The sequence below is a fragment of the Eisenbergiella massiliensis genome (genome assembly GCF_003435485.1).
Genome location: NZ_QVLV01000022.1, coordinates 1 through 57,671, shown reverse-complemented (window position 1 = coordinate 57,671; position 57,671 = coordinate 1). Strand labels below are relative to the sequence as shown.

At 50.1% G+C, this 57,671-nt stretch carries 47 protein-coding genes and 6 tRNA genes (1 of these 53 running past the window's edge); 38 read left to right on the top strand and 15 right to left on the bottom strand.

Annotated features, from left to right (window positions below; genetic code table 11):
• From DXC51_RS23085 to DXC51_RS23070, 4 genes are all read right to left on the bottom strand, one after another.
• Window positions 1-900, bottom strand: the 5' portion of a protein-coding gene (locus DXC51_RS23085) for an ATP-binding protein (protein ID WP_117545503.1). Its footprint begins 327 nt before the window's first position; 900 of the gene's 1,227 nt are visible here — the first part of the coding sequence; it begins with the start codon at window positions 898-900; its stop codon lies off the left edge, out of view.
• 422 nt (window positions 901-1,322) lie between these two features.
• Window positions 1,323-2,006 (bottom strand): hypothetical protein, encoded by a 684-nt coding sequence (locus tag DXC51_RS23080; RefSeq protein ID WP_147331882.1) that lies wholly within the window; start codon window positions 2,004-2,006, stop codon window positions 1,323-1,325.
• Window positions 1,996-2,796, bottom strand: a complete 801-nt coding sequence (locus DXC51_RS23075; protein WP_117531124.1) for an RNA polymerase sigma factor — start codon at window positions 2,794-2,796, stop codon at window positions 1,996-1,998. Before DXC51_RS23075 ends, DXC51_RS23080 begins: the two co-directional genes overlap by 11 nt.
• 35 nt (window positions 2,797-2,831) lie before the next feature.
• Entirely contained in the window at window positions 2,832-3,338 is a 507-nt protein-coding gene (locus DXC51_RS23070; RefSeq protein ID WP_025490428.1) for a DUF4367 domain-containing protein, read from the bottom strand.
• Between the two features lie 284 nt (window positions 3,339-3,622).
• Here DXC51_RS23070 and DXC51_RS23065 point away from each other — a divergent pair, with 284 nt between their 5' ends.
• From DXC51_RS23065 to DXC51_RS23045, 5 genes are all read left to right on the top strand, one after another.
• A complete protein-coding gene (locus DXC51_RS23065) occupies window positions 3,623-3,931 on the top strand; it encodes a hypothetical protein (protein ID WP_025490429.1) in 309 nt (102 codons plus the stop codon).
• A gap of 157 nt (window positions 3,932-4,088) precedes the next feature.
• A complete protein-coding gene (locus DXC51_RS23060; protein ID WP_243003257.1) occupies window positions 4,089-5,021 on the top strand; it encodes an RpnC/YadD family protein in 933 nt (310 codons plus the stop codon).
• 123 nt (window positions 5,022-5,144) lie between these two features.
• Complete coding sequence (locus tag DXC51_RS23055; RefSeq protein ID WP_049942404.1) at window positions 5,145-5,441, top strand: hypothetical protein; 297 nt, start codon at window positions 5,145-5,147, stop codon at window positions 5,439-5,441.
• A 319-nt stretch (window positions 5,442-5,760) separates the two neighbouring features.
• Window positions 5,761-6,324: a hypothetical protein gene (locus DXC51_RS23050; protein ID WP_025490432.1), complete on the top strand. Its 564-nt coding sequence runs from the start codon at window positions 5,761-5,763 to the stop codon at window positions 6,322-6,324.
• Window positions 6,325-6,495: 171 nt separating this feature from the next.
• Window positions 6,496-7,803 (top strand): helix-turn-helix domain-containing protein, encoded by a 1,308-nt coding sequence (locus DXC51_RS23045; protein WP_025490433.1) that lies wholly within the window; start codon window positions 6,496-6,498, stop codon window positions 7,801-7,803.
• A gap of 110 nt (window positions 7,804-7,913) precedes the next feature.
• Here DXC51_RS23045 and DXC51_RS23040 read toward each other — a convergent pair whose 3' ends face one another.
• Window positions 7,914-8,720 (bottom strand): helix-turn-helix domain-containing protein, encoded by an 807-nt coding sequence (locus tag DXC51_RS23040; RefSeq protein WP_025490434.1) that lies wholly within the window; start codon window positions 8,718-8,720, stop codon window positions 7,914-7,916.
• A 121-nt stretch (window positions 8,721-8,841) separates the two neighbouring features.
• Here DXC51_RS23040 and DXC51_RS23035 point away from each other — a divergent pair, with 121 nt between their 5' ends.
• The 4 genes from DXC51_RS23035 (at window position 8,842) to DXC51_RS23020 (ending at window position 13,478) form a co-directional block, all read left to right on the top strand.
• Window positions 8,842-10,683: a beta-L-arabinofuranosidase domain-containing protein gene (locus DXC51_RS23035; RefSeq protein WP_147331883.1), complete on the top strand. Its 1,842-nt coding sequence runs from the start codon at window positions 8,842-8,844 to the stop codon at window positions 10,681-10,683.
• Window positions 10,684-10,926: 243 nt separating this feature from the next.
• Window positions 10,927-11,793, top strand: coding sequence for a hypothetical protein (locus tag DXC51_RS23030; protein WP_025490436.1), 867 nt, complete (start codon window positions 10,927-10,929; stop codon window positions 11,791-11,793).
• Between the two features lie 60 nt (window positions 11,794-11,853).
• Window positions 11,854-12,414 (top strand): NUDIX hydrolase, encoded by a 561-nt coding sequence (locus DXC51_RS23025; protein WP_021638861.1) that lies wholly within the window; start codon window positions 11,854-11,856, stop codon window positions 12,412-12,414.
• Between the two features lie 86 nt (window positions 12,415-12,500).
• Window positions 12,501-13,478 carry a Gfo/Idh/MocA family protein gene (locus DXC51_RS23020; protein ID WP_117531126.1) on the top strand — a complete coding sequence of 326 codons (978 nt, stop codon included), beginning with the start codon at window positions 12,501-12,503 and terminating at the stop codon, window positions 13,476-13,478.
• A 593-nt stretch (window positions 13,479-14,071) separates the two neighbouring features.
• Here DXC51_RS23020 and DXC51_RS23015 read toward each other — a convergent pair.
• The 4 genes from DXC51_RS23015 to DXC51_RS23000 form a co-directional block, all read right to left on the bottom strand.
• Window positions 14,072-14,497 carry a VOC family protein gene (locus tag DXC51_RS23015; protein ID WP_025490438.1) on the bottom strand — a complete coding sequence of 142 codons (426 nt, stop codon included), beginning with the start codon at window positions 14,495-14,497 and terminating at the stop codon, window positions 14,072-14,074.
• Window positions 14,498-14,590: 93 nt separating this feature from the next.
• On the bottom strand, window positions 14,591-16,303 hold the full coding sequence (locus DXC51_RS23010; protein ID WP_025490439.1) for a [FeFe] hydrogenase, group A: 1,713 nt from the start codon (window positions 16,301-16,303) through the stop codon (window positions 14,591-14,593).
• 132 nt (window positions 16,304-16,435) lie between these two features.
• The gene (locus DXC51_RS23005) at window positions 16,436-18,373 is read right to left on the bottom strand and encodes an NADH-quinone oxidoreductase subunit NuoF (RefSeq protein WP_021638848.1); all 1,938 of its coding nucleotides are present in this window, start codon (window positions 18,371-18,373) and stop codon (window positions 16,436-16,438) included.
• On the bottom strand, window positions 18,363-18,851 hold the full coding sequence (locus DXC51_RS23000) for an NADH-quinone oxidoreductase subunit NuoE family protein (protein ID WP_021638847.1): 489 nt from the start codon (window positions 18,849-18,851) through the stop codon (window positions 18,363-18,365). The genes DXC51_RS23005 and DXC51_RS23000 overlap by 11 nt, the downstream gene beginning before the upstream one ends.
• Before the next feature lie 604 nt (window positions 18,852-19,455).
• On the opposite strand from DXC51_RS23000, the gene DXC51_RS22995 reads away from it, so the two are divergent.
• From DXC51_RS22995 to DXC51_RS22975, 5 genes are all read left to right on the top strand, one after another.
• Entirely contained in the window at window positions 19,456-20,214 is a 759-nt protein-coding gene (locus DXC51_RS22995; protein WP_025490440.1) for an alpha/beta hydrolase, read from the top strand.
• Window positions 20,215-20,372: 158 nt separating this feature from the next.
• On the top strand, window positions 20,373-20,900 hold the full coding sequence (locus tag DXC51_RS22990; RefSeq protein WP_021638843.1) for an RNA polymerase sigma factor: 528 nt from the start codon (window positions 20,373-20,375) through the stop codon (window positions 20,898-20,900).
• Window positions 20,890-21,645, top strand: a complete 756-nt coding sequence (locus tag DXC51_RS22985) for a hypothetical protein (protein ID WP_025490441.1) — start codon at window positions 20,890-20,892, stop codon at window positions 21,643-21,645. Before DXC51_RS22990 ends, DXC51_RS22985 begins: the two co-directional genes overlap by 11 nt.
• 184 nt (window positions 21,646-21,829) lie before the next feature.
• Window positions 21,830-22,774 (top strand): ABC transporter ATP-binding protein, encoded by a 945-nt coding sequence (locus DXC51_RS22980; protein WP_025490442.1) that lies wholly within the window; start codon window positions 21,830-21,832, stop codon window positions 22,772-22,774.
• Window positions 22,771-24,018: an ABC transporter permease gene (locus DXC51_RS22975; protein WP_025490443.1), complete on the top strand. Its 1,248-nt coding sequence runs from the start codon at window positions 22,771-22,773 to the stop codon at window positions 24,016-24,018. Before DXC51_RS22980 ends, DXC51_RS22975 begins: the two co-directional genes overlap by 4 nt.
• Window positions 24,019-24,117: 99 nt before the next feature.
• Here the strand turns inward: DXC51_RS22975 and DXC51_RS22970 are convergent, their stop codons facing one another.
• A complete protein-coding gene (locus tag DXC51_RS22970) occupies window positions 24,118-24,714 on the bottom strand; it encodes a uracil-DNA glycosylase family protein (protein WP_025490444.1) in 597 nt (198 codons plus the stop codon).
• Window positions 24,715-24,966: 252 nt separating this feature from the next.
• Between DXC51_RS22970 and DXC51_RS22965 the strand changes: the two genes are divergently transcribed.
• Together DXC51_RS22965 and DXC51_RS22960 are read left to right on the top strand one after the other, a co-directional pair.
• Window positions 24,967-28,227, top strand: a complete 3,261-nt coding sequence (locus tag DXC51_RS22965; protein ID WP_025490445.1) for a DEAD/DEAH box helicase — start codon at window positions 24,967-24,969, stop codon at window positions 28,225-28,227.
• A gap of 81 nt (window positions 28,228-28,308) precedes the next feature.
• Window positions 28,309-30,477 (top strand): glycoside hydrolase family 95 protein, encoded by a 2,169-nt coding sequence (locus DXC51_RS22960; RefSeq protein WP_025490446.1) that lies wholly within the window; start codon window positions 28,309-28,311, stop codon window positions 30,475-30,477.
• 155 nt (window positions 30,478-30,632) lie between these two features.
• Here DXC51_RS22960 and DXC51_RS22955 read toward each other — a convergent pair.
• Window positions 30,633-30,706: transfer RNA gene (locus DXC51_RS22955), tRNA-Arg, on the bottom strand.
• Between the two features lie 353 nt (window positions 30,707-31,059).
• Between DXC51_RS22955 and DXC51_RS22950 the strand changes: the two genes are divergently transcribed.
• Window positions 31,060-31,869 carry a hypothetical protein gene (locus DXC51_RS22950; protein ID WP_025490447.1) on the top strand — a complete coding sequence of 270 codons (810 nt, stop codon included), beginning with the start codon at window positions 31,060-31,062 and terminating at the stop codon, window positions 31,867-31,869.
• A 116-nt stretch (window positions 31,870-31,985) separates the two neighbouring features.
• On the opposite strand, the gene DXC51_RS22945 is transcribed toward DXC51_RS22950, so the two are convergent.
• Both DXC51_RS22945 and DXC51_RS22940 read right to left on the bottom strand, forming a co-directional pair.
• The gene (locus tag DXC51_RS22945; RefSeq protein WP_147331884.1) at window positions 31,986-33,320 is read right to left on the bottom strand and encodes a M56 family metallopeptidase; all 1,335 of its coding nucleotides are present in this window, start codon (window positions 33,318-33,320) and stop codon (window positions 31,986-31,988) included.
• A complete protein-coding gene (locus DXC51_RS22940) occupies window positions 33,317-33,688 on the bottom strand; it encodes a BlaI/MecI/CopY family transcriptional regulator (RefSeq protein WP_278336993.1) in 372 nt (123 codons plus the stop codon). Before DXC51_RS22940 ends, DXC51_RS22945 begins: the two co-directional genes overlap by 4 nt.
• Before the next feature lie 598 nt (window positions 33,689-34,286).
• Here DXC51_RS22940 and DXC51_RS22935 point away from each other — a divergent pair.
• Complete coding sequence (locus DXC51_RS22935) at window positions 34,287-35,177, top strand: hypothetical protein (RefSeq protein WP_025490451.1); 891 nt, start codon at window positions 34,287-34,289, stop codon at window positions 35,175-35,177.
• 59 nt (window positions 35,178-35,236) lie between these two features.
• On the opposite strand, the gene DXC51_RS22930 is transcribed toward DXC51_RS22935, so the two are convergent.
• Window positions 35,237-36,610 (bottom strand): MATE family efflux transporter, encoded by a 1,374-nt coding sequence (locus DXC51_RS22930; RefSeq protein WP_117531130.1) that lies wholly within the window; start codon window positions 36,608-36,610, stop codon window positions 35,237-35,239.
• Window positions 36,611-36,835: 225 nt separating this feature from the next.
• Between DXC51_RS22930 and DXC51_RS22925 the strand changes: the two genes are divergently transcribed.
• The 8 genes from DXC51_RS22925 (at window position 36,836) to DXC51_RS22885 (ending at window position 46,585) form a co-directional block, all read left to right on the top strand.
• Window positions 36,836-38,191: an MATE family efflux transporter gene (locus DXC51_RS22925; protein WP_025490452.1), complete on the top strand. Its 1,356-nt coding sequence runs from the start codon at window positions 36,836-36,838 to the stop codon at window positions 38,189-38,191.
• A gap of 281 nt (window positions 38,192-38,472) precedes the next feature.
• Complete coding sequence (locus DXC51_RS22920) at window positions 38,473-39,423, top strand: family 43 glycosylhydrolase (RefSeq protein WP_025490453.1); 951 nt, start codon at window positions 38,473-38,475, stop codon at window positions 39,421-39,423.
• Window positions 39,424-39,658: 235 nt separating this feature from the next.
• The gene (locus tag DXC51_RS22915; protein ID WP_025490454.1) at window positions 39,659-41,149 is read left to right on the top strand and encodes an alpha-N-arabinofuranosidase; all 1,491 of its coding nucleotides are present in this window, start codon (window positions 39,659-39,661) and stop codon (window positions 41,147-41,149) included.
• A gap of 26 nt (window positions 41,150-41,175) precedes the next feature.
• A complete protein-coding gene (locus DXC51_RS22910) occupies window positions 41,176-41,433 on the top strand; it encodes a DUF6171 family protein (protein ID WP_021638821.1) in 258 nt (85 codons plus the stop codon).
• Window positions 41,434-41,537: 104 nt separating this feature from the next.
• Window positions 41,538-42,458, top strand: coding sequence for an ArsR/SmtB family transcription factor (locus DXC51_RS22905; RefSeq protein ID WP_025490455.1), 921 nt, complete (start codon window positions 41,538-41,540; stop codon window positions 42,456-42,458).
• A gap of 436 nt (window positions 42,459-42,894) precedes the next feature.
• Complete coding sequence (locus DXC51_RS22895) at window positions 42,895-43,254, top strand: BlaI/MecI/CopY family transcriptional regulator (RefSeq protein WP_025490457.1); 360 nt, start codon at window positions 42,895-42,897, stop codon at window positions 43,252-43,254.
• Window positions 43,255-43,258: 4 nt separating this feature from the next.
• Window positions 43,259-44,935 (top strand): M56 family metallopeptidase, encoded by a 1,677-nt coding sequence (locus DXC51_RS22890; RefSeq protein WP_025490458.1) that lies wholly within the window; start codon window positions 43,259-43,261, stop codon window positions 44,933-44,935.
• A gap of 99 nt (window positions 44,936-45,034) precedes the next feature.
• Entirely contained in the window at window positions 45,035-46,585 is a 1,551-nt protein-coding gene (locus DXC51_RS22885) for a hypothetical protein (RefSeq protein WP_117531132.1), read from the top strand.
• Window positions 46,586-46,686: 101 nt separating this feature from the next.
• On the opposite strand, the gene DXC51_RS22880 is transcribed toward DXC51_RS22885, so the two are convergent.
• Entirely contained in the window at window positions 46,687-49,116 is a 2,430-nt protein-coding gene (locus DXC51_RS22880; RefSeq protein WP_025490462.1) for a glycoside hydrolase family 94 protein, read from the bottom strand.
• 518 nt (window positions 49,117-49,634) lie between these two features.
• On the opposite strand from DXC51_RS22880, the gene DXC51_RS22875 reads away from it, so the two are divergent.
• From DXC51_RS22875 to DXC51_RS22825, 12 genes are all read left to right on the top strand, one after another.
• On the top strand, window positions 49,635-50,648 hold the full coding sequence (locus tag DXC51_RS22875) for a LacI family DNA-binding transcriptional regulator (RefSeq protein ID WP_025490463.1): 1,014 nt from the start codon (window positions 49,635-49,637) through the stop codon (window positions 50,646-50,648).
• A 31-nt stretch (window positions 50,649-50,679) separates the two neighbouring features.
• The gene (yicI, locus tag DXC51_RS22870) at window positions 50,680-53,055 is read left to right on the top strand and encodes an alpha-xylosidase (protein ID WP_025490464.1); all 2,376 of its coding nucleotides are present in this window, start codon (window positions 50,680-50,682) and stop codon (window positions 53,053-53,055) included.
• 152 nt (window positions 53,056-53,207) lie between these two features.
• Entirely contained in the window at window positions 53,208-53,684 is a 477-nt protein-coding gene (locus DXC51_RS22865) for a DUF1700 domain-containing protein (protein ID WP_025490465.1), read from the top strand.
• Window positions 53,685-53,766: 82 nt separating this feature from the next.
• A complete protein-coding gene (locus DXC51_RS29670) occupies window positions 53,767-53,994 on the top strand; it encodes a hypothetical protein (RefSeq protein WP_049942407.1) in 228 nt (75 codons plus the stop codon).
• Between the two features lie 510 nt (window positions 53,995-54,504).
• Window positions 54,505-55,668, top strand: coding sequence for a THUMP domain-containing class I SAM-dependent RNA methyltransferase (locus DXC51_RS22860; RefSeq protein WP_025490467.1), 1,164 nt, complete (start codon window positions 54,505-54,507; stop codon window positions 55,666-55,668).
• A gap of 5 nt (window positions 55,669-55,673) precedes the next feature.
• Window positions 55,674-56,279, top strand: a complete 606-nt coding sequence (rdgB, locus tag DXC51_RS22855) for an RdgB/HAM1 family non-canonical purine NTP pyrophosphatase (RefSeq protein ID WP_025490468.1) — start codon at window positions 55,674-55,676, stop codon at window positions 56,277-56,279.
• Between the two features lie 37 nt (window positions 56,280-56,316).
• Window positions 56,317-56,796: a metallophosphoesterase family protein gene (locus DXC51_RS22850; RefSeq protein ID WP_021635409.1), complete on the top strand. Its 480-nt coding sequence runs from the start codon at window positions 56,317-56,319 to the stop codon at window positions 56,794-56,796.
• 117 nt (window positions 56,797-56,913) lie between these two features.
• Window positions 56,914-56,988 (top strand) — tRNA-Pro (locus tag DXC51_RS22845).
• A 20-nt stretch (window positions 56,989-57,008) separates the two neighbouring features.
• Window positions 57,009-57,079: transfer RNA gene (locus DXC51_RS22840), tRNA-Gly, on the top strand.
• Between the two features lie 180 nt (window positions 57,080-57,259).
• A tRNA-Arg gene (locus tag DXC51_RS22835) sits at window positions 57,260-57,333 on the top strand.
• Between the two features lie 33 nt (window positions 57,334-57,366).
• A tRNA-His gene (locus tag DXC51_RS22830) sits at window positions 57,367-57,440 on the top strand.
• Window positions 57,441-57,444: 4 nt separating this feature from the next.
• Window positions 57,445-57,516: transfer RNA gene (locus DXC51_RS22825), tRNA-Gln, on the top strand.
• Window positions 57,517-57,671: the final 155 nt, after the last annotated feature.

Here is a 57,671-nt window from a genome sequence, read left to right as displayed (position 1 = left end):
GCTGCGCAGCCCCAAATCAACAACGTACCATTTGGAATTAGATTTCAGAAGTTGTTTTCCAACGATATCGATACGATCGGCTTTATAAAATATAAAGGATTCCTTCAGGGCTTCCATATAATCACTTACGGTGTTAGGGGAGATTTTACGTCCGTTTGAGGTCAGATAATCCGTAACACTTTTAACGGAGACGGGACTGCCGACCACACTTGCCAGATAGCGGGCGATTGTTTTCAGCAGTGCAATATCGGTTATTTTCCGCTTGGACGGATCATTTTCCCTGCGGTTCTGCCGGTCTTCGATATCCTTTATTATAACGGTATTATAAATACCCTCCAGATAGACCGCAGCCTTTTCCGGTGTCTTTTTCATTGTGGACAGATATGGAAAGCCGCCGTAGCGCATATAATCCGCAAAAGCGGCATCAGGTGACAGCTCAGGAGCCGTTAAAGCATAATAATCCCGGAAGGAAAACGGCAGCATGGAAATCTCCACATATCTTCCGGTCAGCAGTGTTGCCAGATCACCGGAAAGCATATAGGCATTAGAACCGGTGATGTAGATATCCGTCATATCCTTTATATAGATACTGTCTACTGCTTTTTCAAAGGAATCCACTTTCTGGATTTCATCCAGAAAAATATAAGTCATTTTCCCCTCGCAGAGCCGTTCTTTTATATAACGGTACAGAGCTTTGTAGTCCAGCAGCTCTTCATATTCCAAATCTTCAAAATTGATGGAAATAATCTGTTCCGGTAAAATACCACTCTGCAGAAGCTTTTCCTGATATTGCTTTAGCAGAGTGGATTTACCGCATCGGCGGATTCCGGTGACTACTTTGATAACCTGTTCGTCTTTCCAGTCATATAGACGCTGTAAATATTCTTTTCGCTCAATCATCGCATCTGCCTCCTGTTTATTCCCGCGAGCAACGAGCCAAGTAGCCATGCTTGCATGGATATTTGGCGACTGCCGTGAGGGTCAAAGACCCCGCTGCTCTGCAGCGCTGCAAGTTTGATACCCAGTTGCTTGCAGCGGGGTCTTTGACTATTATTCCAATTATAGCATATGATATTCTTAATAACAATAAATATTCCGAAATGGGAATTTAAGTATAATTTTTAAAATAAAATTCCGAACAAATCCGCAGTGCTAAAACTATAGGACGGTAACGAACAGCCTGTCTATAGCTGGCCGGCTTTGAAAAAACTGCATTAATGCCGGGAAATAAAACGAAGGGCCGGGAAACAGCGGATTTATGCTGGATTTCCGGTCCTTTTTATTTTTTCCCTTTTTTGAACTTATAATATATCAGAGGAAATTTACTGTGTAGGCGCTTCAGCTTCATACAGGGTGGTGCTGTCCACCAGGGCCGCCGCTTCAGATTCGGTGAGCGGGGCCTGTGTGGACACGGAGCAGGTGTAGCCGCCGCGGGACCACAGGAGGAGGGACCATGCGGTGCCGTCACCCTTCAGTGTCAGCTGTCCCCAGGGCCGTTCCAGGATCTGTGACTGCGTATACTGGTTATAATCGCCGCTTATGTCATCTCCCGGGGCATTCTTCTGTTCTGTGATGCGGTAGGTGAGCTGTGAGCCGTTTTTTTCATATATAAGCTGTGCCATCTCTCCATTCAGGATGGAGCAGGAACGGAGGGTATAGCCCTCTGGAAGCTGTGCCGGCAGAGAAAGCGGAAATGGCAGGGCATCCGCCAGGGAGGACGTATCCGGGTATTCCACGATGGGGGAAGCTATTTGGACCGGCGGCTGTTGGGATTGTCCCGGGGGGAAGCCGGTTTTCAGGCGGGGATACAAGAACAGGGTGAGGACAGCCAGGGCAAAGCAGGCGGCCAGGGCGGCGGGAATGGGAAAACGCCGGGGGAAGGGGGGCTGTGGCTGTATCTGCGGAACCGGGGCGGTGCGCGAAGCTCTGATTTTTTCCAGAATGCGCTGTTCCATGTCCGGTGTCAATTTAATGTATTCTTCAGCCTGTTGATATTTATTCTTCAAAATCATACGCCTCCTTTAACTGTTTTTTCAACATACCCCGCGCGCGGAAGAGAAGGGAGCGCACGGTGGATTCCTTTGCGCCGGTCAGAGCGGCAATCCGGGCGGCAGTCATTTCTTCCTGGTAGTAAAGGTGGATAACCTCCCGGTATTTTATGGGAAGTGTGGATACCGCTTCCCAGACAAAGGAAAGGTCTTCGGGCATGGCGCAGGTGAGGGATTCGGGAAGCTCCTCGCAGCTGCGGCGTCTGTTGGCCTTCAGGCGGTTTTTGCTCAGGTTGATGGCCACCCGGAAGAGCCAGGCCTTTTCATGCTCCGGGCTTTCAAAGGACGGGGCGGAGGAGAAAAGGCGGAGCATGGTTTCCTGGAGGATATCTTCGGCGTCCGGCAGGTTATGGAGATAAGACAGCGCCAGACGGAGGATGGGGGAACCATAGCGGTGCAGGGCTTCCTCGGGGGAGAGGGGAGGGCAGGAGCGGGATGGCCGGGAAATCAGAGAGGCCTGGCTGGCATGGGAGGCCTGGCTGGTTTTTGGGCCCTGGCTGATTTCGGTGACCCGGCTGGTTTTGGAGGCCTTGTTTTTTGGCAGATGGTGGAGAATCCCGGCGGCCCGCTCTGATGATGACGGGGACACGGCGGCCTCCGGAGAGGGAGAAAGGTCCGCATCCTTTTTAATAAAGCGGCAAAGCCTGTACAGGATAAAACGCAGCCATCCGCAGGCAAGCAGGTACAGAGGGGATCGGTTCTGCCCCGGGACGGCTGCGGTCCGGCTTATGGAACTGCCGTAATTCATAATGTGACTCCTCCTTTCATACGGCGCGGAATGCTTCAGGCGATGCTTTCCACCAGTTCCTGCAGTTCGTTTTCGGTGATGCCGTCTGTGGCGGTCAGGCTGTAGGTATAGCCGTCCGCTTCCCAGACCGCATTATAAATCAGTTCTCCGGCGCCGCTGCAGGTGAGTATATTTTCAACCGCTTCCAGTGTTTTTGTGAATTCGTAGGAGTTGTAATCTCCGCTGATATTGCCGGAGCCTTTTCCTATGCGGTAGGTGATAGTCTTTTCCCCATTTTCGTATCTTATCTGTACAAAGGCCGGATCGGAGGAAGAAACGGCGGCAATGGCGGCGGTTTCATAGCCGTCCGGCAGAATGGAGGGCACGGCGGCGGTGAAGCCCAGAATTTCATTAGCGTCCTCTATGGAGGCGCAGGGGATAAATGGGTTGGGAAGCTGCGCTGAGCCGGCTTCCTTTGGCGTGGCGGAAACGCCGCAGGCGGTAAGGATACCAAGGGATACAAGGGACAGAGCAGTGATAATGCATAGGCTTAGTTTTTTCATATCGGATTCTCCTTCATGCGTTTTTATGTTTCTGCTTTATATACAACCGGGAGAGGAAAAACGTTGCACGAAAATATAAAATTTTTAATTAATTATATGCCAGGGGGCGGGGATGTCAAGCGGGAGGGCTCCAGAAGGGCTTAAAGCGGTTGGGTGGTCATCACTTTGGCAGTAGTGGCGCGGCAGGAGTTACAATGTTATAATTGCTCTAAAGTGCGGTGTAATATGTACATGGGCTTTGGCAGGGTTTACTTAAGGGATATCATGCACGAGGGGGAAAAGGCATGGATAAAACAAGTACGGCAAATAACGGTACAGATAATGTCAATAAGGATAAAACAGGCAGCAGGCAGGCGTTGAGGAAACTTCTGGAAAATGCAAAGGTACATTTTATGCAGCTTGGGCTGAAAAGGAAGACAGTTATTTTTGTTATGAGCACGTTTATCGGCGCCGTCCTTTTTACTTCCTTTATATTTGGCGTGATTTACAGCAATACCTGGAAACGTACGGTCATTAACCACGTTAAAAGTATTGAGTCGGAAAAAGAAGACGGTAAAATTTCAGGAGCAGTTGAATCTATTGAAAAACAGTGATAAAATAAACGCAAGCATAAATTTCTAACGAATCTTGGCCTATGTGCCGTCTAATTTCCATTCTCAATTCAGAAACTCTATGCTTACTATCCAACAAAGAAAGCAGGAGCGGCTGATTGGGAAGGTTGCTCCGCACACAAACAGAAAGGAGCAGCTTATGGCAGAAGAACTGCACGTAGTAAGAAATCAGAAGGATACGGTTTTCCGAATGCTATTTCGGGAAAAGAAGGAACTGTTGGAGTTGTATAATGCACTCAATGATTCAGCGTATAACAGCCCGGAGGACCTGACAATCTGTACCCTGGAAAATGCGATTTATATGAATTTTAAGAATGACATCTCATTCCTGCTGGATTCCGAGATGAATCTGTACGAGCACCAGGGTTCGTATAATCCCAATATGCCGCTGCGGGATTTGGTGTACATTGCCAAGCAGCTGGAAAAATATACGCGGGATGAGACCATATATTCTTCCACGCTGGTGAAAATTCCGGTGCCCCGGTTCGTGGTATTTTACAACGGCACGGACGGGCAGCCGGAAAGGCAAATCCTGTGGCTGTCGGATGCTTTTGAAAAAGAGACGGCAGAACCGGAGCTTGAGCTTAAGGTACTTATGCTGAACATTAATTTTGGACATAACCAAGAGCTGATGGATAAATGCCAGACATTGAAGGAATACAGCCAGTATGTGGACCGGGTCAGAAAATATGCAAAGAGAATGCGGATTGAGGAAGCGGTTGAGCGGGCGGTAACGGAATGTACCAGAGAAGGCATTCTGGCAGATTTCCTGTCGTCACAGAGAGCGGAGGTGATAGCGGTGTCAATCTTTGAGTATAATGAAGAAGAGGAAATGAGAAAAATCCGTGACAGCGAGTATAAGAGCGGCAAAGAAGATGGGATTGCCTGTGGTGAAGCTGAGACGATAATATCATTAATCAGAAAAAAATCGGAAAAGGGCTTTGGTATAAATGAAATAGCCGACATACTCGAGCTGGATGTTTGTTATGCAAAGAAAGTGCTTGATTTGCTGGCGGAAAATCCCGGCAAAACTGATATGCAGGTTGCGGAACTTATTATTGGACAGGTATAGGCGTTTAGTTTTATTAAAAATTTGTAACTGTTGATTACCCCTCACAGTTACTACTTGACGGAATGTATCAGGGAAGGGATTCTGGCAGATTTCCTGTTGTCACAGAGAGCGGAGGTGATAGCGGTGTCAATTTTTGAGTATAATGAAGAAATGGAAATGAAAAAAATCCGCGAAAGTGAGTATAAAAGCGGCAAAGAAGATGGAATTGCCCAGGGGATCGCCCGCGGAGCTGCACTTGGTGAAGCTGAGACGATAATATCATTAATCAGAAAAAAATCTCAAAAAGGCTTAGACATAAATGAAATAGCCGATATACTTGAGCTGGATGTTTGTTATGTAAAGAAAGCACTTGATCTGCTGTCGGAAAATCCTGATAAAACTGATATGCAGGTTGCGGAACTTATTATCGGCTTGGTATAGACGTTTAGATGTATTGTAGCATGAGTTATAGTAACAGACCGAATACCTGAACGATTACAAAGCATGATAAAAAGTCTGCAATAAAAAAAGTCTTGTGTATTCAAGGCTTTTTTTATTTGCTATAATATGGATGATATCCCAAAACTTTTAAATAACTGGAAGGAAATCAAAGCCCCCGCTGCAAGCAACGAGGTATCAAACTTGCAGCGCTGCAGAGCAGCGGGGGCTTTGAACCTCGCGGCAGTCGCCAAATATCCATGTAAGCATGGCTGCTTGGCTCGTTGCTAGCGGGAATAAAGATAAGTCAGGAGGAAGCAGCTTGCGCAAACTTAAAGGAATATTATTGTCCGTCCTGCTTTCCGGCGCCGTATTTTTTACCGGCTGCCAGGGAAATGGGGGCGGTGAGGCGGCGGTTATGAGCCAGGACGAAATCAGCGTAATCAGCCATACATTTAATCATAACAGCTTTGTGGACAGTATTTTTATGATCCTGCCGAAGGACTGGACCTATGATACCTATGAAAAGATCAATGCAGGCGAGAAAATGGACAGCTACGAATGGGGCTATGACCTGTACATTGACGGAGACAGCGGCAATGAAATTTCCATTTACGGAACCAAAGGCGTGGAGGAAATGCCGCAGGATGAAGGGATGGATTTCAGTACGGCAAACGGGCTGCAGGGAAAAAGGTATGTGAAGGAGATTGAAGAGGACGATGGCAGTGTGGTGCGGGAGGAGTATCTTGTGCTGCACATACCGGACAATGATTTTGCTGTCTATGTTGTTTCTTATTCAATATCAAATGAATTGTATCAGGAAAAGAAAGAAATTTTGGAAAACTTCCTGATTAATATCGGGGTATCCAGCGTTGCGGTGGAATGATGCGGCGCTGGATTTTTTCCTGTCAACTGAAAAAATGCGGCAAAACAGGAAATGTTTTCTCAATGCCTCAATGCTAAGATAGAGTCAGCAGAAAAACTGGCGGGTAACACAACGGCAGAGATTAACTGCGATGGCCGGGAGGCCGGAAATCAGAAAAAGGAGATACACGCTGTGGATTACCGGGATACAATACAGGAGAGCCTGGATTATATTGAAGATAACCTGGATACGGAGATTACGGCGGAGGAGCTGAGCAGCCGTGCCGGATTTTCCCTGTTCTATTTTTACCGGCTGTTTCAGGCGCAGGTAGGCATGCCTGTCATGCAGTATATTCTGCGCAGACGGCTGGTGCATGCCATCTATGACATCAGCTGCGGAGCAAAAATGGTGGATGCAGCCCTTCGCTATGGCTTCGATACCCATGCCGGCTTCTTCCGGGCTTTCCGGCGGGAATATGACTGTTCCCCCTCCAATTATCTGAAACGGCATAAACCCAAACGGCCATACAGAATCAATTTGAGGCAGGAGGGACATGTGATGCTTACACAGAAAAAAATTAAGGAAATACTTTCCCATTGGGGAATGGAACAGGAAAAAATCAGCAGCTTTTATTATGAATCCAGCGGCTTTAAATCCGACCGATGCTGGTATGTGGGAGAAAATTATCTTCTCAAAACGGGTGAAAACCTGCCGGCTTTGAAGCGGCACCTGGAGGTGTCGGAGGCAGTGCGTCAGGCCGGACTGGAGGCTGCCGTATATGTTCCTGCAAAAAACGGGGAGAAATACATAATGGATGAAGATACGTATTTCTGCCTGACCCGGATGCCTGAAGGCGAATTCCTGCTGGCCCGGGATTTATACGCAGAGCAGGGAAATTCCAGGGCACGGTACGTGGGCGAAATCCTGGGACAGCTGCATCTGATAATGAAGGATATGGAGGAACAGGAGGAGTATCAGGAGGATGCTCTGCTGGCCAGTATCAAGGGCTGGGCGTTGCCGGGCGCGCGCAGGGCGATGGAACTGCCCGACGAATTCTGCAGTGAATTTGAAAAAGGGCTGGAAGCGCTCTATCCAATGCTCCCGGTACAGCTGATTCATCACAATCCTACGCCCAGCGATTTCTTAATCAGGCAAGGAAAGCCGGCAGGGTTTATAGAATTTGAAAATACCGAAAAGGCGATCCGGCTCTTTGATCCCTGCTATGTTTCCACGGGCATACTGTCGGAAAGCTTCGAAGACGGCAATGAGGAAAAGCTGCGGCAGTGGGGATTGCTCTATCAGAATATCCTCCGGGGCTATGACAGCGTCAACCCGCTGTCTGAAAAGGAGAAGGAAGCGCTTCCTTATATTGTATTTTCCATTCAGATGATTTGCGTGGCATATTTTTCGGAGTCGGAAAAATATGCGGAGCTGGCAGAAATCAACCAAAAGATGCTAAGACAGCTGATCGCACACAGGGATATGCTGACACTGGAATAAAATTTCGTAAAAGGACAGCCTTTGGGGGAGACTCCGGGGGCTGCCTTTTTTAGTACCAGATTTGCAATGTATACATCTGTTTTTGAACTTAAAACTTCCTTCGGTTCATACTATGATTGAGAGGAAGGGTCCGCCGTCTGGTAGACGAACTGATGCTGCCTGCGCCATTCACTGGGGCTTTGTGAAAAATGCTTCCGAAAGGCCTTATAAAAAAGGGAGTTGTCCGAGAAGCCGCATTCCAGGGCTATTTTCTGGATCGGCAGCTGGGAGCGTTCCAGCAGCTTTTTAGCATTCTGCAGGCGGATGGCGGTTAGATAGGCATGCGGCGTCATATTCAGCTCCGCCTTCATTTTTTTATCAATATATTCGGAAGAATAATGGAAGACGTCCGATAGGGTCCGGGCAGTGATGCGGGACGCATAATTTTCATTGAGGTAACGCATCAGATCTGCCGTCAGTGCCGAGTATGACTGTTCCTGGGTATACAGCAGACCAAGAAGCCGGAAAAATTCACTCTGCAGCTCCAGATGGCTGCAGGGCGTCTGGTGCAGGAGCAGGCACAGCCTTTGCAGCAGCGGCAGAAACAGGCCTGGCTGGAAGGCGCCTCTAATGGGAAGCATCAGCCTGCTGGTGAGATCTTCGGTATAATCAGCCTGGAAATGGATGTAATAATATTCTGCATTGGGGCTGGGGCGGGAAGCTGCCTGCCAGGTGTTTTTTTTCTGGATGTACCATTCGCCTGCCAACAGCGTGGTCAGGCTGCCGTTTTCTGTGAACTGCAGCCGGTTTTTCAACATGAAAATCAGCACGAAATGGCTGCAGTAACGGGAACAATGGTATTCATCGGTGCCGAAGCGCTTCAGGCTGCAGTCGGTAAGATAGGGCATGGGAGCCGGGGAAAGAATGATGGAATCCACAGCTTGCACCGCCTTTCATGGGTAATTGCCGGGATCCTGCGGGCCTTTTGGAACGGCCTGCTCCCGTAAATACAGCATAAAACAAACACAGGAAAAAAGAAACAAAAAAGGAGTATATGTGATGAAAAAGAAAAAGTTTACGCCCCTCACCGCAAAGGAGCTTCGTCCGGAAGGATGGCTCAGACAGCAGCTTAAAATCCAGGCGGAGGGGCTTTCCGGGCATCTGGATCTGATATGGCCGGATATCCGTGACAGCAAATGGATAAGCGGAGACAAGGAAGGGTGGGAGCGCGTGCCCTACTGGCTGGACGGCTTTATCCCCCTGGCCTATCTTCTGGAAGACGAAGAATTAAAAAAACGTGCGGCCAGATACATAGACGCCATTCTGGAGCGTCAGGAGGAGGACGGCTGGATCTGTCCCTGTTCCAGGGAGGAACGCAGCACCTATGACGTTTGGGCGGCGTTTCTGATCTGCAAGGTGCTGGTGCTGTATTATGAATGCAGCGGGGATGACAGGATCGAACAGGCGGTATACCGGGCGATGCATAATCTGCTGCTGCATGTGACAAACAGTACGCTTTTTAACTGGTCGGCAGCCAGGTGGTATGAGTGCCTGGTTCCCCTTCTCTGGCTGTATGAGAGAAGGCCGGAGGACTGGATGCTGAAGCTGGCCTTTGTTCTGGAGGCGGAGGGGCTGGATTATGAAAAGCTTTACCGGAATTTTGACTTCGCCCACCCGGCTGTGGATAAGTACTGGACCCAGCTTAACCATGTGGTGAATACAGCCATGGCGTTTAAATCCCGGGCGCTGATGTCCCTGCTTACAGGGGAGAGCGCGGACGGCTTTGCACGGGAAATGTATGAAAAAGTGATGCGGTATAACAGCATGGCAACCGGGCATTTTACAGGGGACGAATGCTTGTCCGGGGATTCGCCCGTCCAGGGAAGCGAATGCTGCAGCGTGGCCGAGGCTATGTATTCCTATGAAATCCTCCTGGCGGTGAGCGGGAATCCCTTCTGGGGCGATCTGCTGGAAAAAGAGGCCTTTAACTGTCTGCCTGCCACTACGACGCCGGATATGTGGGCGCATCAGTATGTGCAGATGACAAACCAGATCTGCTGCAGCAGGATTGCGCCGGATCAGGTGCCCTTTAATTCCAATGGCGGGGAAGCCCATATGTTCGGGCTGGAGCCGAATTTCGGATGCTGCACGGCGAACTTTAATCAGGCCTGGCCGAAATTCGCATTGTCGGCGGTTGCGTTGAGCGCAGACGGGCTGGCCGTGATGTCGCCGGTTCCCGTTTCCGTAAGGATAGAAAAGGAGGGAACGGCAGTTTCACTGCAGGTGATTTCCGGGTATCCCTTCCGTGATGAAGCCGTCATTGAAATCACGGCGGAGCGGCCGGTGGAAATGGAGCTTCTTGTCCGTATTCCCGGTTTTGCACAGGGAGCGCTGGTGGATGGTGAAAAGGCGGAGCCGGGAAGCTTTTACCGGATTTACCGTAAATGGGAGGGGAGTACCCGGGTGAAGGTGAGCTTTTCCTTTGTGCCTGTCCTTACAGACCGGCCGAACGATATGAAAGCCCTGGTGAGAGGCCCGCTGGTTTTTTCCCTGCCCATCACGGAAACCTGCAGAAAGCTGGAATATGTGAAGGACGGCGTGGAACGCAAGGCTCCTTACTGCGATTATGAGCTGACGCCGGCCTCCGACTGGAATTACGGCTTCTGCACGGAAACGTTTGAGGTGCGCGGCAATGAAATAGGAGAATATCCTTTTGCTGTAGATAATCCGCCCCTGCAGATAAAAACGGAAATGGTAAAAATCCCCTGGCAGGAAAATGGCGGAGTCTGCGCCCATCTGCCGCAGGAGCGCAGGGCATTGTCGCAGCCGGAGGAAAAGCTTCTGCAGCCCTATGGATGCACCAATCTGCGTATGACGGAGATGCCCCTGGTCAGCCGGTGAGACAGGACAGACAATTCCGGCTGTCAGGCCGGACAGGGGACAGGTCTTTCTGCAACTATACTGCAATCAGATTATAGAAAAGGAATCGTTACTGGCCACGGAGCGAACAGTAACAAGGAATCATAAAAAAATAGAATCTTTTGCCTGGCATTCTTCCATTTTGTTTCTGATATGATAGAATAAAAGTAACTGTTCGGCAGGCCAGTATATTTACTGCGCCGGCTGTAAAAAAGGAGTGGTTGAATGAAAACAGGCAAAAGGGGAATAGCAATAATAACGGCAGCGGCCCTGGCAATAATGTGGCTGCTGCCTTCCTGGCGTACACAGGCTGCGGAGGCTGTCCCGGGAATTCCCGCGGAAGCCGTCCCGGGAATACCATCAGGGGCGGATAATACAACCGGCATGCTTCTCGGCGCGGTGGCGGCCGGGGCAATGCAGGCGGAAGGAACCGAGCTGAAGGTCTATGTGGCAGTTCAGGCGCTGCCTGGACCCGCCGGAATCGATCATGTCAACATCCAGTTTAAAAATACGGCAAACGACAGGACCGTTACCAAGATACTCCGTGATAAGGACTTTGCGAATGGTGTTTATGCGGGATGGATGACCATGAGTATTTATGAGCCGGCCGGTTTTTTTGTACTGGATAAGGTGATACTGCAGGATAATAACGGAGGGTATCTGAAATATTGCAGGGCAGAGGACCGGAAGGAAAACGACAAATACCAGACGCTTCCTGTGACCGCCGGCTTCCAGATTATGAACGGCGTGGCGGCAGCTGACGAAACACCGCCAGTGCTGGGAGCGGTAGTGGTGACGCCTGCCCGGGCGGCCAGGGAATCCGAAATTACGGTGACTGCTGCGGTTGCGGATGATTTTTCCGGCGTGGATACGGTAGCGGTGCGTTTTGAGAACGAAAACGGAAAGGCCGTCACCGTGAATCTGGAAAAGAAGGGCGATTTATATTCGGCGGTGATAAAGAAAAGCCAGACCAAAGAAGCGGGCACCTACCGGCTGAAGAGAGTTTCCGTTTCTGATAATATGGGAAACAGTAAGATTTATAACGGAGGAGACGGTCCCTTTGCCAGCGATTGTTTATTTGTGATTCAGTGAGCGCCTGCGTGGTAAAAAATCCGGAGGTATATAATACAGTAAAAAGGCAGGAAAACAGCAATGGAAATGTTTGATGTCCGCACGCCGCAGGGAGATCCTACGGGTGAGGTGAAGGAAAGAAGCGCGGTCCACAGGGACGGTGACTGGCATGGCACCGCCCATATATGGCTGGTGCGCCGCCGGGAAGGGCGGATTGAGCTGCTGCTGCAGAAACGCAGCCGGACGAAGGAAAGCTTCCCGGGCTGTTATGATACCTCCTGCGCAGGGCATCTTTCTGCCGGAGACACCTTTCTGGAAGCGGCATTAAGGGAGCTTGAAGAGGAGCTGGGGATTGCGGCCTCTGGTGAAGAGCTGTATTTTGCAGGAATCTATCCCTGCCAGGTGGATGATTATTTTGGAGGAAAGCATATCCTTGACCGGGAAATATCTGCGGTATATTTGTACGAGAAGCCGGTAAACGAGGCGGACTTAAGGCTTCAGGCGGAAGAGGTGGAGTCGGTCTGCTGGATTGATTTTGAACGGCTGAAGGAGCTGGCGGCGGCAGGCGCAGAGGGATACTGCATTTTCCCGTGGGAGACAAGTGCCCTGGAATCGGCGTTTCAAAGGCGTTACGGAATATGATGAAAGAATCAGGGATATCACATAAAAAGAAGGAGGGATGCGCGGCGCAGTCCGGTGAATAGCCGGCGCCGCAGCAGGAAAATGATATGAAAAAACTGAGAATGGCAATTATGGGAGCGGGCGGAATCGCTTCCTGTATGGCAAGAACCATTGCGGAAATGGAAAATGTGGAGCGCTATGCGATAGGCTCCAGAAGCCTGGAGAAGGCGGAGGCTTTTGCTTCAGAATATGGCTTTGCAAGGGCTTATGGCTCCTATGAAGAGCTGGTGCGGGATGAAAATGTGGATTTGGTATACATTGCAACACCTCATTCCGAACACTTTGAAAATGCAAAGCTCTGTATCGCCCATGGCAGGCCGGTACTTTGTGAGAAGGCGTTTACCGCCAATGCAGCACAGGCGTGCGAGCTTCTTGAAATGGCGGAAAAGGCCGGCGTATTCATTACTGAAGCCATATGGGTGAGATATCTGCCCATGCTGGAAACCATCCGGAAGGAACTGGCGGATGGAATCATCGGTGAACCCACTATGCTGACAGCCAACCTTGGCTATGTTATCAGCCAGGTACCCAGGCTGCGCAGGCCGGAGCTGGCAGGCGGCGCGCTTCTGGATGTGGGTGTTTATCCGCTTAATTTTGCCCTGATGATTTTCGGGGGCGAGGTGGCAAAGGTTTCTTCCGTCTGCACCTATACGGATACAGGAGTGGACGAGCAGAACAGTGCAACGCTGATTTATGAAGATGGAAAAGTTGCCGTTCTCAACAGCTCCATGCTTTCCCTGAGTGACAGGAAAGGAATCATTTACGGGACAAAAGGTTTCATGATAGTTGAAAACATCAATAATTTTGAAAGCCTTACTGTTTACGATCAGGATCGCAGGGAAATCAAGCACATTGACTGTCCGCCGCAGATCAGCGGGTATGAATACGAAGTGGAGGCCTGCATCAGGGCACTGGAGGAGGGACGTCTGGAATGCCCTCAGATGCCTCATGCCGAAACCATCCGCGTGATGAAAATGATGGATGCGATGAGAGCCGAGTGGGGAATCAGGTATCCGTTTGAGTGACGGTTAAGCTACCAGGATAAACGCATCCGCGTAGGAGCCGTGCTTCCCGCCGTCCAAATCTGCGGCAGCCAGCTGTCTTTCTTCCCGGATGGGGTGGGGGTGTTTTAAGATCCAGTTTCAAAAACGGGGTATTTCTAACCGTCCCGGGGAACCAGAATTCTGCCAACGCGGCCCAAACTCCTTTCGCAGCGACTTGCGTCTGCTGCGTTCGTCAGACAGGCCGCTAGGGACGGCAAAATTCCGGTTCCCCGGGACAGTAAGAAATATCCGCCGTTTTTTCTTATGGATCTTAAAACACCCCCACCCCATCCGGGAAGAAAGGCGGCTGGCTGCCGCAGATTTGGACGGCGGGAAGCACGGCTCCTACGCGGATGCGTTTATCCTGTTTAAGCTGCATGATATTGTAATAGTAACGGAACATAAAAATAGTATCTTTAAAAAAGTTAAGACCTCCGGTGCGTATTTTTATTAAATACATGACCGGAGGCCTTATTATTTATATTCTGCCGATAAATGGAAGTTTGCTGAAATGTAATTATCACGGAGGCAAATTACAAGAAACATATAAAATCTATTGCAGGATAGTTCTGTTTTTAACGAAGCGTCTGCTCTGTCATGATTTCCCACCGGTTCCCGAATCTGTCTATCAGAGAAAGAAAACAGGAGCTGTAGGTGGTGCTTTGCGGCGGCGAAAGGATTTCTGCACCGTCCTTCATTGCCTCAAATGCCTGCATTACCTGCTCCTTCGTGTCCATTGTCACGACCAGGGAAAGCGGCAGATAAGACGGACGCTGCGCCGGTACCGCAGGCTCCATATCCGACAGCATGATTCTTGTGCCGTGCAGAAGCATTTCCGCATGGTATATATAATCGTCCCATCTGCTGTCGGCGGAATAATCCTCCGGATTGGCATCCCGATAGCGGAGCATGCAGGTGATTTCTCCGGAAAAAGCCTTCTGGTACAGCAGCATGGCTTCTTCACAGTCTCCATGAAAATGAAAATTTGGTGTAACCAGCATTTTTTTATCCTCCCGGTATATGATGGGAATCCATGGATGCAGTGTATGAAAGCACCTCCCGCCACTTTTCCCGCCACTTTCTTCCTGCGGCTATTATTCCTGCGGCTGCGCCCCTTTATAGTGCACATGCAGCAGCTCATGCTCTCTGCCTTCCAGCAGCCCGCCGTGATACAGATTGTAAATCACGGGGTTTTCTTCACTTCTCTTGATGGGAGCGGCTTTATCGGAGCGGTACATGCCTGCCATACGCTCTTTTTTGTCCACCTTATGGCAGAAGGGCTGGCCGGCGCCGGCAATACATCCGTAAGGACAGGCCATGACTTCCACAAAATCAAAATGCTCTTCGCCGCTCTTAATTTTTTCAATGAGGTTATCGGCATTTCCCAGCCCGCTTACCACGCCGATACGGAGGGTGCGGCCGTTCAGTTCCAGGACGGCTTCTTTGACGCCTTCCATGCCGCGGATGCCGGAAAACTTGATATCACGCAGCGACTGGGTGCTCTTTTCCTGAACCAGGCGGCGGAGTGCGGCTTCGGTTACGCCGCCGGTTACGCCGAAAATAACGCCTGCGCCGGAGGAGATGGAGAAGGGCATGTCGGGAGCCTCCGGATCGATTTCATCAAACTGGATGCCGCTTTCACGTATCATGCGGATCAGCTCCTTGGTGGTGATGACATAGTCGATGTCCGGCACGCCGTCCCGGATGAATTCTTCGCGGACCGCTTCCATCTTTTTGGCTACGCATGGCATAACGGCCATGGAGATGGTTTCTTTTCCTTCCTCTTTATCTTTATCCTTATAATACTCCTTCAGGACAGCACCGAACATTTCCATCGGGGATTTGCAGGAGGAAATGTAGGGCATGATGTCGGGATGCTTCGTTTCTGCAAAACGGATCCAGGCGGGGCAGCAGGAGGTGAACAGCGGGAAACGGTCGTCTCCGCTTTCCAGTTTTTCACCCAGCTCCTTTGCCTCCTCCATAATGGTCAGATCGGCGCCCACGCAGGTATCGTACACAGCGTCAAAGCCCAGCATACGGATGGCGGTAAAGATTTTGCCGATGCTGTCTTCGCCGGGAGCAAGACCGAAGGCTTCGCCCAGGGCGACACGGACGGCGGGAGCAACCTGTACGACGACACGTTTGCCTGGATCGTAGAGCTGACGCCATACCTTATCCAGGTTGGTTTTTACCTTGATGGCGGCGGTGGGGCATACGGCGGCGCACTGGCCGCAGTTTACGCAGTTGGTTTCCGCCAGCTTCTTGCCGAAGGCCGGGGTGACAATCATGGAGGAACCGCGGTTTGCAAAATCAATTGCCCCTACGTGCTGTACTTCATTACATACCCTGACGCAGTCGCCGCAAAGGATGCATTTGCTGGGATCTCTGACGATGGAAACTGAGGAATCATCCACGGGCTGTGCTTCTCTCGTATTGGGAAAACGGACATCAGTAAGGCCAAGGCGGCCCGCCAGCTCCTGAAGACGGCAGGTCTGGTTTTTCTCACAGATGGTGCAGTCGCGGCAGTGGGCGGCGAGCAACAGCTCCAGAATCATTTTCCGGTGGTGCTGCAGCCTGGGGGTATTGGTGCGGATGACCATTTTATCCTTGGGAGGAGTGGAACAGGAAGCAATCAGATTGCCCCGTTCGTCCTCCACCATGCACATACGGCAGGCGCCGTATATGGAAAGATCGGAATAATAGCAAAGGGTGGGAACATGGATGCCTACGCTGTTGATTACCTGCAGGATGTTTTTTTCCTGATCGAAATCCGCCCTTATGCCGTCAATTATCATGTATTTTGCCATTTCAAATTCTCCTCTTAGCTTTTCATAACGCGTGCAAATGTCTGATTATGTACCGCAGCTGTATCTGTGGGTAACTATCCAATACTTTCACAGTTACCGGTGAAGATACCAACAGTATACCTGCGGCCCAAATCAGCTGATTGCATGGAACGGGCAGCCTTCCTTACAGGCTCCGCACTTGATGCATTTGCTGACATCGATGGTGTGAGGCTTTTTCAGTTCTCCGGTAATGGCGGAGACAGGGCAGAGCCTTGCACATTTGGTACAGCCCTTACACAGCTCGGGATCGATCTGCAGGTTAACAAGCGCCTTGCATTGTCCGGCAGGGCATTTTTTATCCACAACATGGGAGATATATTCGTCCCTGAAATATTTCATGGTGCTGACAACAGGGAATGCCGCGGTTTTTCCAAGGCCGCAGAGCGCGGTATCGGAAATGGTCTGGGACAGTTCCTCCAGCATATCCAGATGCTCCATGGTTCCCCGGCCTTCCGTGATATCCGTAAGCAGCTCCAGCATACGCTTGGTGCCTTCACGGCAGGGTACGCATTTGCCGCAGGATTCGTTCTGGGTAAAATTCATGAAGAAGCGCGCAACCTCTACCATACAGCTTTTATCGTTCATGACCACCAGACCGCCGGAGCCGATCATGGCGCCTACTTTTTTGAGGGAATCAAAATCCAGGTGCATATCCAGGTGATCCTCAGTGGCGCTGATGCACAGGCAGCCGCCGGAGGGGCCTCCGATCTGGACGGCCTTAAAGCTGCCGCCTTTTACGCCGCCGCCGATGTCGAAAATAACCTCGCGCAGCGTCGTACCCATGGGAACCTCGATAAGCCCGGTGTTATTTACGTTTCCGGTGAGGGCGAAGGCCTTGGTGCCGTGATTGTTTTCAGGCCCCATGGTCTTATACCAGTCCGCGCCCTTTAAGATAATGGGGGCGACGTTACAGAAGGTTTCCACGTTGTTGAGTACGGTAGGCTTCTCAAACAGGCCTTTTTCCACGGTCCTGGGGGGCTTTACGCGGGGCATGCCGCGGTTGCCTTCGATGGAGGAGGTGAGGGCGCTGCCTTCACCGCATACAAAGGCTCCTGCGCCCTGGCTGATTTTCACGGTAAAGCCGAAGCCGGAGCCAAGGATATTGTCTCCCAGAAGCCCCATTTCCATAGCCTGGTCGATGGCGTTCTGCAGTCTGGAAACGGCCAGCGGGTATTCCGCACGCACATAGATATAACCGTAATGTGCGCCGGTGGCAATTCCTGCAATGATCATGCCTTCCAGGACGCGGTGGGGTTCGCCTTCCATCATGGAACGATCCATGAATGCGCCCGGGTCGCCTTCATCACCATTGCAGACAACGTACTTGATTTCTTCAGGCTGACGGAGCACCTGCGCCCATTTCCGGCCGGTGGGGAAACCGCCGCCTCCTCTGCCCCGCAGGCTGGAGTCCGAGATCTCGTCCACGATCTGCTGGGGCGTCATATCAAAAAGCGCCTTTGCCACGGCGGAATAACCGCCTACGGCTATGTATTCCCTGACGGATTCCGCGTTGATATGTCCGCAGTATTCCAGGGCAACGCGCGTCTGCTTTTTATAGAAGGGAATGTCCTCCTGTCTGGGATAGGATTTCAGGGACTGATCCTGATAGACGAGACGTTCCACAATTTCATCCTTAAGGATGCTTCGTTCAATAATTTCTTCGCAGTCCTCCACCTTTACCTTAATGTAAAGAAGGCCTTCCGGATCGATGCGCAGAAGGGGGCCCATTTCGCAGAAGCCGTGGCAGCCGCTTTTTTTCAGGCCGATACGCGCGCCTTCGGGGGCTGATTCTTCACAATGGCAGGTGTGTCCGGCGCCGTCTGCATGTTCGTGGGGCTCTTCCTCAAGAACCACCTCACAGCGGATGCCCTGTTCCTCCATCAGCTCTTTTAAGCGGGCATAGATTAAAAGGGAGCCGCCCGCAACACAGCCGGTGCCGGCACAGACGAGAATCCTTTTAGTCTGCGCATGAAGCCTGCTGCTGTAAAATTCCTGCAAGTGGTTTAATTCTTCGCGGCTGTTAATTTTCATCTGCTGCTTCCTCCCTCAGTTCTTTAATGAGTTCCCGTGCTTTTTCCGGTGTCATGGCGGCATGGACCTTGTCGTTTACGGTGCATACCGGCGCCAGGCCGCAGGCTCCCAGGCAGGATACGGTTTCCAGGGTAAAAAGCATATCGTCCGAATTATGCTTGGTTTCGGACAGCCCCAGGATATTCCGGAACTCCTCCAGGATGGGAATTGATTTGCGGACATGGCAGGCTGTGCCATCGCATACTTTGATGACATATCTGCCCTTTGGTTCCAGAGAAAAGTTTTCATAAAAGGTGGCTACGCCATAAATTTTGGCTTCGCTCATCTTCAGCTTCCCGGCGATATAGGTCAGCGCCTCCTGGGGAAGATAGCGGTACGTTTTCTGGATGTCCTGCATGATTGCAATAACGGATGCGCTGTCGTAATCATGGCTTGAAAGAATCTCATCGAGGCTGGTGATTTCTTCGTGCGTCAACATGTGAACTCCTTTCGTTCTTGCGGACAAATCTGTGGGATGGGCGGCGAATGCCGCGCTGTGATAAATATAAGAATCCCGGCAGCTGCCCGCAGGGTAACTCCCTGCTTTACATTATTATTCCAGCTGTCAATACATAAACGCCTGACCTTGATGAAAAGGCAGACGGACGGCAACAGCTCAGATCACTGAACTGTCTGTTACGGTGACTAACAACGGTTTTAATATTTTACCATGAATAAGTGGAGTAAGCCATAAAATTTCTATGAATTTTGATAAAAAAACTCATTTTATACATAAATTAAAGAAGAATATACAATAAATACAATCAAAATATAAAAAAATATGCATATTGCACTAATGCTAAAAAAGGGAGAAACTGGGTATCGTTCTGACGGGATCCCTGGCCATTGGAATATGCAGAAAAAGCAGGTATCGGGCCCATCGCACATCGATTTTAAACGGCAGGATGCCTGTAACAGTCCGGTTGTCTGAACTGTTATGGAGGTTGGTGTTGCCCGAACGCCTCTTTTTCTATAGAATAATAAAAAAATAGTTAACTGTGAACTGAGCGGACAGTTAAAAAAATGAAAAAGAGGGATCAGACGTGAAGGAAAGAAAACATGGCGCAGGGAGAAAAATCATCATGGGAGCACTGGCTGTCCTGTTATTTGCGGCGGCAGGAATTTTTATTTATATCCAGGCTTATTACCATGCGCTGCCGGATATTCAGGAGGTTTTTGCACAGGGCGGCGGGGAGCAGATACAGGTGGACGCATTGGATGCGTGGATTACGTATGGGGATACAAAAAGCGGGCGCGGTTTTATTTTTTATCCCGGCGCAAAGGTGGAGGAAGAGGCTTATGGCCCTCTGATGCGCGAAATTGCAGCTGAGGATTTTTTCTGCGTGCTTGTGCGGATGCCGGGGCGGCTGGCGGTGCTGGGAAGCAGCGCGGCTGAGGACGTGATGTTGGCATATCCTGAAATAGAAGAATGGTACCTGAGCGGGCATTCCCTGGGCGGAGCCATGGCAGCGGGCTATGCGGCGGAGCACGCAGAGGAGCTGTCCGGGCTGGCGCTTTTGGCCGCTTATTCCACAAAGCCGCTTCCGGAAGCTCTGCCGGTGCTGTCTGTGTATGGCAGCCGGGACGGGGTGCTGAACCTGGAAAAGTATGAGGAGTGCCGGGTAAATCTTCCAAAGACGGCAGAGGAGTATGTGATTGAGGGCGGCAATCATGCCGGCTTTGGCTGGTATGGGGAACAGAAGGGCGACGGCAGGGCGGAAATCACGCCGCAGGAGCAGTGGAGGCTGACGGCGGCGGAGATTGGCAGATGGGCCGGGGACAGCAGGCAGCGGGAGCAGTGACCTCAGGATTACAGCCGGGAAGCGGTCAAAGATATCGGTTGCAAAGCCTGGAACAATAACAATGCTTCGTAAGCTTTGAAAAAATAAATAAAAAAGTAATCATTTACATTCCTCCCATACGTTTCAATCTATGAGGGGACGCCCTCAGGAGGAAAAACTTGACGCGTGAAGATGAAATATTCAGAAAAATAGAACAGGGGGACAGCGGCGGGCTGGATGAGCTGGTGAGCCTTTATTACCCTGAAATACTGCGGTACTGCAGATGGCATACGCCGGATCAGGCAACGGCGGAGGATGCGGCGCAGGAAACCTTTCTAAAGGCGGTGCGGCATTTTGACCGGTATGTACATAAAGGCAGGTTCAAGGCCTTTCTTTATCAGATTGCCGCCAATACCTGTGTGGACATGTGGCGGAAAAAGAAACCGGAGGCCCTGCCGGAGGAGCTGGTATATACGGAACGGGAATTTGACCGGGCCGAGCAGGAGGCAGATCTCGCCCGGCTGGTGGAACGGCTGCCCGAAAAGCAGAGGGAAATCGTGCTGCTCCGGTTTGCCCAGGATCTTACGCTGCGGGAAACCGCCGATGTCCTGGGGCTTCCGCTGCGGACGGTACAATCGCGGCTGCGCGCCGCATTGAAGTACCTTAAGAAAATTCTGAAGGAAGGAGGAGAGACAGATGCAAAATAACTGGGAAAAAGAGCTGGGAAGGGCATTGAAGGAGAGCGTCGGGGAACCGGATGCCGAACGGATGGCCATGACAGCGGAAGCGCTGCATAAAGCGTACCGGGGAAAACACAGGGAGCGAATCGGTTTTACAGGCTTTCTGCTGCGGCAGATCCGGTTTAACGGCTGGAAAATATGGCTGATGCAGGGTGTGCTTCTTGGCCTGCTGCGCTTAGTACTGACCTTTACTTATGGCAGCCTGAAGGTGGTGAATCAGGAAAAAATCCCACTGCTTCTTTGTTGTATATCCGTTCTTATCGTGATGACGGCGGTACCGTTTTTATGGCGTTCCCTGCGTTATCGGATGTTTGAAACTGAAATCGCCACGCGGATGTCCATGGGCAGGCTGACAGGAGCATGGCTTGTTCTTGCGGGGCTGGGGGATGCGGCAGTTCTTTCCTGCGTATTTTGGTACACGGTGCGCAGTACCGCCATAAGCCGGAGCGGCGCGGTATTATATTTGCTTGTGCCGTTTCTTCTTGCGGCGGCGGGGCTATGCTATCTGCTGGGCCATGTGAGGCCGGAACGGTTTTGTGCGGGCTGTGCGGGAATGTGCGCTGCGCTTCTTCTTCTTTTTCTGGCTGCCGGCGAGTATTGCCCGGTGGTGTTCCGGCAGAACTTCAGCCTTGGCTGGGGCGGTATCTGTCTCTGCCTGCTGGCCTTTGGGGCACGGCAATGCCGTTTTATCCAAAAAAGGTATGCGCTGTAACCGTTCAGGCCGGTCTGTGCATTCACTGCACAGACCGTGAGAAAACGTGGAGGCATCAGGCGTCCGCCCCTCGCCGAAGGCGACTCTAATGGGCGGATGCAGTAACAGTTCGGCCGAAGGCTGAACTGTTACTATGCGTTCTGTGGTATGGATTTATAAGCGGTAAACGGAAAGGAGAATGGAAATGGAATTATGCTTGGAGCATATATCCAGGGAATTTAAAGATAAAAAAGCAGTGGATGATGTGAGCCTGCGGATCGGTCCCGGCGTCTGGGGGCTTCTGGGAGCCAACGGCGCGGGAAAAACAACGCTGATGCGTATGATAGCTGGTATTTTAAAGCCAGGTTCAGGACAGATAACCTATGACGGCATCAGAATAGAAGCGCTGGGGGAGGCATACCGGGATATTTTCGGATATCTGCCTCAGGAATTCGGCTTTTATCCGGAGTTTACAGTAAAGGATTATCTGGAATATATCGCGGCCCTGAAAGGGCTGACTGTAAATAATACAAATAAAAAAATAGCTGAGCTGTTAGAAACACTGACGCTATATGAGGTGAGGAATAAGAAGATAAGCAAGCTGTCTGGCGGTATGAAAAGAAGGGTGGGGATTGCCCAGGCGTTGCTGAACGAGCCGGAAATCCTGATTCTGGACGAGCCTACCAGCGGTCTGGATCCGGGGGAGCGCGTGCGTTTCCGGAACCTGCTTTCGGAGTTCGCCCATGACAGGATCGTCCTGATTTCCACACATATTGTGCCGGATGTGGAATATATTGCCATGCAGAACGCCATCATGAAGGACGGGCGCATTATTGAAACCGGGACGACGCAGGAGCTGGTGGAGCGGATGAAGGGGAAGGTTTGGGGCAGCACGATTTTGGCCCGTGAGCTTCCTTCCTGTGAAAAACGCCTTCGCATCGTCAATCTGAAGAATGAACCGGACGGCCGGATAACGATCCGTTATCTTTCCGAAGAGCCGGAAACGGAAACCGCCGTGGCTTTGGAGCCAAGGCTGGAGGATCTGTATCTGTGGCTGTTCCCGCAGGGAATGTATCCTGAGGATCAGGCTGCTGCGGAAAAAGAATCCGGGATAAAGAAACCAGGAAAAAAAGGAGGAAGCGGCAGATGAAATTATTTACTCTGGAAATCAAACGGGTCCTCAGGACGAAAACCACCTGGCTGCTGCTGGCGGCATCGCTGGCACTTTCCGGAATCATGGCATGGCTGCCGGTCACTTTTGAATCCCGCTATATCGGCGGGCTGGACGGTATAGAGCAGACCGAGGTCAAAGGCATGGCTGCTATACGGCTGGTCAGGGACGCACAGGCGGATCTGGGCGGCGTGATCACCCAGGAGCAGCTGAGAAATGTGCTGGAAACGGCGCAGAAAACGCTTAATGATTCCGGAAAAGCCTATACCTATCAGCTGTCTCCCGGTATTTATCAGGAAAATATCCTCCCCATAGCTCCTTTGCTGTCGCGGATTACCGAGGTCTATGCAGATCCGGAAACCGGCATGGCGCCAGGGCTGACAGACCTTGCACCGAAGCAGCTGGATCATTATTATGAAAGCTGCATCACACATCTGGATGATTTAATGAAGCTGGAGCAGAAGGAGCACCCGGCTGCACAGGAAAAGGCCAGGGCCTTATATGCGAAGGTAAAAATGCCCTTTGTGTTCTATCCGGGCTACAATACGAATGCCTATGATTATCAGATGCTGCTGATTTTCCTGGTGGTTCTATTTTGCACCGTCATTGCTGCGCCGGTATTTTCAGCGGAATACCAGACCCAGGCGGATGACATCCTCCGGTGCACCAAATATGGAAAAGCCAGGCTGGCAGTGATTAAGCTGCTGTCAGCGCTTTTCATAACATCGGCTGCCTTTCTTTGCTGTGCGGCGCTGTATCTGGTGCTGTCCAACAGCTTTTATGGCTGGGATATGCTGAAAACCTCCATACAGCTTATCTTTTCCTCTGTAAGCCTGGGCAGCATGAACATCGGGCAGCTGCAGCTGGCGGTGACGGCCGCGGGATGGGCCAGCCTGCTTGCCACCATCAGCTTTACGCTGTTTCTTTCCTCACGCTGTAAAAATACGGTCACAGCCCTTTCCCTGGCCCTGCTGTTTTGCCTGGCGCCCATCATCCTTTATATGGCATCCTCCGGAAACGCTGTATCCTGGCTGAGATGCCTTCTGCCCTCCGGCGGCGTAAGTATACTGGGGGGATTTGCGGGAGAAATGACGGATTTCAATTTCCTCCACCTGGGAAATTTCAGCGTATGGTCCCCTTATGTGATAGCAGCGGCATCACTGATTGAAATTCCGGTATTTCTTGCGGCGGCGTCCTGGTCCTACTGCAGGCATTCGCAATAATAAGGAAAACTGGACAGCCACAGGCTGTTCGGGAAATGGGATTATTGGAATTATCTCTTTCCCTGGGTAACCGTTACCTGCCGGTTATCCAGGGATTTTTTACTGCGCAATAATCCGCCCCATAATGGCAAGATCCTCTGATGCCATTTCCACCTTTGACTTTTCAATCAGAATATTTCCGCCCGTCATAATATAAGACGGCATGATGCGGATGCCGTTATAATATATTTCACTGCTGCGCAGCTTATATGTGGAAACGGCAGGAACCGCATTTTTCTTTGACTCTTTTTTTGTTATCATATTAAAGGCTTTTTTGGCCACATCGCCCATAAGCATAATCACTTTTTTATTGGGAAACAGGGCCAGTTCCTTTTCCAGATAGGGCAGGCTGTCTTCTATGGTGCTTCGGGCAATTGCATACTCGGTTTTCGGTGTTTTGACCGCGTTGGTAATGTAGATTCCCAACTGCAGGATATCCTGGATACTCTGGACCTTAAAACCTGCCTTTTGAAACAATGGTATCGTTGTTGAAAGGTAGGCGGCATCCTGCCGGCCGTAGAAATCCTGGGAAGGATCACAGGGAACCGCTTCATTTATCAGGATTGCCCTGATTTTCAGAGGGTCAAGTTCCAAATCATTCAGCTGTATATGCTGCGCCGCCCCCAAGGCGTTTTCCAGTTCTTTTCTGATATTCATGTGATATCCTCCAGGTTGGCCCCATTGTATTTTTACAGTTCTAAAGAAATGTTATACACAGCCGTCTGTTCTGCATACCATCAAGCGGCTGCGGCCGGTGTATTTATGATTTGAATTATAGCATGGTAAACCTGACAACAGTATGTCATATTTTATGCCAACAAGGATATTTTTCTGGTGGATGTTTGTGCATGAAAATGGTATGATTAATCCGTCCCTGACAAAGGAGAAAATCACGAAAGGAAGCAAGCCATGCTGAGCAGAACCGATATCCGCCGCGAATGCCATAAAGTTACGTTTCTCAAGGGAGATGATCTGAATCAGCGGGGAGCAGTGCAAAATCTGCACTGGACAAAGGAGCTGGAGGACGGCTTTGAGGTGGTATCCATGGAGGCCAGCGTCAGCGGAAGCCATGGAAATCTGTACGATGTTAAATTAAAAATAGATGAGGATTACAGAGAAGTTCTGGAAAGCGACTGTGAATGCCCGGCGTTTTACAGCTACAGCGGACTTTGCAAGCATTGTGTGGCTGTGCTTCTCGATTATATAGAAGAAAGAAAGGAACAGAGAATGCGGCCGCGCGCGCTTTCTGCGGTTCCTGCGGCGCCCCGTCCCAGAACCTCAACCTATGGCTTTGACGGGATTCTCAACCAGTATGTTTACCGCGACAAGGTGAATCTGATGCAGCCGGATATTCTGGGCAGGGTGCGGCTGGAGCCGTATTTTTATCTGCCTGCGGAAAACATGAGGGTGGAATTTAAGATCGGATGCACCCGGATGTATGTGCTGAAAAATATCGGTGATTTCGTGAATGCTGTTGCCAGAAATGAACAGGTATTTTATGGTAAGGAGCTGGAATTCTACCACCATCCGGAGGCCTTTACCCCGGAGAGCAGGCCGTTGGTACGTTTTCTCCAGTATTCGCTGCTCAAGGGCAGCAGCTATATGGGCAATTATCTTTCCACCGTATATAAACGGGATCTGAATGTCACTCCGGAACTGATCGATGATTTCCTGGATGCCGCTGGCGCAGGGCCGCTTATGGGAGAGACGGCGGATGGGATTGCCAGGGAATGGTCGTTCCGGGAAGGGGAGCCGGTGCGGCGTTTGGAAATAAGCGGCGATTCTTACGGTATTTCCATAAAGCTGCAGCGGATGCAGCTGGTGACCGGGAAGCGGTATGGGTACTTTTTCGACGAGGGAACCATATGGAAAACGGATCGGGAACGGATAGAGGAAATCAGGGAGTTCCTGATTTATATGGACAGCTTCGGCAAAAGCGGCCTGTATGTGGCAGGCACGGAGCTTCCGGCCTTTGCCAGGGACATGCTGCCGGTCCTGCAGGAGCATTTTGAGGTGGAAATGAGGAATTTTTCACCGGAGGAATACCTGCCGGAGGAGGCGTCCTTTGAAATCTACCTGGACGCGCCCCAGAGGGATCTGCTGACCTGTGAGCTTTACGCGGTGTACGGGGAGGAAAAATATAACCTGTTTGACAGCCTGGATCTGACCGAGCGGCGGGATGCGCGGCGGGAAATGCTGATGAAGGGCCTGGTGGGGGAATTTTTCAACGCCTATGATCCCGGCAAGCGTCAGATGGTGCTCTCTTCGGATGAGGAGCGGCTTTTTCTCTTTTTGCAGGAAGGGATCCCCAGGCTGCAGGAGCTGTGCGAGGTATATATTTCCGATGCAGTCAGAGCCATGCGCGTGCTGCCCGCGCCGCATGTGAGCGTGGGCGTATCCATAGCGGGGGATTTGCTGGAGCTTACGCTGCAGTCGGAAGAAATGCCCATGGATCAGCTGATTTCCATTCTGTCCCGTTATGACAGGAAAAAGAAATACTACCGGTTGAAAAACGGCAGCTTTGTGGATTTGGGAGATGAAGGGATCCGCACGCTGGCACAGCTGAAGCAGGAGCTGATGATAGCCGATTCTGCCATGGAGGACGGCGTAGTCAGCCTGCCCCGCTACCGGGCCATGTATCTTGACGGCAGCCTGAAGGAAGACAGCGGCCTGTCCCTGCAGAAGGGGAAAAGCTTCCGCGCGCTGGTGCGGAATATGAAGACCGTGGAGGACAATGATTTTGAGGTGCCTCCGGAGCTGGACGGTATTCTGCGCGGATATCAGAAGCAGGGCTTTCTGTGGATCAAAACCCTGAAGGCCAACGGCTTCGGCGGGATTCTGGCGGACGATATGGGGCTGGGAAAAACACTGCAGGTAATTGCTTTTCTTTTATCGGAGTGGAAGGAGAGCGGGGAAAATCCGGGACGGCCCTGGCTGATCGTGTGTCCGGCTTCCCTGGTCTTCAACTGGAAAAGCGAAGTGGAACGCTTTGCCCCTGTGCTTCCGGTTTATGCGGCGGCAGGCGGGGCCGGGGAGAGAAAGCAGCTTCTGGAGCAGGCGGCACGGGAGAAAAAAGGTGTGATAATCACCTCCTATGAGCTGTTGCGCCGGGATATTGATATTTATACCGGCATGGATTTCGCCTGCGAGGTAATCGACGAGGCGCAGTTTATCAAGAACCATTCCACCCAGGCGGCCAGGGCTGTGAAGCAGGTCCCCGCAGGCTTCCGGCTTGCGCTGACGGGAACGCCGGTGGAAAACCGGCTCAGTGAGCTGTGGAGCATTTTTGATTACCTGATGCCGGGCTTCCTGTTTTCCTACAGCCGTTTCCGGGAGGAGATGGAAACGCCAATCGTATCCAGGGAGGATGAGGAAACCGCGGTGCGCCTCCATAAAATGATCCGTCCGTTTGTGCTGCGCAGGCTGAAAAAGGATGTGCTCACCGACCTTCCGGATAAGATCGAAAAGCCCATGATGGCCGTGATGGAGGGCGAGCAGAGCAGCCTGTATGACGCCCATGTGCAGCGTCTGATAGCTGTGCTCACCAAACAGACGGATCAGGAATTTGCGGGAACGCAGATACAGGTGCTTTCGGAGCTTACCAAGCTGCGGCAGATCTGCTGCGATCCGGGGCTTTTGTTTGACGGCTATGAAGGGGACAGCGCCAAAACAAGGCTCTGTATGGAATTGATACGCAATGCGGCGGAGGGCGGGCATAAGGTGCTGCTTTTCTCCCAGTTCACCTCCATGCTGGAACGGCTGAAGAGCGCGCTTGCCAAAGAAAAAATTTCATATTACACGCTGGACGGCAGCACGCCCAAGGTAAGGCGTATGGAGCTGGTGGAGAGCTTCAACAGGGATGACACGCAGGTTTTCTGTATTTCCCTTAAGGCAGGAGGGACAGGCCTGAACCTGACGGCGGCGGACATCGTGATTCATTTTGATCCCTGGTGGAACGTGGCTGTGCAGAACCAGGCCACCGACCGGGCGCACCGTATCGGCCAGAGGAACGTGGTGACCGTTTATAAGCTGATTGCAAAGGGCACCATAGAAGAAAAAATAACAGCCCTTCAGGAAAAAAAGAAGGCGCTGGCGGACAGCATTCTGGGCGGGGAGGAAATGGGAAGGGCATCCTTTACCAGGGAAGAGCTGATGGAAATTTTAAAATAGCCAAAGACCCGCTGCGGCCGCAAAAGGCAGACAAGCCTGCGCCTGGCCGGATACCTGCGGGAATAAAAAGGAGTACGGACGATGAATGAAATGAAGCTGTGGTATGTAAGGAGCGCAGAAAAATGGGAGGAAAGCCTGCCCATTGGAAACGGGAGCCTGGGCGCCATGATTAAGGGCGGGACCGACGAGGAAATCCTGGGATTAAATGAAGAAAGCCTGTGGTCGGGCTATTATAAGGACAAAAACAACCCGGGAGCAGCCGCGCAGCTGGAGGAGGTGCGCCGCCTTATTTTTGCAGGAAAAAATAAAGAAGCGGAACGTCTGATCCAGAAAAGCATGCTGGGGGAATTCAATGAATCCTACCTGCCCCTGGGCAGCCTCAGCCTCCGGTTTTCCTATGAAGGGGAGACTGCGGCAGCGGATTACCGCAGAGAGCTGGATATTGATCATGCATGTGCCCGGGTAGCCTATAGCTGTTGCGGCACGCACTATGAAAGAGAGTATTTTGCCAGCTATCCGGCAAGGGCCATCTGCATCCGTCTGAAGGCGGATCGGGCGGCGATGGATTTTACCATGTCCTTTGCCTCCGAACTGGAGCACACCTGCGAGGCAAAGAAGGGGGGACTTGAAATCGCAGGAAGATGTCCGGAGCATGTGGACCCTTCCTATATTCCCCTCCGTGAGGATTCGGTGGTTCAGGGAACCAGGGGGAAAGCGTTTACGGCAGCTGTCCGCATTCTGGAATGCGACGGCCTTGTGGAAAATACAGGGGACAGGATCCGTGTAAGCGGCGCATCCGTCTGTGTCCTCATTCTATCGGCGGTAAAGGAGCCGGCCTTATCCGAAAATGCTTCCTACGACTCTTTGAAGGCGGAGCATATCCGGGATTATGAAGCGCTTTACGGCAGGGTGGAGCTGTATCTGGGAGAGCAGAAGGCGCTTCCCACGGATGAACGCCTGGAGCTGTTAAAAAAGGGAGAAGAGGACAATGGCCTTTACAGCCTGTTTTTCCAGTACGGAAGGTATCTGCTCATCGCTTCCTCCAGAGAAGGAAGCCTTCCCGCCAACCTGCAGGGAATCTGGAGCTGGGAGCTGCGCGCTCCCTGGAGCAGCAACTGGACGATCAATATCAATACCCAGATGAATTACTGGCATGCCCAGAGCTGCAACCTGGGAGAGTGTGCGGAGCCTTATTTCCGCTTTATGGAAAAAATCTGTGAGGAAGGAAAGAAAACGGCTTCCGTTAACTATCACTGCAGGGGTTTTGTGGCGCATCATAACATCGATTTCTGGGGGAATACCAATCCGGTGGGACTGCTTCCCGGACAGACAGAGGGCGGCGACGGCTGCGTGAACTGGGCATACTGGCCCATGGGCGGCGCATGGCTGACCCAGGAGCTGTTCCGCGCTTATGAATACAGCCAGGATGAACGCTATCTGAAGGAGGTGGCGGCACCGATTATCCGGGAGGCCGCGCTGTTCCTGAATGACTGGCTGGTGGAATATCAGGGCGAATACGTGACCTGTCCCTCCACCTCTCCTGAAAACCAGTTCCGCCTTCCTGACGGACAGACCACAAGCGTAACCTATGCTTCCTCCATGGACATGGCCATTGTGCGGGAGGTATTTGGGAACTACATGAAAATCTGTGAAATTCTGGGCACACAGGATTCCCTGCTGGATGAAATCAGGGAAAAGCTGCCCCGCCTGGCCCCCTTTCGGACAGGAAGCTTCGGACAGCTTCTGGAATGGCATGAGGAGTATGAAGAACCGGAACCCGGCCACCGTCATATTTCCCATTTATATGGATTGTTCCCTTCAGAGCTGTTTGCAGGAAATGAAAAGCTGACGGAGGCCTGCAGGATATCCCTGAAGCACCGGCTGGAAAACGGAGGCGGGCATACCGGCTGGAGCTGTGCCTGGATCACCAACGTATTTGCCATTTTGGAGGATTCGGAAAATGCCTATGCCTACCTGCGCACCCTGCTCACCAGATCCACCTATCCCAATCTCTGGGACGCCCATCCGCCGTTCCAGATTGACGGGAATTTCGGCGGCACGGCTGCCATTGCCAACATGCTGGTGCAGGACAGGGGCGGAGAGGTGAAGCTGCTTCCGGCGCTGCCCAGGCAGTTTAAGGATGGCTATGTGAAGGGGCTTTGCATTAAAGGAAGAAAATGTGTGGATATCTCCTGGAAGGATGGAAAGGAAGAAGCGCATAGGATTTACAATAGGGAAGAAGCAAAATAAATAAAAATGGTCCTTCCGAGCCGTTCGGTAACTGCCGGCGGCTATGGAAGGCCCTTTTGAAATCAGGCGGATGGATGCAGGATATCAGCCAGGTTAATTTCCATATTTGCAGCAATAAAAAAACTGCAGAATAAAAATTCTGCAGCCTTAAACAGCGTGCGCGAGAAGATTCGAACTCCCGGCCTTCTGATCCGTAGTCAGACGCTCTATCCAGCTGAGCTACGCGCACATTTTGTTACCAATTAACTCCGGCAACGTTTTATATTTTAACCGATGTGGAAGAGAATGTCAATAGGGTTACAAGAAAAAATAAAAATAAAAAAAGTATAACGATACAGGCTGGTTATCTGTACGGTTACAATATTTCATTGTCTGGAATATTACGGCAGATATTGCGCGTTTTATTGATGGAAAATATCGTACTGCGTACAAAATACCGTAAATAATTTTTCTTGACACGCTTGCATACCCATGGGACAATAATATATGAATCGGCTGGTTTTTCTGGTTTTCAGAGGAAATACGTATTTACCATAAACTGAGGGAGCAGCTGAAAATGTTAAGAAGCGGAGTTATGACATCATGCCAATCCATTTGAATACCAAAGAACTGACCAAGCTGACGGAATGCTATAAGGAAGCGAGAAAGTCTACGGCGGCAATCCTTTCAGGAAACAGAGGTTTGGGAAAGTCCTGGGTCATCCAGAACTTCTGTCAGCAGTGTGAGAATGTCATCAACATTTCCCTTTTGGGAGAGGGGAACTACGGGATAAGGTCATTTGCCAATGACATTAACGCCTACATACTCACCACTCCGGAGCTGGAGGGCAGCATCCCCCTGATTTCCATGAACTCTGCGGATGAGACCCAGCTTACGGATGAAATAAAATACACGGTGCTTAAGCTTTGCACCAGGAAAAGAACCGTGCTCTGCTTTGAGAATATCATGGGGCTGGAGCATTCCCTGCTTTTATATATCTGTGATCTCATCAAAATGATACTGACTTATTATTCCCGGCTGAACACTTTTGTTTTAATGGAGATCGATACGAACAGGGAAGGGGAAAGTGTTTTTAACGAGGTGACGAGGCATCTGTATTCCATTACCCCGGATTTTGTATTCATTCCTTTCCGGCCCCTGGAGTATCAGCAGATGAAGGATTATTTTTATGCCTCCTTCCGTAACCTGATCCGGATTGAATCAGAGGATCTGAATATCATCCTTACCTCATCCTTCGGTAATATTATGTGCCTGAATGCGATTATCAATTATCTGAAGCAGTCGGGGATCATAGAAAAGGAAGAGGGCCATTACATCTGCAAAAGGCTGAGCAGGGGATATCTGGATCAGTTTATGAAGACCTACCGGGAGAAGCCGGAAGTGGACAGGTAGGCGGATGCGTTTAACCCGGGGAGAGAACGGGAAAAGGAAAAAGCTATTGCAAGGATTAGACTTTCCGGATCCACAATAGCTTTTTCTTTATTAATAACAGTATGGCTGACGATAAGTTAATGAATACATTTCGGATAGTAGGCTTCGCTAATAAAATTTCCAATAATCAAAGTTCCGCATTCCTTGCATCGCTTTGCATTATAATTTTTAATCTTACAGCTCCCGTCATTATGTAATTCATGTTTTTGATAAGTTCCGTCAACAGTGACAGAGTGGGAACAGGAGTTCCTGACAGTTTTATCCGCCTCAGATATGTTGCCGTTTTCATCTATAAATTGCTCTTGAAACAAAATCTTTTCATTTAGTTCAAACGGTAAACTAACACCATTTTCTGCAAATGCAATATCTAAATGCGTAAAGCCATCAAATTGCTCTTCCAAATTCTCTTCCTGGCCGACCATTTTCAGCACCTCAATCGGTTCTCCATAAGCTAATGCAGTCATTGAACAGCTGACAACAAGAAATATAGAAATAAAACAAGTTAGATATTTCACTATTTTGGGTGCATAATTTTCATTCATCAGATAGGTGAGTCTTCTTTTCATTTCCTTGTAACCTCCTTTTAACGGTGAAATAAATAAAATTTGCTTCTGTTTACTTGTCGCCATTTCAATAATTAACTCGCAATATAACCGGCATTCTTCCCTGCTTAAAGTTTTCGAAGCTTTCTTGTCACAGCAAATTTCGTTTGATTCATTTATCATTTTAAAAAGCAAATAGGCAAGCGGGTTAAACCAATGAATGCATAGAATTAGCAATGCCGCTCCCTTTACCAGTAAATCTTTGTTTTTTATATGTATGAGCTCATGGAGAAGAATCAATCTCAATTTATCTTTATCCATATTTGCAGGCAGCACTATCAGAGGATGAAGAATGCCCATAGAAAAGGCTTCTTTTCTAAAAGGGTCTATATATAACTGGATTTTGGTGTTTATTCCTGTTTCTTTTTGTAAACTGCCTAACATTGCAAACAGTTCCTTATCTGATACTCTCGGGAATTCAATAAAAATCAGGGTTTTGTATTTTTTGTATTGCAAAATATATTTAACCAGGATAAAGAAAGCCACTATTAACCAGATAACCACAATTTCCATGTATATTTTCCCCGGGATATTTACCACCCATTTTGTATCGGATAACAGTATTGCGGCATGCTTTCTTGTAATTAGAATAGCATCGGATTGGCCAGAACTCTCTGGAATAAACAAACGCCGCAGTCCCTGATAGAACCATTTCATAAATGGCATCGGAATCATAAAAAAGACGGCAGAAAGCTTTAACAACAATGCCTGCCATTCAATTAAGCCATACTTGTTTATAAATGGTTTTAGTAACCGAATGGCTATTACTATTATACTGCCCGTCAGTGACATAATGAAAATGGTCTTCACTCCTTCTCACCGTCTTTTTCATTAAGAAGTTTTCGCAGAGTCGCTGCTTCTTCTTCTGATAATTGATTTCCTCCGGTAAGCGTCATGATAAAATTGGCAAGAGAACCATTGTACATTGTTTCCAAAACACTTTGTGCCTGGGCACTGTTGTACTCCTGTTTTGAAATTTCAGCCATAAATTTGTGACCGTTTTTTTTCACCAGATTCTTTGCAATAAGCCGTGTCAGCAATGTATTAAGAGTCTGACGCTTCCAGTCGCGTCCGTCTGTATTCAGGTAAAACAGCAGCTCTCGGTTTGTTTTTTCCCCTCCCTCCCATAATAATTCCATGATTTCTGCTTCAGCAGGGCTTAAACTGAGTAAATTCATATTTTTCGTCCTTTCAAAACAATCAATTGTATTATACATAGGATATTTTGACTACATTTTTGTAATCTATATTAACTATATAGACAAAATTTAAATATGTCAACCAGTATTCAGTTCTTCGCGTAATTGTTTTTTCGGCCCCAATTTTATCTGCGGAAAAACAAGTCTCAGTTGTTCACTCTGATGCCATGCGCGCGTAAAGAGGGCATTGTAACGGTTCTGGTATTTTGTGCTATCCGATAGTAAGTGTAGCTATTTTCGATAAAGCTGTGTAAAAATTTATAGTATTTGAATTATAAAAGTTCTCCGTATCGGGTGTCATTGGTTTGCTTTATATCGAACCGGAACGAAAATTAAAAAAAGACTATAAACATGTAATCATATATTGACTGGTACAAATATATATGATAATGTAAAAAAAAGAGAAGACAAGTAAGTAGTCTGTTTAATTGGTTGGTATAAAAGAATGCATTTATAATTAATTCTAGGGTAAAAGTATGTATAAAAAAAGAAAAGTGTTTACATTAGCCTTAACTTTAATCTGTTTATGCGGCACTATATCAATTCCTGTAAATGCCAAGGAAAAAACGGGAGAATTATGAAAAGTAAAATGATTATTGCGGTTACTGCCTTTTTATTATTTTTATTTTGTATGCTTACAGTTACATATTATGCTAAAAGAAAAATTAACGAACCTGTTGACAATTATAATTTTGATTACAGCACCTGTCTGAATTATAAAGTTAAAGATAATTATGGCCAGCCGGGACATGAAAGGTTTAGGACGATACTGCATCGTGAAAATACATTCGCACAATATGTCAAACTGCTTGAAGAATTTAACAGCGCGGATAATTTCCGATATATTGAAGCACATGACGTACTGCTGCAATATGTGGGACTTTATCCAAATGGGGATTCTTTTATTCCCGGTTACGGGTCTTTATCTGAAGAAGAACTAGAATCATTCATAAATCAGAGGGCAAAAGCAGAAGATGGAAGTATCATACATATTACCAACATAAAGGGAGCCTTAATCAGCGAGAAGGCCTTTACGGAGGATTTATCCTTGCAGGCCCATGTTGTTCGTGGAAACGCCTTTTCTGCATCAGACTTTTTGTACAATGGAAATAGAATTCCTGTTCTTTTGGGATATGATTATCTGGAACTGTATCAGATTGGTGACGTAATTACCGTGCTTTATGCAGGCTATCCTTTAGAACTTAAAGTGATAGGCTTCCTGGATAATACATCATCGGTTCATATAGGGAGCACTGACATTTCCTTAGATACTTATATATTACTGCCAAGTTTTGATATCGAAGCAGAGTATGCAAAGAATAATCAGATTTTTTCTAATTTGCATTATTCCCATAAGACCAGAGGATTTTTTACCGTGACAAAAAATGTGGAGGAAGCCATTAATGAATTTGAAGAAATAGTTGAAAAATCAGGGCTGGATTATGTTTATTTTCCATTGCCTGAGTAAATCCCTGGTTATAACCAACGGATGCTTCTTAATATTTTTTTCAGTAATGGGATAAAATATTATTCTTTCTGTTCCGCCATTTTAAGTTCTTTCCGGACAACAATCAGCATAGTAACAAAACAGGCAGTGCCGCCGATAAAGTTGGAGATGGGTTCCGCCAGGAATACGCCATTTACGGCAGGGGTAATCCATCTGGGCAGCAGGATGGTTAGCGGGGCGACAATGACAACCTTACGCAGCACAGAGAAGAAAATAGCATATTTCGCCTTCCCCAGCGCCTGAAATACAGTCTGGCCTGAAAATTGCAGGGACATCATAAAAAAACCAAAATAATAAATCTGCATGGAGGGGACTGCCGCTTCCACCAAATCCGCCTGGGTATTGAAAATATGGATAAAAAAGACGGGGAACAGGTGCAGGATACCCCAGATTGCGGTAGTATAAACGATACAGCTGACGGCCATGAAACGGATGGCCGTTTTTATCCGATCATATTTATCCGCGCCGTAGTTAAAGCTGATAACAGGCTGGGAGCCGTTTGTAACGCCGGACACAGGCATGGAGACGATTTCGCGGATGGAGTTGATAACCGTCATGACGCCTACATAAAGATCCCCGCCGTAGATGGAGAGCGTGGCGTTACATACCACCTGCACAATACTGTTGGTGATTGCCATCATGAAATTGGACAGCCCCAGAGTGGTGATATCGCGGATGGTTTTGCCGCAGGGACGCATACAGGATACACGGATGCGCAGGATGGCCTTCGGGCTGGTAAGGAATCGCACGGTCCAGGCTGCGGAAGCGAACTGTGAGATAACGGTGGCGATTGCCGCCCCCTGAATTCCCATACCCAGTGTAAAAATAAAAAAGGGATCGAGAATTATATTCAGCACAGCGCCGATGAGCGTGGTGACCATACCCACCCGGGCAAAGCCCTGGGCATTGATATAGCTGTTCATTCCCAGACTTACGGTGACAAAGACGCTGCCCAGCAGGTAAATGGAAAGGTAGCTGTCTGCAAAGGGAAACGTAGCGTCACTGGCGCCGAAGGCGTATAAAAGAGGTTTTTTAAACAGCAGCCCTATGATGGTGAGCAGCAGCCCGGTGCACAAAAGCATGGTAAAGGCGTTGCCTACAATTTTTTCCGCGCCCTTAGTATCCCCCTTGCCTCTTGCGATGGAGCAAAGCGGCGCGCCGCCCATCCCGAACAGATTGGCAAAAGCGATGACTACCGTGATGATGGGCATGGAAAGCCCCAGTCCGGTAAGGGAAAGCGTGGCATGCTCAGGGATGCGTCCGATATACATACGGTCAACGATATTATAAAGAATGTTAATCAGCTGGGCGAGGGTCATCGGAAGTGCCAGTGAGACGATATTTTTAACTACGCTGCCTTTGGAAAAATCATTTTTTGTATTTTCGGGAATCATAATCAGCCTCTTTTGTTTTTTTATAATTTCTGTTATAGTGTGATTATATGCTTGCATTTTGCCTTTGTAAAGGCGGTGCAGGTTTCCTTTTGCCCGGAAGCGTGACGGCAGTGCGGGTTCTCTTTGCAGCTTACGGTAGCTGAAGATACCGCAGCCGTGTGGGGGAAGGGCCTGTATCCTATGGGGCGCTGCATAGATAACACATCAGAAAGACGAGGTTTTTAAATGGCAGCACGTGTTCAGAATATGACGGAGGGAAAGCCCTTAAGGCTTATCCTGGCTTTTTCCCTTCCGTTGATGATAGGGAATGTTTTCCAACAGCTGTATACCGTGGTGGATACCATGGTGGTGGGACAGGCGCTGGGGGTCGGGGCGCTGGCGGCACTGGGGGCGGCGGACTGGCTGAACTGGATGATTCTGGGAACCATTCAGGGCTTTACCCAGGGCTTTTCCATAAAAATGTCCCACGAATTCGGTGCAGGGGATTACCGGAGGCTGCGCAAGACGGTGGCCAATTCCATCCTGCTGGCAATTCTTACCTCACTGCTGCTGCTTGTAGCGAGTGAGTTTCTGGCCAGGCCGGTCCTGGAGCTTCTGCAGACGCCGGATACGATCATTGATGATTCGCTGAAATATCTGCGCATCATGTTTGCCGGGATTCCGGTGGTGATGGCTTATAATATTCTGGCGTCCATCCTGCGTGCGCTGGGTGATGGCAGGACTCCTCTGTATGCCATGATTGTGGCCGCGGTGATAAACGTGGCGCTGGATCTTTTGTTTGTACTGGGCTTTCACTGGGGGATTCAGGGTGCGGCGGCAGCGACGGTAATCGCACAGCTGTGTTCCGGAATTTTCTGCCTTCTTGCCATCAGCCGGGTGGAGGTGCTGGCTTTTACCAGGGAGGACTTCAAAATGGAAGGGACTCTCTGCCTGTACCTGATGAAGCTGGGGCTTCCCATGGCATTCCAGAATGCGATTATTGCGGTGGGCGGTATGATTGTCCAGTTCGTAGTCAATGGCTTCGGCGTATTATTTATTGCCGGCTTTACGGCAACCAATAAGCTTTACGGCATTCTGGAGGTGGCGGCCACCTCTTACGGTTATGCCATGGTTACCTATGTGGGACAGAATCTGGGCGCAAAAAAAATAGACCGTATCAGCAAGGGAATGCGCTCCGCGCTGATCGTGGCCATGGTTACGTCTGCCGTGATTGCGGCGGCCATGCTCCTTTTCGGCAAGGCGGTTCTGGGCTGTTTCATTTCCGGTTCGCCTGAGGATGTGGCGGTGACGATGAATATCGCATATCATTACCTGGCTATCATGAGTGTTTTCCTTCCTATCCTTTATGTCCTGCATGTTACCCGTTCGGCCCTGCAGGGGATGGGAGATACGCTGCTTCCCATGGCCTCCGGCATTGCGGAGTTTGTTATGAGAACCGGCACGGCAATTCTGCTTCCTGTGTTCCTGGGGGAGGAGGGTATCTTTTATGCGGAAATTCTTGCCTGGATCGGGGCGGACGTAATCCTGGTAACCAGCTATTATCTGCGGATGAAAAAAATGAAGGCCTTACAGAGTTCCTGATATGAAATACGGCGGAGCTATACTGCCAAAACCGATTGAAAAAACGGGCGGCTTCCATCGATGGGTGGAGGCTGCTTTTTTGTAACAATTCAGCCTTCGGCCAAACTGTTACTTTTTTTCTATACTTATTTATTTTCTGACTTGCAAAATGCAGGCATTAATTATATAATTTAGAGAGAACTCAATTATTTTAATAAAATCTAAATTATGCATCATGAATGCAGACTGATTCCTGTATAATTTTAGTCATGTGCGCCAGAGCGCACGGATGGGAGCAAAAAATGGAGAAACAGCTTAAATTCAATGAACCCTGGATTGCGCAGCGGGCGGACCCGTATATCTGCCGCCATACGGACGGTATGTATTATTTTACCGCATCCGTGCCTGCTTATGACAGAATCATCCTGCGCAGGGCGGACAGTCTGGCCGGGCTTGCGGACGCTGAAGAAATCACTGTCTGGAAGAAGCATGAAAGCGGCATCATGTCGTACCACATCTGGGCGCCGGAGCTGCATTATCTGGAAGGAAAATGGTATTTGTATTTTGCGGCGGGCGAAGCGGAAAATATCTGGGCAATCCGTCCTTATGTGCTGGAATGTGCGGATGCGGATCCAATAACCGGTACCTGGAAGGAGCTAGGGAAAATGCAGTGCGCGCCGGAGGATGAATTTTCTTTCAGGGCCTTTTCACTGGATGCCACGGTATTTGAATGCAAAGGAAGCCATTATTATGTCTGGGCGGAAAAAGTGGGCGTGGGCAAAATGATTTCCAATCTGTACATAGCGCGTATGGCTGCGCCGAACCGTCTGGAAACCGTGCAGGTGCTGCTTACCACACCGGACTATGACTGGGAGAGAGTAGATTTCTGGGTGAATGAGGGACCGGCCGTAATCAAACGCGGCGGCAGGATTTTTCTCACCTATTCCGCCAGCGCTACCGGAGCCTGCTATTGCATGGGCATGCTGAGCGCTTCTGAGGACGCGGATCTCCTTGATCCGGCTTCCTGGACAAAGGAACGGTATCCGGTGCTGGCTTCCGATGAAGCCCTTGAAATTTACGGGCCGGGGCATAATTCCTTTACCACGGATGAAGAAGGCGGCGATATCTGCGTTTATCATGCCAGGAAGGAAGCTGTCATTGAAGGCGATCCGCTGTACAATCCCAACCGTCATACCATGCTTATGAAGGTACAGTGGAGTGAAGAAGGAAAACCGGTATTTTCTTACCGCTAAACAAACTGCGGCAATTCAGATCTGCCTGACCAGTTACAAACTGCGGGGCAGCTGTTCCGGCGCCGGCGGCGGTAAAGCCCGGGAAAAGCAGCCGGACACGCTACACGTGTAAAATCAAATACCCCGCTGCAAGCAACGGGGTATTTGACCCTCGCGGCAGTCGCCAAATATCCATGCAAGCATGGATACTTGGCTCGTTGCTCACGGGAATAAAAAGAAAAGGGAGAACAAGGCAATGGCAAAAATTTTCATCAACGAAAAGAAGAAACAGGGACACATCAATCCGGAAATTTACGGACATTTCAGCGAGCATCTGGGACGCTGTATTTATGAAGGCCTCTATGTAGGGGAAAACTCGGATATTCCCAATGTGAACGGCATGAGAACGGACGTGGTGGAAGCGCTGAAGGAAATGCAGATTCCGGTACTGCGCTGGCCGGGCGGCTGCTTTGCTGATGAATACCATTGGAAGGATGGCATTGGGCCTAAAGAAAAACGGAAAAAGATGATCAACACCCACTGGGGCGGCGTCGTTGAAGACAACAGCTTCGGAACCCATGAGTTTTTTGAACTGTGTGAGCAGCTGGGCTGCAAAACCTATGTAAACGGCAATGTGGGCAGCGGTACGGTTCAGGAAATGTCCGAATGGGTGGAGTATATTACTTTTGAAGGCGTATCCCCTATGGCGGATCTGAGAAAGCAGAACGGCCATGAGAAGCCCTGGAAGATTGATTTCTTCGGCGTAGGCAATGAAAACTGGGGCTGCGGCGGTAACATGACGCCAGAGTATTACGCGAATCTTTACCGCAGATATCAGACCTATGTGCGTCAGTATCATCAGGACGCCCCTATTTATAAGGTGTGCGGCGGCCCTAACGTGGCTGATTATCACTGGACCGAAAAGGTGCTGGATACCTGTGCGCCCACACCGTCCCGTCTCATGAACGGTCTTTCCCTGCATTATTACGTACATCCGGACGGATGGGATGAAAAGGGAAGCGCAACAAAGTTTGACGAGAAAACCTGGTTTAAAACCATGGCTAAGGCCCTCTATATGGAAGAACTGGTTACCCGTCACGGCGCGATTATGGATCAGTATGATCCGGAGAAAAAAATCGGCCTGATCGTGGACGAATGGGGCGACTGGTTCGATGTGGAGCCGGGCACAAATCCGGGCTTTTTATATCAGCAGAACACCATGCGTGATGCACTGGTTGCCGGAATCACGCTGGATATTTTCAACAAGCACTGCGACAGGGTAAAGATGGCCTGCATCGCCCAGATGGTGAACGTACTGCAGTCCGTAATCCTGACGGAAGGCCCTAAAATGCTCAAGACTCCCACCTATCATGTATTCCATATGTATAAATACCATCAGGATGCGGATCTGGTGGAAAGCTATATTGAAGGGCTGAAGGAAGTGGGAGAGGATGAAATCCGCGTTCCTTCCCTTCATGAATCCGTATCCGTATCCGCAGACGGGACCGTCAACCTGACTCTGAATAACCTTTCCGTGACGGAGGAGAGCGAGGTGGAGGTAAGCTTTGCAGAATTGAAGCCCTCCAGTGTTACTGCCAGCATCCTTACGGAAAAAATGGATGCCTATAACACCTTTGAAGAACCGGATCGCGTGAAGGAAGTGGAATTCACCAATTATGAGATTACGGAAAACGGCGTGAAATTCAGCGTTCCCGCATCAAGCGTGGTACTGCTTCGCATCCGTTAAGCAAAGGAAAGCAGGCAGGAGCGGCTATGGAAACAGACGGTAAAAAGCATTGCCTGAAATGTCTTCTCCGGGAGATGGATCAGGATGCATATTTTCAAAACCTGCATGATTACATTGCCAACCTGGATGAGGATATCAAAGCGGACGGCGTGCTTTATGAAGAAAGGCTCGCCGTCTGCAAGCAGTGTGACATGCTACTTCAGGGGATGTGCAGGGCCTGCGGCTGCTTTGTGGAGCTGCGGGCCGTGATTGCTGTGAACAGCTGTCCCTATGACAAGTGGTGAGATGTAACAGTCCGAACGGTTACGGGGGCTGCAAAACAAAAGGAAGCTGTGCCAGACAGGCTTGACGCGGCGGAAGAAAAAAGGAATTTCCGCGGGGGTAGAGAATGCTTCATATCAAATCACTGGAGGAGGGGCTGGATATTTTTAAGGCCCTTGGCTCCGACATCCGTATAGAAATCATCAGAATCCTTCTTGAAAACAGGGATATGAATATGAATGAGCTGGCCTCCAGGCTTAAGATTACCAACGGGGCGCTGACCAGCCATGTGAGGAAGCTGGAGGAATGCGGCATTATTACCGTAACCAGCGAGTCGGCAGGGCATGGCAACCAGAAGAAGTGCTCAGTAGCCCTGGATAAAATTCTGATAGAGGTGGACAGCCCCGCACAGAATAAGAATGTATATGATACGGATTTGAAGGTGGGGCATTTTACCGGCTTTGAGGTGTATCCCACCTGCGGGATGGCATCGGCGTCAGCGTTGATTGGAGAAGTGGACGATATCAGGTATTTTGCCCATCCGGACAGATATAACGCAGATATTCTGTGGTTTACCAAAGGATATGTGGAATATGTGATACCCAATTTTATCCCCTTCGGAAATAAAATTAATCAGATATCGGTATCCCTGGAGCTGGGAAGCGAGGCTCCGGGGGTGAATAATGTATGGCCGTCGGATATCAGTTTTTACCTGAATGACGTACTGCTGGGAAAATGGACTTCCCCGGGGGATTTCGGGGATGTAAGAGGCGTATTCACGCCGGACTGGTGGTATCCCAACTGGAACCAGTACGGCCTGCTTAAGTTCCTTGTCATTAATGATAAAGGGACCTTCATTGACGGGATTCAGATTTCCAAAGTTGATATCAGCCGTTTTCACCTGGACTATAGGAGCAATATCCGCCTCCGCTTCGCCGTGGACGAAGCTTCGGAGCATGTGGGCGGCCTGACGATATTCGGGAAATCATTCGGTAACTACAACCAGGATATTCATGTGAAGATGAGCTACAGTGAACCGGAGGAATAAGCGCTTTAATAAAGCAGAATTGTTGGAAACGTTTTTGCGCGGAGGCAGCTGTTGTTCGCAGAAAATCACCTTTCAATAAAAAAACAGTCCAAATATTCAAAAAATATATGGATAGGGAGGCCGAAGATTTCCGGCTTCCCTTTTTTGTTGCCGGAACACTCCCAGTACTGTACTGGAAAAATGTTTCTGTAGTTTCTCGGATGAAAAATATCCTCCTGAAATGCCTGGCTTGTCTGCCGCCGCAACCATTTTTTTATTTATCACTAAAATCATTTATTTGCTCCCACCAAGTTTCTTCTTGACACACTCATTTTACTGGAGTAGAATAAAAATATATTCTACTGGAGTAAAATGAAAGATAATGAAAGGCATATCATTTTTACTCCGCTTGCAAAAATTAATGACAGCGCGGAAGTATGCGCAGACAGGAGTGGATATGAACGGAAAATTATTTGATTCGGAACGCCGGGTAATGGAATGTCTCTGGGACGAGGGAGATCTTTCTGCCAAGGAGATCGCGGAGCGTCTGAATAAGAAGGTTGGCTGGAGCAAGACCACCACCTATACCATCATCAGGAAATGTGTGGAAAAAGGAGCGGTTGCCCGTAAAGAACCGGGATTTATCTGCCATGCGCTTCTCAGCAGGGAAAGCGTAAGGGAACAGGAAACGGAAGAACTGATCCAGCGGAATTACGACGGTTCGGCGGATCTCCTGGTAGCCTCCCTTTTGGGGAACAGGAAGCTTTCCTCTGAGGAAATCAGCCGGATGAAGGAAATGATTGAAAAGTGGAGGTGACGTCATGGATGTATTGGTCAAAATGAGCGTAAGCGGGGCGGTATTGATAGCGGTAATCGTCATCGTCCGCGCTCTGGCAGTCAACCGGCTGCCGAAAAAGGCTTTTCTGTGGCTTTGGGCCGCTGCATTTTTCTGCCTGATGATTCCGGTAAGGCTTCCGTCGCCTATAAGCGTTTACAGGCCGTCGGGACAGCTGGAACGGCTGGCAGTCCGCCCGGGGCTGCTTTTGTCGGAGGCTGCGGGCCAGGCGGCGTCTGAAGCTTCGGGGGCCGCGGCGGTAATGGCGTCACATTTGTCCGTCTGGCATGGGATCTGGATTGCCGGGGCGGTATTGCTGGCAGCTTTCTTCCTTGTGGGACACCTGCGGGGCCGCAGGGTTTACAGTGCGTCGCTGCCTGTGGAACAGCCCTTCGCCAAGGCCTGGCTGGAAGAAAACCGCATCAGGCGGCCGGTACAGATACGGTATTCAGACAGAATTGAATCACCGCTGACTTATGGTTTTTTGTGGCCGGTACTTCTGGTTCCTGCGGATATGGACTGGGCGGATGAGGAAACGGCGGCTTTTATTCTGTCTCATGAAATGTCCCATATCCGAAGATTTGATGCGTTTACCAAATGGCTTCTGGCGGCGGCGCTGTGTATACACTGGTTTAACCCGCTCGTATGGGCCATGTATATTCTTGCCAACAGGGATTTGGAGCTGGCCTGTGACGAGGCGGTAATCAGGCAGTACGGAATGCAGGCCTGTCCCTCCTACGCGCTGGCGCTCCTTGGCATGGAGGAGAAGAGGAACCGTCTGTCCCCGCTGGCTTCCAGCTTCAGCAAAAGTGCCCTGAAGGAACGGATTGAAGCCATCATGAAGGCGAAAAAGCTGACGAAAGGAAGCATTGCGGCGGCCCTCGTGGTTGTGGCGGCGGTTATCAGTATTTTTGCCACCGCCGGAATTGGTTCAAATCGCCCGGCTGTCAGAATCGAGAATATGGATAAGGAGCCGGTAGCGGAGGCCGAAGAAAACAGTCATACGCTGAAAAATACCTTATACCAGGAGTATGGCTGGGAAGACAGATACGACCGGGATTATCCGATGGAAAAAGAAGGCTATACACAGGAGGAGTACGATAAGCTCATGAAGGCATTAAAGCCGGAGGGCTATGAGGAAATGTCCATCGCCGCATTCAACAGCTTTATTAACAAGGCGCTTACGGAGGATGAAAAAGGGAGGGACGGCCTGTATTATCTGTTTGAACAGGTGGCTTCTTATATAGAAAATACAGATCCGAATGCGGGATATCTGCGTAATACGATACCTGCTTCGCTGGAGGAATACCAGACCCGCCTGAACGAGGTATATTCCGGGAAACAGATGGATCCTCAGTTTTCAGCAACGGCGGAGGCTGTCAGGACGGAGGACGTTTTTGGTGATGCGTATCCGGCAGGAGGGCTGTGGCTGGAATATTCCTTCACCTACCGGATTCTGGATCAGGACAGCCTGACCGTAGGAGAACGGGATGCTTTCCTGCAGCAGGTGATGCAGGCGGCACAGACTCTGCTGGAAGAGGAACAGGAGCAGGGGCATACGGAACAGGAATTCCAGGCCCTTCTTGACACGGCGGGAAAAGAGCTTGCCAATGAAAAAATCGGTTTTACGGGCTGCGAAGTAAATTATCTGGAGAAAGAATAAAATGTGCGCTAAAGCGCACGGATAGGAGCAAAGCTGAAAGAAAGACGCTTTCAGCTCCCTGAATAAAAGGTGCGCTAAAGCGCACAGATAGGAGCAAACATGAAGAACAGAAAAGCAGCGGGCGCGGCTGCCCTGGCCGTTGTGCTTTCCATACTGCTGACCGCCTGTGCATCCTCGCCGGGGACCTCCGGAAAACTGGAGATAGATCCGGAACAAACCGCGCAGGCTGATAGCGCGGCGGACAGCAGTGCAACAGGACAGACAGAGGAACAAACCGCGCAGCCGGAGACGGAACAGGCCGGGAGCGGGGAAGCGCCGGATACCTGGACGGGCAGCACAGGCTACCGTCCGGGCCGGAACAGTTTTTTCTTTAGAAGCGGCAAATATAAATATACGGAAACAGACTATGCGCTGATACAGTCCTTCCATACGGCGGACTATGGACAAATGAGTGTGGAGGAGTTCAACCGCATGGTCATGGACTGGGATGACGAGGAGGCATATCACAGGACGGAGGAAAGCTTTCAGCGCATTTTTACCACCCTTGAGGAAGAGGACGCCCTTTATGGCTTTGTCCATGGAACGCTGTCCAATACATGGGACGAATGTGACCGCAGGCATTATGAAACGTGTCAGCAGGAAAAAAATCCCTGGCATTCAGGGGAAGCATATTGTGAAACCTATGGAGATGTTTTTGGGGATGAGGTGCTGCTTACCGGAGCCTATTGTGATATTTCATATGATTATGAAATCCCGGATACATCAGCCATAACAGTGGAACAACGCGACAGCCTGCTGGAAAACATCGATAAGGAAATGCAGACGTTTCTGGAAAAACAGGATGCCGGGAAGCTGAAGGATGAAAAAAACATGGAAAAAACGCTGGATGACGAGCTGGGCCGTATCCTGGAGAAGCTGGAGGGCGGCCTGGCCTGGGGCGGACAGAAGGAAATCTGCTATTATTGGGACAGCAGATATGATGAGTGGGACGATTCAAAGGACTGGGAGGATGAGGAGGACGAAGAAGAAAAGTATACGCCTCAGGAAAAATACGACCTTGTGCTGAAAGCCCTGAAACCGGACGGCTATGAAAAGATGTCCCTGGCTGAATTCAACCGGAAGACCCATGCGGCATTATCGGAATATGACGAGATTATGGATATTTCTTATTTATATGAAATGGTTTTGATGGAGCTGGAGGAAGAGCAGAGCCGGATTACCAATAAGACGGATGCCGATGTGAAATTCCTGCAGACCACGGTCAGCAACTCCATGGATGAATATTATGCTGCAGAAAGGTCACTGTATGCCAGGAAACAAATCGATCCCGAATATGCCGTGTCCATCAACGCTTCCCGAAAGGAGGATGTATACGGCGATGAAGTTGTGGTGGAGCTGGCGGAAGGCTATTATTCCTTTACCTACCATATCCTGGATGCGGATAAACTCACCGTTGCCGAAAGGGATAAGTTCCTGGAGGATGTGGTTTCAGAGGTACAAAAACGGGTGGACAATGCGGATCGTGGACAGAAGCTGGATGAAGCCTTCCTGAAAAAGACGATTGACGAGGCCGGAAAAGCCGCGGGGAACGCATATATCGAATATACAGGCTGCACCATTGATTATATGGAACAGTACGAATGGGATTAAATACGGATACAGCTATAATAATGAAGTGATAAAAATAAAATATACAAACAATACAGCCCGGGGGCCTTGCCCCCGGGCTGTGCTGCTTGCTATACCTCAGATTACCCCATAACTGCAGTTACATGATACTCTTTCTTGCCTTCTACGAAAGGAACCACATTTCCTTCGATAGTTTCTCCGTCTACGATAAGGGAGGAAACACCTTTTTCCAGATGGCCGGGGTTCTTTACCTCAATATGATAAACTGCGCCGCGGAAACGTCTGGTGATGGTGAAATCACCGAAATCTGCGGGCACGCAGGGATTGATGCAAAGACCGTCCAGGCTGGGCTGGATACCCAGGATATACTGGGAAATATTCACGAAGGTCCAGGCAGCGGTGCCGGTGAGCCAGCTGTTCTTGGCTTCGCCGAAGGTTGCCGCGTCGCGGCCGGCGATCATCTGGGAATAGCAGTAAGGCTCGGTCCTGTGGATTTCACTGATTCCCTCCAGATAAGCGGGACAGGTCTTTTTGTATATTTCAAACGCCCTGCCGCCTCTTCCGATAACGGTTTCCGCGATGGATACCCAGGGATTGTTATGGCAGAAAATACCTGCGTTTTCCTTGTATCCCGGCGGATAGGAGGTGATTTCGCCAAGCTCCAGATGATAACGGGTATAGGCGGGCTGCAGAAGCATGATGCCGTACTTGCTGTCCAGCCGCTCCTTTACGCTGTCAAGCGCCTGCTGCGCCTTGCCTTCCTTAACACCCACGCCTGCCAGGACGCAGAAGCCCTGAGGCTCTATGAAAATCTGTCCCTCTTCACATTCGGAGGAGCCCACCTTCTGGCCATAAGCATCATAAGCGCGCAGGAACCAGTCTCCGTCCCAGCCGGCCTGAAGAAGCGTGTCATACATGGCGGCTACCTCCCTGCGGGCATCCTCGGCAATCTCCTTTTTGCCAAGGCTTTCTGCGATCGCAGCGTATTCCTCTCCGTATTTTACGAACATGCCGCCGATGAAAACAGATTCCGCAACAGGCCCCTCGCTGGGGCCGAAGGTCTGGAAGGATTCTCCGGGCTGTGCGGAGAAGCAGTTCAGGTTCAGACAGTCGTTCCAGTCAGCGCGGCCAATGAGGGGAAGCCCGTGAGGACCCTTATGGGTTACGGTAAAACGGAAGGAGCGGGTCAGATGCTCAAACAGGGTGCCTTCGCCGCCGTCGTCAAAGGTTACCACCTCATCCAGAATTGAAAAATCTCCGGTTTCTTTAATATAAGCGCTGGTGCCCGCAATCAGCCACAGAGGGTCGTCATTGAAGCCGCCGCCGATATCCGCATTTCCTTTTTTGGTAAGCGGCTGATACTGATGATAGGTGCTGCCGTCGCCAAACTGTGCGGAGGCGATATCCAGGATACGTTCCCTGGCCCGTTCGGGAATCAGATGCACGAAGCCCAGCAGATCCTGACAGGAATCACGGAAGCCCATGCCGCGGCCGATGCCGGATTCATAATAGGAAGCGCTGCGTGACATGTTAAAGGTTACCATACACTGATACTGGTTCCAGATATTTACCATGCGGTTGACTTCTTCACAGCCGGACTGGATCTGATATCCGGAAAGCAGCTCCTGCCAGTATTCCTTAAGCTGTGCATAAGCTTTTTCCACATCATCGTCGGACTGATAACGGGAAAGCAGCTCGTGAGCTTTTGTTTTGTTGATGATGCCGGGAGCTTCCCATTTTTCTTCCTCTTTGTTTTCCACATAAGCCAGGACGAAAATAAAGGAGCGGCTTTCGCCGGGAGCCAGGGTGACATTGATCTGGTGGGAAGCGATGGGGGACCAGCCGTGGGCAACGGAATTGGAAGCCTTGCCGTTCATGACAACCGCCGGATCGGAGGGGCTTCTGTAGGCGCCCAGGAAGGCGTCCCTGCTGGTGTCAAAACCATCCACCGGACAGTTGACGGAATAAAGCGCATAATGGTTGCGGCGCTCTCTGTACTCTGTTTTATGATAAATGGTGGAGCCTTCAATCTCCATTTCCCCGATGCTTAAATTCCGCTGGAAATTCTTCATGTCATCGTCCGCATTCCACAGACACCATTCCACATAAGAAAACAGGGAAAGCTCTTTCGCCGCGCTTCCGTTATTGGTCAGGACCAGACGGCTGACCTCGCAGGAATCATTCAGCGGAACAAAGGAAAGCACCTGGGCGCTGACCTGGTTCAGGCTGCCGGTAAAACGGCTGTAGCCCAGGCCGTGGCGGCATTCATAGGAATCCAGAGTGCGTTTCACAGGCTGCCAGCCCGGATTCCACACATCCGCGCCGTCTTTGATATAGAAATACTGACCATTGTTGTCATAAGGCACGTTATTGTAACGATACCGGGTCAGACGCAGAAGCTTGGCGTCCTTATAAAAGGAATAGCCTCCGCAGGTATTGGAAACCAGTGTAAAGAAATCCTTGCAGCCCAGATAATTGATCCAGGGCAGCGGTGTTTCGGGGGTGGTGATGACATATTCACAGCTGGCGTCATCAAAAAAACCGTATTTCATGCTTGACCTCTCATTCCGCCGTCATCCGGCAAATAATAATCCTGTTTTGCAGCCGCGCCTTATTTCCATGGCCGTCTGCTTCCCTGCTATGTTTACGAAAACGATTAAGTAACGGAGTGGAAAATCCTCCTGTAGTTTGGATTATATAGAATACCCCGGGCATTTTCAAGAGGGAAAACCTAAAATTATAAAATTTTACCGGCCTTCATGCAGGTTCCTGTTCCCACGGAATAAAGAGAGGGTGAAGGCAGCGGAAGAATAAAAAGAAAAACAGCTTGGAGAAAATGTATATTTTTTATAGGTTCTTTTGGTTATATATAACAAAAATAGGCAAGGTTACGGAAAAAGAAAAAGTTGCTATTGAATTACCCTGTAAAAATGATATATGATAGTATTGCGAAAACGATTAAGGTAAGTAGAACGGCGGAAGGGCAACAATTTGACCAGGACTGGACGGTTTCGGCGGAAGGGCACAAGCCAGTCCCGCCTGCACTGTTACAGCAAAAGGAGAGTGGCATATGGTTTCCATGAAAGATATCGCAGAAGCCTGCGGCGTTTCCGTGGCGTCCGTGAGCAAGGCGCTCAATAACCATACCGATATCGGAGAAGAGACCAGGCAGCTGATCCGCCGGACGGCAAAGGAAATGGGATACTTCCCCAATTCCGTAGCCAGGGCCCTGAAAACGAACAGAAGCTATAACCTGGGCGTCCTGTTTACCGACGAGGCGAACAGCGGGCTGACCCATGATTACTTTGCCAGCGTGCTGGAAAGCTTCAAGGAAACAGCGGAAAAAAATGATTATGACATCACCTTTGTCAACCGGAACCGGGAACGGCGCAGGAAAATGACCTATCTGGAGCATGTCCGATACAGAGGCTTCGACGGCGTGGTCATCGCCTGTGTGGATTTTGAGGACCCGGAGGTGGCCCAGCTGGTGGCCAGCGACATTCCGGTGGTCACTATCGACCATATTTTCAACAACAGGATTGCCGTGATGAGCGACAACGTGAAGGGCATGCAGTCGCTGCTGCGTTATATTTACAGCTGCGGGCACAGGCGCATTGCCTATATCCACGGGCATCCCTCTTCGGTTACAGGCAGCCGTCTGTCTTCCTTTTACAAGACGGCGGAGGAGCTGGGGCTTAAGGTGCCTGATGAATATGTGCTGGAGGCAGGCTACCGGGATACCGACGGGGCCGCGGCGGCGACGCAGCAGCTTCTCGCGCTTCCCTGCCCGCCCACCTGCATCCTGTATCCGGATGATTTTGCCTGCCTGGGCGGCATGAATATGCTTCGGGAAAAAGGCCTGCGCATTCCGGAGGACATTTCCATCGCGGGCTACGACGGCCTGCGCATCGGACGGCACATGGATCCGAAGCTGACCACCCTGAAGCAGGATACGCAGAAGCTGGGAGGCTATGCTGCCGAAAAGCTTATCAGCCTCATTGAACACCCCAAAACCAGCGTGCCCGAAATCCTTGTGGTGGAAGGCGAAGTTTACGAAGGCAGATCAGTAGGGAATATCGGATAATTTTTTTAAAAAAGAAAGAGAGGAAAAGAACATGAAATTTACGGAAGGGTATTGGCTGCGCAGCGAGAAAGCGAACATTCTTTACGCATCACAGGCCTATGAGGTTCAGGAAATCCCCGGCGGCATGCGTGTGCTGGCTCCGGTGGGCTATATCAGCTCCAGGGGCGCCACGCTGAACATGCCTACGATCACAGTGGAGTTCACCGCGCCCATGGAGAACATCATAGCAGTGAGAGCCTGGCATCACGAGGGCTATGAAAAAAGAGAGCCTGTCTGCCCCAAGCATCCCCAGGCACAGGCTGTACAGGTGGAAATCGGCGAAGAAGAAGCCGTAATGACCGCAGGAAAGGTTTCCGTGCACGTAAACCTGAAGGAATGGGGCTACCATTTCGAGGCGGACGGCAAGGTGCTGACAAGATGCGGCTTCCATAACCTTGGCTATGCGCGCTGGGACAGGACGCCGTCCACCATGTTCCCCGCGGACAATTATATGATGGAAAACGGAAAGCCTTATATGGTGAACGAGCTGTCCCTGCAGGTAGGCGAAAACGTATACGGCTTCGGCGAACGTTTTACCTCTTTTGTGAAAAACGGACAGGTAGTGGACACCTGGAACGAAGACGGCGGCACCGCTTCCCAGGTTGCCTACAAGAGCGTACCTTTCTATATGACCAACAAGGGCTACGGCATTTATGTGGACCATACAGACAATGTTTCCTTTGAGGTTGCCAGTGAAAAAGTGGAATATGTGGGCTTTTCCGTACCCGGTGAAGAACTGAAATACTGCTTTATCTACGGCCCCACACCCAAGGAAATCCTCAATGCCTATACCTCCTATACCGGACGCCCCGCGCTTCCTCCGGCATGGAGCTTCGGCCTTTGGCTGTCCACCTCCTTTACCACCAACTATGACGAAGAGACAACCAGCTCCTTTATCCAGGGAATGGCCGACAGGGATATCCCCTTAAGCGTATTCCATTTTGACTGCTTCTGGATGAAGGAATTCCAGTGGTGTGATTTTACCTGGGACAAGAGAGTGTTCCCCGACACCGAAGGAATGCTGAAAAGATATCATGACAGAGGCCTGAAGATCTGCGTATGGATTAACCCCTACATCGCACAGGGAACCCCCTTCTTTAAGGAAGGCGCCCAGAACGGCTATCTTGTAAAAAGAGCGGACGGCAGAGGCGTATGGCAGACCGACAACTGGCAGGCCGGCATGGGACTGGTTGATTTCACCAACCCGGATGCCTGCAGATGGTATGCGGATAAGCTGAAGACCCTGCTGGATATGGGCGTTGACTGCTTTAAAACAGATTTTGGCGAAAGAGTTCCCGTGGATGTGGAATGGTTCGACGGAAGCGACCAGGGAAGCATGCACAATTACTATACCTACCTGTACAACCAGTGCGTATTCAACCTGCTGAAGGAAGTGAAGGGAGAAGGCGAAGCCGTCCTCTTTGCAAGAAGCGCGGCGGCGGGCGGACAGCAGTTCCCCGTCCACTGGGGCGGCGACTGCTCCGCGAATTATCCGTCCATGGCGGAAACACTGCGCGGCGGCCTTTCCTTTGCCATGTCCGGCTTCTCCTTCTGGAGCCATGATATTTCCGGCTTCGAAAGCACCGCGACACCGGACCTGTACAAAAGGTGGGCGGCCTTCGGACTGCTTTCCTCCCACAGCAGGCTTCACGGTTCAGGAAGCTACAGAGTGCCGTGGGTGTTTGACGATGAGGCAAGCGATGTGGTACGCTTCTTCTCCAAACTGAAATGTACCCTGATGCCCTACCTGTACGCAAAGGCTGTGGAAGCCCATGAAGACGGCACGCCCATGATGCGCCCCATGGTATTCGAATACCCCTGCGACCCGGTGGCGGCATACCTGGAAACCCAGTATATGCTGGGTGATGCACTGCTGGTAGCCCCGGTTCTCAGAGAGGACAAAAAGGTACAGTACTACCTGCCTGAAGGAAGATGGACGGATTACTTTACCGGCGAGGTAAAAACAGGCGGCCGTTACTACGAAGGCGAGTACGATTACTTCTCCCTGCCTTTGTATGTAAAGGAAAACACCCTGCTTGCCACAGGCGCGGTAAACGACAGGCCCGACTACGACTACAGGGACGGCGCAACCCTTCACCTGTATGAGCTGGCTGACGGCGCTTCCTGTACCTGCCGCATGGTAGACGTAAAGGGTGCAGACGTATGCGCCATTACCGCAGAAAGAAAAGGCGGCGTTTACAGCTTTAAGGCGGACGGGGACATGAAAGGCCTCACCGTGATCCTCCACGGAATCTGTGCGGAAGGCGTAAAAGCAGAAAATGCACAGATACACACCGATTCTGTAAGCGGCTGTGTATCCGCAGCAATCGGCACAAGCACCCGCGAAGTCAAAATAACCGTTGAATAAAACAGAAATTTACACACAGCCTGGCCGGCAACCCATTACCGGCCAGGCTGTTTTTAGTTTTTTTTAATCCTTTTTTCATAAACCGTTTCCTTGTAATATACGTCCTTGTGGGGTATGATACGAATAGAAAGCAAAATAAGGAGAAAAAACAGATGACAAAATCAGAATTCCTGGACGCTCTGCGGCGTGCGCTGAACGGGAATATGGCGGCTGCATCCGTAGACGATAACATCAGATTTTATGACAGCTATTTTTATACAGAAGAAACAAAAGGAAGAAGTGAGGCGGAAATCCTTTCCGAGCTGGGAGATCCCAGGATTCTTGCCAGAACCCTGATAGATGCGGCTGACCGCGCAGGAGACGCCTACGCCCACGAAGCCAACGAGACACAGTTCAGGGGCGCATCAGGCACAGGCCCCCAGGATTCCTTCAATGAAGAAACCTTTACCCGGAGAGGTGCCGGCACCGTCCATAAGGTACGCATGCCCGGCTGGCTCATAGCCATCCTTGTCCTCATGGCAGTGGTAGTGGTTATCAGCGTGGTAGGCTCCCTCATGTGGGCTATTCTCCCCTACCTCATTCCCATCATCCTGGTAATCTACATCGTAAAGCTCATCCGACGAAATTAAAAATAAAAAAATTCTTTGCATAAAAAAATGATTTTTTCAAATACTACTCCTGTAACAAAAATGAATCAGGAGGTTTACAATTATGTCTAAGAATGATTACAACCAGAACAACCAGAACAGTGAAAAGCAGAACCAGCAGAACAAGTCTGAGAATTCCAGCAGCAACAGCCAGAAGAATCAGAACCAGAACAAGAACAGCTACTCTGACTGCCACGACAACAACAGCAGCAACAGCAACAACAACAATAACAGCAATAACAGCAACAACAATAACAACAGCAAAAACAGCAGCAAAGAAAACAACTACTAATCAGTACACCTGAAAAGTAATCTCCGCCGCCCAAGCCCAACCGCAAAGGCCCGGCGGAGCTTAAAAACTGCAAAAAGCCGGGAAGCCCTGTGTAACCACACACCGCTTCCCGGTTTTTTATTTATTTCTCGGCCTTTTTTATCAGCGGCCTGCCACTACCCCAGGAATGAATCATTGCGCGTGGGCTGTCCGGGGATGCGGCGAGGGCTTTGAGGGGCGGACGGTGGGAGGGAGGGGCGCGGGGGTTTTTCAGGCTGCATATCAGACCATGGAGATGAGACTTAAACATTGTGGAAGGCTTTCCTGACACAATGTTTTGCCAAGGCTCATCGCAATGCCCGGTCTGACTGCAGCCTGAAAAACCCCCGCGCCCCTCCCTCCCACCGTCCGCCCCTCAAAGCCCTATGCCGCACACCCCGGACAGCCCACGCGCAATGATTCATTCCGTCCTCCCGCCACTTATGACAAAATTTCATTGACGCAGTGGAGAAATAAACGTAATATATAGCTATGAGAAAATTTGAGCTGATAGCCCCATGCCACTTTGGCCTGGAGGCAGTATTAAAAAAAGAAATTATTGACCTGGGATATGACGTAACGCTGGTGGAAGACGGGAGAATCACCTTTTTCGGAGATGAGGAGGCGGTGAGCCGTGCAAATGTATTCCTGCGCAGCGCGGAGCGTATTCTGATTAAGGTGGGAAGCTTTCATGCGGAAACCTTTGAAGAGCTGTTCCAGGGAACAAGGAGCCTCCCCTGGGAGGAATTTATCCCGTCGGACGGGAAGTTCTGGGTAGCCAAGGCGGCCAGCGTGAAAAGTAAGCTGTTCAGCCCCTCGGATATCCAGTCAATTATGAAAAAGGCCATGGTGGAGCGTCTGAAGGGCGTCTATCATGTGAGCTGGTTTGAAGAGGACGGCGCGCCTTTCCCTGTCCGCGTTTTCCTGATGAAGGACGAGGTGACTGTGGGACTGGATACCACAGGGGAATCCCTGCATAAACGGGGCTACCGGAAGCTGACGGCCAAGGCTCCCATTGCGGAGAACCTGGCGGCCTCGCTGATTATGCTCACCCCCTGGAGAGGGGACCGGATTCTGGTGGATCCCTTCTGCGGAAGCGGCACTTTTCCCATTGAGGCGGCCATGATGGCGGCTTCCATGGCGCCCGGCATGAACCGCAGCTTTACCGCCGAGGAATGGCCCTCGGTGGTGGGAAAGAGGAATTGGTATGATGCCGTGGACGAGGCGCGGGAAATGGTGGATCTGCAGATCGAAACCGATATCCAGGGCTACGATATTGATGATGCCATGGTTTCCATTGCCAGGGAAAACGCCAAGCTGGCTGGAGTGGACAAGCTGATCCATTTCCAGCGCCGCCCGTTATCCCAGCTGAGCCATCCGAAGAAGTACGGCTTCCTCATTACCAACCCGCCTTACGGCGAGCGCCTTGAGGAAAAGTCAGCGCTTCCCGCCCTCTATAAAGAGATTGGGGAGCGGTATGCGTCGCTGGATTCCTGGTCCATGTATCTGATTACCGCTTATGAGAATGCGGAACGGGACATCGGCAGGAAAGCGGATAAGAACAGGAAAATTTATAATGGAATGATGAAGACCTATTTTTACCAGTATATGGGTCCCAAGCCGCCCAGGCGGCAGAATTTACCGGATGGAAGGTAAGAAGCATGAGCAGAAGAATTATTTTTGCAACGGGAAATGAAGGAAAAATGCGGGAAATCCGCATGATATTAGGAGATCTGGACCTGCAGGTGCTGTCCATGAAGGAAGCGGGCATTGATATAGACATCGTGGAGGACGGAACCACCTTTGAAGAAAATGCGCTGATTAAGGCAAGGGCGGTGGCGGCCTGTGCAGGCAGGGACGACATTGTGCTGGCGGATGATTCCGGCCTGGAAATTGATTACCTGAATGGGGAGCCCGGCATTTACTCTGCAAGATACATGGGGGAGGATACCTCCTACCGCATTAAAAATGCCAATCTCATCGGCAGGCTGGAGGGCGTCCCCAAAGAAAAAAGGACGGCCCGGTTCGTATGCGCCATTGCGGCCGTACTGCCGGAGGCGGCAGAGGGAATCGTAGTAAGAGGAGTGATAGAAGGATATATCGGCTGGGAAGAGAAAGGCACCAATGGTTTTGGCTATGATCCCATCTTTTATGTGGATGAATACGGCTGCTCTACGGCAGAGCTGGACAGCGAGACGAAGAACAGCATCAGCCACAGAGGCAATGCGCTGCGCCTGATGAAGGAGCGGCTTGCCGGGATCCTGTAAGGATCCGGATACCAATGAGGAAAGAAGGTGCCATTAGATGAGGGTACTGATAATCAGCGATACTCATCGCAGAGATGACCGTTTTCTGGAGCTGATCAAACGAGTGAAGCCAATAGACATGCTCATACACTGCGGTGATTCTGAGGGAAGCGAAGACCTTTATCTGGAGTATGCGGGCTGCCCGGTGGAAATCGTGTCAGGGAATAATGATTTTTTTACGGATTTGCCCCGGGAGAAGGAATTCCAGCTGGGAAAATATAAGGTGTGGCTTACGCATGGACACAACTATTATGTATCCATGGGGAATTCCATGCTGAAGGAAGAGGCGCAGGCAAGAGGCGTTGACATTGTTATGTACGGCCATACGCATAAGCCTGTCATTGATATGGAAAAGGATATCACGGCGATCAATCCCGGCAGCCTTTCCTTTCCCCGCCAGGAGGGCAGAAGGCCTTCCTATATCCTGATGGAGCTGGATAAGGACGGACAGGCCCACTATCATCTGAATTATCTGTAAAAAACCGATGTAAAAAATTTTGTAAAAAAACTGGAAAAAAATTTGGAAATAGTGTTGACATCGGTCAAAAGGTATTATATAATAACTTCTGCGTCACGGCTAAGGGTGAGCAGAAAACGGGGTGTGGCTCAGCTTGGCTAGAGCGCCTGGTTTGGGACCAGGAGGTCGCAGGTTCGAATCCTGTCACCCCGATTTAATCCAGACACCAATATGCGGGTGTAGTTCAATGGTAGAACACCAGCCTTCCAAGCTGGATACGTGGGTTCGATTCCCATCACCCGCTTACGGCGAATTACCCGCTTGCGGGAAAGGAACCGTTTGAATACGCAGCTGGCTTTCAGCCAGATTGTCCTTTGCTTTTCAGAGCGGACAAGCGTATTCCGGCAGGTTTATCTACAGATGAATCTGCAATGCATTAGTCAGAATAGCCCTGTCGCATTATTGCCAGGCGTTCCCGTAATATGTGTTCGTAGCTCAGCTGGATAGAGCAACGGCCTTCTAAGCCGTGGGTCGGGGGTTCGAATCCCTTCGAGCACGTTAGTGGTTATGAGATTTCTCATAATCCATATGGTGGGTATAGCGCAGTTGGTTAGCGCGCCAGATTGTGGCTCTGGAGGCCAAGGGTTCGAATCCCTTTATCCACCTTCTTGGGCTATCGCCAAGCGGTAAGGCACAGGACTTTGACTCCTGCATTCGCTGGTTCGAATCCAGCTAGCCCAGTTGCAGAATGCTGAAAAGGAATCTTCCTCAATGGTTCTTTTTTTTATTCTCTTTTATGGGAATGAATAATTTTTACAACACAGGGCATCTTAATTGAAAATGGTATGGAGCACTAGCTCAGTCGGTAGAGCACCTGACTTTTAATCAGGTTGTCG

What these genes read in the sequence shown, in the direction of transcription:
- DXC51_RS23075 (WP_117531124.1), bottom strand. Translation starts at nt 2,796, where the DNA reads ATGAATTACGGCAGTTCCATAAGCCGGACCGCAGCCGTCCCGGGGCAG.
- DXC51_RS23070 (WP_025490428.1), bottom strand. Translation starts at nt 3,338, where the DNA reads ATGAAAAAACTAAGCCTATGCATTATCACTGCTCTGTCCCTTGTATCC.
- DXC51_RS23065 (WP_025490429.1), top strand. Translation starts at nt 3,623, where the DNA reads ATGGATAAAACAAGTACGGCAAATAACGGTACAGATAATGTCAATAAG.
- DXC51_RS23060 (WP_243003257.1), top strand. Translation starts at nt 4,089, where the DNA reads ATGGCAGAAGAACTGCACGTAGTAAGAAATCAGAAGGATACGGTTTTC.
- DXC51_RS23035 (WP_147331883.1), top strand. Translation starts at nt 8,842, where the DNA reads ATGAAAAAGAAAAAGTTTACGCCCCTCACCGCAAAGGAGCTTCGTCCG.
- DXC51_RS23030 (WP_025490436.1), top strand. Translation starts at nt 10,927, where the DNA reads ATGAAAACAGGCAAAAGGGGAATAGCAATAATAACGGCAGCGGCCCTG.
- DXC51_RS23025 (WP_021638861.1), top strand. Translation starts at nt 11,854, where the DNA reads ATGGAAATGTTTGATGTCCGCACGCCGCAGGGAGATCCTACGGGTGAG.
- DXC51_RS23020 (WP_117531126.1), top strand. Translation starts at nt 12,501, where the DNA reads ATGAAAAAACTGAGAATGGCAATTATGGGAGCGGGCGGAATCGCTTCC.
- DXC51_RS23015 (WP_025490438.1), bottom strand. Translation starts at nt 14,497, where the DNA reads ATGCTGGTTACACCAAATTTTCATTTTCATGGAGACTGTGAAGAAGCC.
- DXC51_RS23010 (WP_025490439.1), bottom strand. Translation starts at nt 16,303, where the DNA reads ATGGCAAAATACATGATAATTGACGGCATAAGGGCGGATTTCGATCAG.
- DXC51_RS23005 (WP_021638848.1), bottom strand. Translation starts at nt 18,373, where the DNA reads ATGAAAATTAACAGCCGCGAAGAATTAAACCACTTGCAGGAATTTTAC.
- DXC51_RS23000 (WP_021638847.1), bottom strand. Translation starts at nt 18,851, where the DNA reads ATGTTGACGCACGAAGAAATCACCAGCCTCGATGAGATTCTTTCAAGC.
- DXC51_RS22985 (WP_025490441.1), top strand. Translation starts at nt 20,890, where the DNA reads ATGCAAAATAACTGGGAAAAAGAGCTGGGAAGGGCATTGAAGGAGAGC.
- DXC51_RS22980 (WP_025490442.1), top strand. Translation starts at nt 21,830, where the DNA reads ATGGAATTATGCTTGGAGCATATATCCAGGGAATTTAAAGATAAAAAA.
- DXC51_RS22975 (WP_025490443.1), top strand. Translation starts at nt 22,771, where the DNA reads ATGAAATTATTTACTCTGGAAATCAAACGGGTCCTCAGGACGAAAACC.
- DXC51_RS22970 (WP_025490444.1), bottom strand. Translation starts at nt 24,714, where the DNA reads ATGAATATCAGAAAAGAACTGGAAAACGCCTTGGGGGCGGCGCAGCAT.
- DXC51_RS22965 (WP_025490445.1), top strand. Translation starts at nt 24,967, where the DNA reads ATGCTGAGCAGAACCGATATCCGCCGCGAATGCCATAAAGTTACGTTT.
- DXC51_RS22960 (WP_025490446.1), top strand. Translation starts at nt 28,309, where the DNA reads ATGAATGAAATGAAGCTGTGGTATGTAAGGAGCGCAGAAAAATGGGAG.
- DXC51_RS22950 (WP_025490447.1), top strand. Translation starts at nt 31,060, where the DNA reads ATGCCAATCCATTTGAATACCAAAGAACTGACCAAGCTGACGGAATGC.
- DXC51_RS22940 (WP_278336993.1), bottom strand. Translation starts at nt 33,688, where the DNA reads ATGAATTTACTCAGTTTAAGCCCTGCTGAAGCAGAAATCATGGAATTA.
- DXC51_RS22935 (WP_025490451.1), top strand. Translation starts at nt 34,287, where the DNA reads ATGAAAAGTAAAATGATTATTGCGGTTACTGCCTTTTTATTATTTTTA.
- DXC51_RS22930 (WP_117531130.1), bottom strand. Translation starts at nt 36,610, where the DNA reads ATGATTCCCGAAAATACAAAAAATGATTTTTCCAAAGGCAGCGTAGTT.
- DXC51_RS22925 (WP_025490452.1), top strand. Translation starts at nt 36,836, where the DNA reads ATGGCAGCACGTGTTCAGAATATGACGGAGGGAAAGCCCTTAAGGCTT.
- DXC51_RS22920 (WP_025490453.1), top strand. Translation starts at nt 38,473, where the DNA reads ATGGAGAAACAGCTTAAATTCAATGAACCCTGGATTGCGCAGCGGGCG.
- DXC51_RS22915 (WP_025490454.1), top strand. Translation starts at nt 39,659, where the DNA reads ATGGCAAAAATTTTCATCAACGAAAAGAAGAAACAGGGACACATCAAT.
- DXC51_RS22910 (WP_021638821.1), top strand. Translation starts at nt 41,176, where the DNA reads ATGGAAACAGACGGTAAAAAGCATTGCCTGAAATGTCTTCTCCGGGAG.
- DXC51_RS22905 (WP_025490455.1), top strand. Translation starts at nt 41,538, where the DNA reads ATGCTTCATATCAAATCACTGGAGGAGGGGCTGGATATTTTTAAGGCC.
- DXC51_RS22895 (WP_025490457.1), top strand. Translation starts at nt 42,895, where the DNA reads ATGAACGGAAAATTATTTGATTCGGAACGCCGGGTAATGGAATGTCTC.
- DXC51_RS22890 (WP_025490458.1), top strand. Translation starts at nt 43,259, where the DNA reads ATGGATGTATTGGTCAAAATGAGCGTAAGCGGGGCGGTATTGATAGCG.
- DXC51_RS22885 (WP_117531132.1), top strand. Translation starts at nt 45,035, where the DNA reads ATGAAGAACAGAAAAGCAGCGGGCGCGGCTGCCCTGGCCGTTGTGCTT.
- DXC51_RS22880 (WP_025490462.1), bottom strand. Translation starts at nt 49,116, where the DNA reads ATGAAATACGGTTTTTTTGATGACGCCAGCTGTGAATATGTCATCACC.
- DXC51_RS22875 (WP_025490463.1), top strand. Translation starts at nt 49,635, where the DNA reads ATGGTTTCCATGAAAGATATCGCAGAAGCCTGCGGCGTTTCCGTGGCG.
- yicI (WP_025490464.1), top strand. Translation starts at nt 50,680, where the DNA reads ATGAAATTTACGGAAGGGTATTGGCTGCGCAGCGAGAAAGCGAACATT.
- DXC51_RS22865 (WP_025490465.1), top strand. Translation starts at nt 53,208, where the DNA reads ATGACAAAATCAGAATTCCTGGACGCTCTGCGGCGTGCGCTGAACGGG.
- DXC51_RS29670 (WP_049942407.1), top strand. Translation starts at nt 53,767, where the DNA reads ATGTCTAAGAATGATTACAACCAGAACAACCAGAACAGTGAAAAGCAG.
- DXC51_RS22860 (WP_025490467.1), top strand. Translation starts at nt 54,505, where the DNA reads ATGAGAAAATTTGAGCTGATAGCCCCATGCCACTTTGGCCTGGAGGCA.
- rdgB (WP_025490468.1), top strand. Translation starts at nt 55,674, where the DNA reads ATGAGCAGAAGAATTATTTTTGCAACGGGAAATGAAGGAAAAATGCGG.
- DXC51_RS22850 (WP_021635409.1), top strand. Translation starts at nt 56,317, where the DNA reads ATGAGGGTACTGATAATCAGCGATACTCATCGCAGAGATGACCGTTTT.